The 56,498-nt window shown below is 66.0% G+C and carries 55 protein-coding genes and 1 other RNA gene; 35 read left to right on the top strand and 21 right to left on the bottom strand.

Translation table 11 applies throughout. The annotated features are described in order from the left end of the window. Positions 1 to 35: 35 nt before the first annotated feature. The 4 genes from MH112_RS12325 to MH112_RS12310 all read left to right on the top strand — a co-directional run bounded on the left by MH112_RS12325 (position 36) and on the right by MH112_RS12310 (position 3,960). Entirely contained in the window at positions 36 to 1,301 is a 1,266-nt protein-coding gene (locus MH112_RS12325; protein ID WP_296568190.1) for an aspartyl/asparaginyl beta-hydroxylase domain-containing protein, read from the top strand. Between the two features lie 202 nt (positions 1,302 to 1,503). Continuing rightward, positions 1,504 to 2,679 carry a VWA domain-containing protein gene (locus MH112_RS12320; RefSeq protein ID WP_296568189.1) on the top strand — a complete coding sequence of 392 codons (1,176 nt, stop codon included), beginning with the start codon at positions 1,504 to 1,506 and terminating at the stop codon, positions 2,677 to 2,679. 73 nt (positions 2,680 to 2,752) lie between these two features. After that, positions 2,753 to 3,418, top strand: a complete 666-nt coding sequence (locus MH112_RS12315) for a TetR family transcriptional regulator (protein ID WP_296568187.1) — start codon at positions 2,753 to 2,755, stop codon at positions 3,416 to 3,418. A 74-nt stretch (positions 3,419 to 3,492) separates the two neighbouring features. Beyond that, a complete protein-coding gene (locus tag MH112_RS12310) occupies positions 3,493 to 3,960 on the top strand; it encodes an MOSC domain-containing protein (protein ID WP_296568185.1) in 468 nt (155 codons plus the stop codon). A 132-nt stretch (positions 3,961 to 4,092) separates the two neighbouring features. Here MH112_RS12310 and MH112_RS12305 read toward each other — a convergent pair whose 3' ends face one another. The 4 genes from MH112_RS12305 to MH112_RS12290 are packed head-to-tail and all read right to left on the bottom strand — an operon-like array spanning position 4,093 to position 8,231. Next, on the bottom strand, positions 4,093 to 4,539 hold the full coding sequence (locus tag MH112_RS12305; protein ID WP_296568183.1) for a response regulator: 447 nt from the start codon (positions 4,537 to 4,539) through the stop codon (positions 4,093 to 4,095). Between the two features lie 22 nt (positions 4,540 to 4,561). Then, positions 4,562 to 6,520: an ATP-binding protein gene (locus MH112_RS12300; protein ID WP_296568181.1), complete on the bottom strand. Its 1,959-nt coding sequence runs from the start codon at positions 6,518 to 6,520 to the stop codon at positions 4,562 to 4,564. After that, a complete protein-coding gene (locus tag MH112_RS12295; RefSeq protein WP_296568179.1) occupies positions 6,517 to 7,158 on the bottom strand; it encodes a response regulator transcription factor in 642 nt (213 codons plus the stop codon). Before MH112_RS12295 ends, MH112_RS12300 begins: the two co-directional genes overlap by 4 nt. Beyond that, positions 7,155 to 8,231, bottom strand: a complete 1,077-nt coding sequence (locus MH112_RS12290; protein ID WP_296568176.1) for a histidine kinase — start codon at positions 8,229 to 8,231, stop codon at positions 7,155 to 7,157. The genes MH112_RS12295 and MH112_RS12290 overlap by 4 nt, the downstream gene beginning before the upstream one ends. A gap of 185 nt (positions 8,232 to 8,416) precedes the next feature. On the opposite strand from MH112_RS12290, the gene MH112_RS12285 reads away from it, so the two are divergent. Both MH112_RS12285 and MH112_RS12280 read left to right on the top strand, forming a co-directional pair. Continuing rightward, entirely contained in the window at positions 8,417 to 9,004 is a 588-nt protein-coding gene (locus MH112_RS12285) for a phosphoribosyl-AMP cyclohydrolase (protein ID WP_365787170.1), read from the top strand. Between the two features lie 408 nt (positions 9,005 to 9,412). Continuing rightward, the gene (locus tag MH112_RS12280) at positions 9,413 to 10,756 is read left to right on the top strand and encodes an MFS transporter (protein WP_296568175.1); all 1,344 of its coding nucleotides are present in this window, start codon (positions 9,413 to 9,415) and stop codon (positions 10,754 to 10,756) included. A gap of 35 nt (positions 10,757 to 10,791) precedes the next feature. On the opposite strand, the gene MH112_RS12275 is transcribed toward MH112_RS12280, so the two are convergent. The 6 genes from MH112_RS12275 to pcaF form a co-directional block, all read right to left on the bottom strand. Next, positions 10,792 to 11,865 carry a Glu/Leu/Phe/Val dehydrogenase gene (locus tag MH112_RS12275; RefSeq protein ID WP_296568172.1) on the bottom strand — a complete coding sequence of 358 codons (1,074 nt, stop codon included), beginning with the start codon at positions 11,863 to 11,865 and terminating at the stop codon, positions 10,792 to 10,794. A 56-nt stretch (positions 11,866 to 11,921) separates the two neighbouring features. Continuing rightward, on the bottom strand, positions 11,922 to 12,959 hold the full coding sequence (locus MH112_RS12270) for an alpha/beta hydrolase (RefSeq protein WP_296568170.1): 1,038 nt from the start codon (positions 12,957 to 12,959) through the stop codon (positions 11,922 to 11,924). Then, on the bottom strand, positions 12,956 to 13,573 hold the full coding sequence (locus tag MH112_RS12265) for a uracil-DNA glycosylase family protein (RefSeq protein WP_296568169.1): 618 nt from the start codon (positions 13,571 to 13,573) through the stop codon (positions 12,956 to 12,958). The genes MH112_RS12270 and MH112_RS12265 overlap by 4 nt, the downstream gene beginning before the upstream one ends. Positions 13,574 to 13,641: 68 nt before the next feature. After that, complete coding sequence (locus MH112_RS12260) at positions 13,642 to 13,944, bottom strand: DUF3253 domain-containing protein (RefSeq protein ID WP_296568168.1); 303 nt, start codon at positions 13,942 to 13,944, stop codon at positions 13,642 to 13,644. Next, complete coding sequence (locus MH112_RS12255; RefSeq protein ID WP_296568300.1) at positions 13,944 to 15,092, bottom strand: acyl-CoA dehydrogenase family protein; 1,149 nt, start codon at positions 15,090 to 15,092, stop codon at positions 13,944 to 13,946. Before MH112_RS12255 ends, MH112_RS12260 begins: the two co-directional genes overlap by 1 nt. Before the next feature lie 21 nt (positions 15,093 to 15,113). Then, the gene (gene pcaF, locus MH112_RS12250) at positions 15,114 to 16,322 is read right to left on the bottom strand and encodes a 3-oxoadipyl-CoA thiolase (protein ID WP_296568167.1); all 1,209 of its coding nucleotides are present in this window, start codon (positions 16,320 to 16,322) and stop codon (positions 15,114 to 15,116) included. Positions 16,323 to 16,530: 208 nt separating this feature from the next. Here pcaF and MH112_RS12245 point away from each other — a divergent pair, with 208 nt between their 5' ends. From MH112_RS12245 to MH112_RS12235, 3 genes are all read left to right on the top strand, one after another. Next, positions 16,531 to 16,980, top strand: coding sequence for a PaaI family thioesterase (locus MH112_RS12245; RefSeq protein ID WP_296568166.1), 450 nt, complete (start codon positions 16,531 to 16,533; stop codon positions 16,978 to 16,980). 61 nt (positions 16,981 to 17,041) lie between these two features. Continuing rightward, positions 17,042 to 17,296: a hypothetical protein gene (locus MH112_RS12240; RefSeq protein WP_296568164.1), complete on the top strand. Its 255-nt coding sequence runs from the start codon at positions 17,042 to 17,044 to the stop codon at positions 17,294 to 17,296. Continuing rightward, positions 17,293 to 18,288, top strand: a complete 996-nt coding sequence (locus MH112_RS12235; RefSeq protein ID WP_296568162.1) for an MsnO8 family LLM class oxidoreductase — start codon at positions 17,293 to 17,295, stop codon at positions 18,286 to 18,288. Before MH112_RS12240 ends, MH112_RS12235 begins: the two co-directional genes overlap by 4 nt. Here MH112_RS12235 and MH112_RS12230 read toward each other — a convergent pair. Genes MH112_RS12230 through MH112_RS12215 form a run of 4 tightly spaced genes read right to left on the bottom strand, consistent with a single transcriptional unit; the run spans position 18,285 to position 20,914 of the window. Then, complete coding sequence (locus MH112_RS12230) at positions 18,285 to 18,446, bottom strand: hypothetical protein (protein WP_296568161.1); 162 nt, start codon at positions 18,444 to 18,446, stop codon at positions 18,285 to 18,287. The genes MH112_RS12235 and MH112_RS12230 overlap by 4 nt on opposite strands. 42 nt (positions 18,447 to 18,488) lie before the next feature. After that, on the bottom strand, positions 18,489 to 18,962 hold the full coding sequence (locus MH112_RS12225) for a molybdopterin-dependent oxidoreductase (RefSeq protein ID WP_296568159.1): 474 nt from the start codon (positions 18,960 to 18,962) through the stop codon (positions 18,489 to 18,491). After that, positions 18,959 to 19,576, bottom strand: a complete 618-nt coding sequence (locus MH112_RS12220; protein ID WP_296568158.1) for a glutathione S-transferase — start codon at positions 19,574 to 19,576, stop codon at positions 18,959 to 18,961. Before MH112_RS12220 ends, MH112_RS12225 begins: the two co-directional genes overlap by 4 nt. A 60-nt stretch (positions 19,577 to 19,636) precedes the next feature. After that, positions 19,637 to 20,914 carry a nucleoside transporter C-terminal domain-containing protein gene (locus MH112_RS12215; RefSeq protein WP_296568155.1) on the bottom strand — a complete coding sequence of 426 codons (1,278 nt, stop codon included), beginning with the start codon at positions 20,912 to 20,914 and terminating at the stop codon, positions 19,637 to 19,639. Between the two features lie 308 nt (positions 20,915 to 21,222). Here MH112_RS12215 and MH112_RS12210 point away from each other — a divergent pair, with 308 nt between their 5' ends. After that, complete coding sequence (locus MH112_RS12210; RefSeq protein WP_296568153.1) at positions 21,223 to 21,879, top strand: DedA family protein; 657 nt, start codon at positions 21,223 to 21,225, stop codon at positions 21,877 to 21,879. A 67-nt stretch (positions 21,880 to 21,946) separates the two neighbouring features. On the opposite strand, the gene MH112_RS12205 is transcribed toward MH112_RS12210, so the two are convergent. Further along, entirely contained in the window at positions 21,947 to 24,019 is a 2,073-nt protein-coding gene (locus MH112_RS12205; RefSeq protein ID WP_296568152.1) for a S46 family peptidase, read from the bottom strand. A 162-nt stretch (positions 24,020 to 24,181) separates the two neighbouring features. On the opposite strand from MH112_RS12205, the gene MH112_RS12200 reads away from it, so the two are divergent. The 5 genes from MH112_RS12200 (at position 24,182) to MH112_RS12180 (ending at position 29,648) form a co-directional block, all read left to right on the top strand. After that, the gene (locus MH112_RS12200; protein ID WP_296568150.1) at positions 24,182 to 25,324 is read left to right on the top strand and encodes an ABC transporter permease; all 1,143 of its coding nucleotides are present in this window, start codon (positions 24,182 to 24,184) and stop codon (positions 25,322 to 25,324) included. Beyond that, a complete protein-coding gene (locus MH112_RS12195) occupies positions 25,321 to 26,070 on the top strand; it encodes an ABC transporter ATP-binding protein (RefSeq protein WP_296568148.1) in 750 nt (249 codons plus the stop codon). Before MH112_RS12200 ends, MH112_RS12195 begins: the two co-directional genes overlap by 4 nt. 3 nt (positions 26,071 to 26,073) lie before the next feature. After that, on the top strand, positions 26,074 to 27,048 hold the full coding sequence (locus tag MH112_RS12190) for an efflux RND transporter periplasmic adaptor subunit (protein WP_296568145.1): 975 nt from the start codon (positions 26,074 to 26,076) through the stop codon (positions 27,046 to 27,048). 81 nt (positions 27,049 to 27,129) lie between these two features. Beyond that, positions 27,130 to 28,035, top strand: a complete 906-nt coding sequence (locus MH112_RS12185; protein ID WP_296568143.1) for an SDR family NAD(P)-dependent oxidoreductase — start codon at positions 27,130 to 27,132, stop codon at positions 28,033 to 28,035. A gap of 170 nt (positions 28,036 to 28,205) precedes the next feature. After that, the gene (locus MH112_RS12180) at positions 28,206 to 29,648 is read left to right on the top strand and encodes an MFS transporter (protein ID WP_296568141.1); all 1,443 of its coding nucleotides are present in this window, start codon (positions 28,206 to 28,208) and stop codon (positions 29,646 to 29,648) included. 13 nt (positions 29,649 to 29,661) lie between these two features. On the opposite strand, the gene MH112_RS12175 is transcribed toward MH112_RS12180, so the two are convergent. Beyond that, positions 29,662 to 30,810, bottom strand: coding sequence for an Mrp/NBP35 family ATP-binding protein (locus MH112_RS12175; RefSeq protein ID WP_296568139.1), 1,149 nt, complete (start codon positions 30,808 to 30,810; stop codon positions 29,662 to 29,664). Positions 30,811 to 31,042: 232 nt separating this feature from the next. On the opposite strand from MH112_RS12175, the gene MH112_RS12170 reads away from it, so the two are divergent. From MH112_RS12170 to MH112_RS12160, 3 genes are read left to right on the top strand one after another with little or no spacing between them, the layout of a single operon-like run. Further along, complete coding sequence (locus MH112_RS12170; protein WP_296568137.1) at positions 31,043 to 31,186, top strand: hypothetical protein; 144 nt, start codon at positions 31,043 to 31,045, stop codon at positions 31,184 to 31,186. Then, complete coding sequence (hflK, locus tag MH112_RS12165) at positions 31,183 to 32,199, top strand: FtsH protease activity modulator HflK (RefSeq protein WP_296568136.1); 1,017 nt, start codon at positions 31,183 to 31,185, stop codon at positions 32,197 to 32,199. Before MH112_RS12170 ends, hflK begins: the two co-directional genes overlap by 4 nt. After that, a complete protein-coding gene (locus MH112_RS12160) occupies positions 32,196 to 33,092 on the top strand; it encodes a protease modulator HflC (protein ID WP_296568135.1) in 897 nt (298 codons plus the stop codon). The genes hflK and MH112_RS12160 overlap by 4 nt, the downstream gene beginning before the upstream one ends. 55 nt (positions 33,093 to 33,147) lie before the next feature. On the opposite strand, the gene MH112_RS12155 is transcribed toward MH112_RS12160, so the two are convergent. Together MH112_RS12155 and serB are read right to left on the bottom strand one after the other, a co-directional pair. After that, positions 33,148 to 33,819: an HAD family phosphatase gene (locus MH112_RS12155; RefSeq protein WP_296568134.1), complete on the bottom strand. Its 672-nt coding sequence runs from the start codon at positions 33,817 to 33,819 to the stop codon at positions 33,148 to 33,150. Positions 33,820 to 33,868: 49 nt separating this feature from the next. Next, on the bottom strand, positions 33,869 to 34,762 hold the full coding sequence (gene serB, locus MH112_RS12150; RefSeq protein ID WP_296568133.1) for a phosphoserine phosphatase SerB: 894 nt from the start codon (positions 34,760 to 34,762) through the stop codon (positions 33,869 to 33,871). On the opposite strand from serB, the gene miaA reads away from it, so the two are divergent. From miaA to MH112_RS12075, 15 genes are all read left to right on the top strand, one after another. After that, on the top strand, positions 34,761 to 35,681 hold the full coding sequence (miaA, locus tag MH112_RS12145) for a tRNA (adenosine(37)-N6)-dimethylallyltransferase MiaA (RefSeq protein WP_296568132.1): 921 nt from the start codon (positions 34,761 to 34,763) through the stop codon (positions 35,679 to 35,681). The two genes, serB and miaA, sit on opposite strands and share 2 nt — an antisense overlap. A gap of 188 nt (positions 35,682 to 35,869) precedes the next feature. Beyond that, positions 35,870 to 37,672: an acetolactate synthase 3 large subunit gene (locus MH112_RS12140; protein ID WP_296568130.1), complete on the top strand. Its 1,803-nt coding sequence runs from the start codon at positions 35,870 to 35,872 to the stop codon at positions 37,670 to 37,672. Positions 37,673 to 37,761: 89 nt separating this feature from the next. After that, positions 37,762 to 38,310, top strand: coding sequence for an acetolactate synthase small subunit (gene ilvN / locus MH112_RS12135; protein WP_296568129.1), 549 nt, complete (start codon positions 37,762 to 37,764; stop codon positions 38,308 to 38,310). 79 nt (positions 38,311 to 38,389) lie between these two features. Next, positions 38,390 to 38,750: a transfer-messenger RNA gene (gene ssrA / locus MH112_RS12130) on the top strand. A 184-nt stretch (positions 38,751 to 38,934) separates the two neighbouring features. Further along, positions 38,935 to 39,432, top strand: coding sequence for a ClpXP protease specificity-enhancing factor SspB (locus MH112_RS12125; protein WP_296568127.1), 498 nt, complete (start codon positions 38,935 to 38,937; stop codon positions 39,430 to 39,432). A gap of 4 nt (positions 39,433 to 39,436) precedes the next feature. After that, on the top strand, positions 39,437 to 39,907 hold the full coding sequence (locus MH112_RS12120; protein WP_296568124.1) for a PaaI family thioesterase: 471 nt from the start codon (positions 39,437 to 39,439) through the stop codon (positions 39,905 to 39,907). 1 nt (position 39,908) lies between these two features. Next, a complete protein-coding gene (locus MH112_RS12115; protein WP_296568122.1) occupies positions 39,909 to 40,694 on the top strand; it encodes a C13 family peptidase in 786 nt (261 codons plus the stop codon). A 64-nt stretch (positions 40,695 to 40,758) separates the two neighbouring features. After that, the gene (locus tag MH112_RS12110; protein ID WP_296568120.1) at positions 40,759 to 42,951 is read left to right on the top strand and encodes a serine hydrolase domain-containing protein; all 2,193 of its coding nucleotides are present in this window, start codon (positions 40,759 to 40,761) and stop codon (positions 42,949 to 42,951) included. A gap of 208 nt (positions 42,952 to 43,159) precedes the next feature. Then, positions 43,160 to 44,794 (top strand): flagellar basal-body MS-ring/collar protein FliF, encoded by a 1,635-nt coding sequence (fliF, locus tag MH112_RS12105; protein WP_296568118.1) that lies wholly within the window; start codon positions 43,160 to 43,162, stop codon positions 44,792 to 44,794. Further along, positions 44,791 to 45,834 carry a flagellar motor switch protein FliG gene (fliG, locus tag MH112_RS12100; protein WP_296568116.1) on the top strand — a complete coding sequence of 348 codons (1,044 nt, stop codon included), beginning with the start codon at positions 44,791 to 44,793 and terminating at the stop codon, positions 45,832 to 45,834. Before fliF ends, fliG begins: the two co-directional genes overlap by 4 nt. Beyond that, entirely contained in the window at positions 45,834 to 46,484 is a 651-nt protein-coding gene (locus tag MH112_RS12095; RefSeq protein ID WP_296568115.1) for a flagellar assembly protein FliH, read from the top strand. Before fliG ends, MH112_RS12095 begins: the two co-directional genes overlap by 1 nt. A gap of 16 nt (positions 46,485 to 46,500) precedes the next feature. Further along, the gene (fliN, locus tag MH112_RS12090; RefSeq protein ID WP_296568113.1) at positions 46,501 to 46,839 is read left to right on the top strand and encodes a flagellar motor switch protein FliN; all 339 of its coding nucleotides are present in this window, start codon (positions 46,501 to 46,503) and stop codon (positions 46,837 to 46,839) included. 25 nt (positions 46,840 to 46,864) lie between these two features. Beyond that, positions 46,865 to 48,235 carry a sigma-54 dependent transcriptional regulator gene (locus MH112_RS12085; RefSeq protein WP_296568110.1) on the top strand — a complete coding sequence of 457 codons (1,371 nt, stop codon included), beginning with the start codon at positions 46,865 to 46,867 and terminating at the stop codon, positions 48,233 to 48,235. Between the two features lie 26 nt (positions 48,236 to 48,261). Then, positions 48,262 to 50,343, top strand: coding sequence for a flagellar biosynthesis protein FlhA (gene flhA / locus MH112_RS12080; protein WP_296568108.1), 2,082 nt, complete (start codon positions 48,262 to 48,264; stop codon positions 50,341 to 50,343). A 106-nt stretch (positions 50,344 to 50,449) separates the two neighbouring features. Beyond that, positions 50,450 to 50,848 carry a DUF4282 domain-containing protein gene (locus MH112_RS12075; RefSeq protein WP_296568106.1) on the top strand — a complete coding sequence of 133 codons (399 nt, stop codon included), beginning with the start codon at positions 50,450 to 50,452 and terminating at the stop codon, positions 50,846 to 50,848. Here the strand turns inward: MH112_RS12075 and MH112_RS12070 are convergent, their stop codons facing one another. The 3 genes from MH112_RS12070 to fliI are packed head-to-tail and all read right to left on the bottom strand — an operon-like array spanning position 50,849 to position 53,666. Further along, on the bottom strand, positions 50,849 to 51,919 hold the full coding sequence (locus MH112_RS12070) for an endo-1,4-beta-xylanase (RefSeq protein WP_296568104.1): 1,071 nt from the start codon (positions 51,917 to 51,919) through the stop codon (positions 50,849 to 50,851). After that, positions 51,916 to 52,332 (bottom strand): flagellar export protein FliJ, encoded by a 417-nt coding sequence (locus tag MH112_RS12065; protein WP_296568102.1) that lies wholly within the window; start codon positions 52,330 to 52,332, stop codon positions 51,916 to 51,918. The genes MH112_RS12070 and MH112_RS12065 overlap by 4 nt, the downstream gene beginning before the upstream one ends. Continuing rightward, positions 52,329 to 53,666, bottom strand: coding sequence for a flagellar protein export ATPase FliI (gene fliI / locus MH112_RS12060; protein WP_296568100.1), 1,338 nt, complete (start codon positions 53,664 to 53,666; stop codon positions 52,329 to 52,331). Before fliI ends, MH112_RS12065 begins: the two co-directional genes overlap by 4 nt. A gap of 429 nt (positions 53,667 to 54,095) precedes the next feature. Between fliI and ctrA the strand changes: the two genes are divergently transcribed. Together ctrA and MH112_RS12050 are read left to right on the top strand one after the other, a co-directional pair. Beyond that, entirely contained in the window at positions 54,096 to 54,791 is a 696-nt protein-coding gene (gene ctrA, locus MH112_RS12055; RefSeq protein WP_296568098.1) for a response regulator transcription factor CtrA, read from the top strand. Positions 54,792 to 54,972: 181 nt separating this feature from the next. Further along, the coding region (locus tag MH112_RS12050) for a M20/M25/M40 family metallo-hydrolase (RefSeq protein WP_296568094.1) at positions 54,973 to 56,498 on the top strand (1,526 nt) is incomplete at its 3' end.

Below are 56,498 nucleotides of genomic sequence, written 5' to 3'. Positions count from 1 at the left end.
TTGGTGTAGCCTCAACACCGTCGGTGGGGTCATGAATGAACGATCAGGTTAACGCGCTCGCCCAAGCCGCTGGGCAGGCTGCACGCGGTGGACGTTGGCAGGAAGCTGAACATCTCTGGGGTCAGGTGCTTACCTTGGCACCGCAACATCCTCAGGCCCTTTACAGCCTCGGGGTCCACGCTTTCCAGCGGGGTGACTTCGCCGGTGCCATCGAAACCCTGCGCGCCGCCCACCTCGCCGCGCCCAATGACCCCTTGGTCCTGATGACCACCAGCGTGGTCTGGCGGGAGCGGGGTGATGCCGCTCAGGAGTGGCAGACCATCAATGCCTGCCTGGCCATTGACCCCTATTTCCTGCCCGGCTTGCTCAGCAAGGCCGCGTTCCTGGAGCGCCAGGGTCGGACACGAAGCGCCGCAAACGTCTATCGGGACGTCCTGAAGGTCGCCCCGCCGGAGTCCCATTGGCCAGAGCCCCTGCGCGCCCAGCTGACGCACGCCCGAGCCTGCGTGAACGCTCACACCGAAGCCTTCGCCAGCTATCTCGATTCCGTCCTGGCTGGTCCGCGGGACGCTCTTGAGGTCGCTGCCCAAGGACGCTGGGCCGAATCCGCCGCGATCATGACGGGTCGTATTCAGCCCTACAGGTCCGAATCCAATCAGCTGACGGTCCCCCGACTGCCCGCGATCCCGTTTTTTGATCGGGCGGACTTTGCCTGGGTCGCAGACCTGGAGGCGGCAACCTCGGCGATCCGCGAGGAACTCCTGGCGGTCCAGCAGACCGCCCAGGACGGCTTCTCGCCCTACATCACCTACAATCCTGGTGAGCCGGTTAACCAGTGGGTGGACCTCAATCACTCAGATCGATGGAGCACCTACGGGCTCTGGCGCGGGGGTGAGCGGGTCACCGAGAACCTGGCCAAATGCCCGCGAACGGCAGAAGCCTTGGACGCTGTGGAGATGGCGGAGATTGGCGGCCTATGCCCTAACGCCATGTTCTCGGTCCTGGCACCCCACACCCATATCCCGCCCCACCACGGGGAGACCAACGCCAGGCTCGTGGTGCACCTTCCGCTGATCGTGCCCCCCGACTGTACCTATCGCGTGGGGTATGAACGGCGCGGCTGGACAGAGGGCGAGGTCCTTATCTTTGACGACACGATCGAGCATGAGGCCCGCAATGACGGTGACCTGCCCCGCACGGTCCTGATCTTCGATGTCTGGAATCCGCTCTTGACGACCGCTGAACGGGAGATGGTCAACGCCATGACCAAGGCGGCCCGGGACTTCAACCGCGAGGCCTAGCCCGCGGCGAGCCTGCGCCCGCTTCCAACACTTGACTATGCACCGGGCGGCAAGGCGGCAAGTCAGGGTGGGGCGACATTGACGCCAGCTCGGCACGCCAAGTCGGCCAATTTAGCCGTCCTGACGCTGGACATCGGGGCGGCGTCGCCCCATCCTCTGAAATCAAACGTCTGTTCGTCCCGCTGTTTGGGAAGGCCTACCCATGTTCATGCAATTTTTCACTGAACTCCGCCAAGCCAAGGTCCCTGTGTCCTTGAAGGAGTACCTCATGCTCATGGAGGGGCTCGACAAGATGGTCATCGACCGGTCGGTCGAGGATTTCTACTACCTGTCACGGGCAGCCCTCGTGAAAGATGAGAAGAATATCGACCGGTTCGACCAGGTCTTTGGCCACGTCTTCAAGGGTCTGGAAAAGGTGGATGGGGTCGGCACGGCCGACATCCCCGCCGAGTGGCTGGAGAAAATCAGCGAGAAATTCCTCACCGAGGAGGAAAAGGCGCAGATCGAGGCCATGGGCGGCTTCGACAAGCTCATGGAAGCGCTCGCCGAGCGCATGAAGGAGCAGAAGGAGCGCCACGAGGGCGGCAACAAGATGATCGGCACCGGGGGCACCTCGCCCTTTGGCGCCAACGGCTATCATCCCGAAGGCATTCGCATCGGCCAGGACAAGGGTCGTCACGGCAAGGCGATCAAAGTCTGGGACAAACGCGAGTACAAGAACCTCGACGACTCTGTCGAACTCGGCACCCGTAACATCAAGGTCGCCCTGCGGCGCCTTCGTAAGTGGGTCCGGGACGGCGCCACCGAAGAACTGGACATGTCGGGCACCATCCGCGGCACGGCGGAAAAGGGCTATCTCGACATCCACATGCGGCCCGAGCGCCGCAATAAGGTGAGCGTGCTCATCTTCTTCGACGTGGGCGGCTCGATGGATAGCCACATCAAGATCTGTGAGGAGCTGTTCTCCGCGGCGCGCTCAGAGTTCAAGAACATGGAGTTCTACTACTTCCACAACTGCCTCTACGAGACCGTGTGGAAGGACAACCGGCGCCGCCATGCCGAGAAGCTCAACACCTATGATGTGCTTCACAAGTTCTCCAGTGATTACAAGGTGATATTCGTCGGTGACGCCACCATGAGCCCCTATGAGATCACCTATCCTGGTGGCTCTGTGGAACACTGGAATGAAGAGGCCGGCGCAGTCTGGATCGACCGGGTCGCCCAGATTTATGAGCACATGGTCTGGCTGAACCCCACAGCCGAGCGACACTGGGCGCATACCCCCTCGGTTGAGGTGATGAAACAGCTGGTCAACGACCGCATGTATCCCCTGACCCTGGAGGGCCTGGACAAGGCCATGCGCGAGTTGGCGCGCTAGGGTCCGACTGGGATTCCTTGCGGCGCCATCCGTCTGCGGCTGATAGGCTGGACGGCGGACGTTTGAGAATCGCATGACCGATCCCCTATCCCCATCGCCAGCCCAGCCTGAGGCCGACATGCAGGAAGCCGCTACCAAGGCGGCGGTCTTCTGTGCGGCCGAGCGGTTGTTCGCCCTGCAAGGCTTTCAAAACGTTTCGGTGCGCGACATCACCGCTGAGGCCGGGGTCAACCTCGCCTCAGTGAACTATCATTTCGGCTCCAAAGACGGCCTGCTGTTCGAGATCTTCCGCCGGCGTACCGCCGAGTTGAACCGCGAACGCGCCCGTATGCTGCACGAGGCCAATGGCCGCCACGGAGGCACCCCGCCGGTGCGGGAAATCCTCGAGGCCCTGTTTGCGCCGCCCCTGAAATGGGCTGATCCCGCCGGTGATCGGCGCATCTCGGTGCAGTTCATCATTCGCGCCCGCAGCGAAGGCACCGCCCAGATGCGCGACGTGCTGCAGAATGACGTCTCGCACCTGCGCCGGTTCGCCGACGCGCTGATCGCCGCACGACCTGAGCTTGCCCTGGAAGATGTCTACTGGCGGCTGCATTTCTGCCTGGGCATGGTGCACAACAACCGCTTCGCCGAGTTCGATCGCCTGCACCACCTGTCCGATGGCCTGACCCGGGAGCAGGATGCCGACGGTCTGCTGGCGCGGATGCTGGACTTCGCTGAGGCTGGGTTCGAGGCGTGACGGGGGGGCCTCGCGTCACCCATGTGGCGTGCCGATCGGGGCACAGTTTTTCCAAGTCCCTGCAGGAGGCCATTATGCTGGTCGCCGGTCACGGCGTTGAGGGCGATGGCCACGCCGGTACCACTGTTCAGCATCGCTCCCGCGTCGCCCGCGACCCTACCCAGCCAAACCTGCGCCAGGTCCATCTCATGGCCGGCGAGCTACATGACGAACTGAATGGCGCGGGCTTCAATGTGGCGCCTGGGGACCTGGGCGAGAATATCACCACCCGTGGCCTCGACCTGATCGGACTTTCGACGGGGACCCGGCTGCATCTGGGCCAGAACTGCATCATCGAAGTCACCGGCCTGCGCAATCCCTGCATCCAGCTCGATCACTTCCGCCCAGGTCTGATGGCCGCCTGCCTCGGCCGGGGGGCGGACGGCCAGCTCATCCGGAAGGCCGGGATCATGGGGATCGTAGAGCGCGGCGGTGAAGTTCGACCGGGGGACTCCATCACAGTCCAGGCCCCAGCCATCTTTCGCGCCTTGGACCGGGTCTAGGCCTGCCCGTCGGCGAGCCCCTCCTGAGAAAGTCATCCAAGGGGTGAGTTGAGACCCTGCCCCAAGAAAACTCCTCCCAGAGTCAGAGCGCATTTACCTCCGATAACCAACGCCGACTTTTCGGAAGGCGCTCTAAGGCCGGCTCATCAGGCGTTCGTAGAGGATCTGGGTCTCCAGCAGATTGGCGATCCGCAGGGCGACCTCAACGATGTCGAAGGGCTTGGAGACGAAGTCCTTGGCCCCCAGCGCCAGGGCGCGGCGCCGGGCACCGATATTGGTATCAGCGGTGAGCACCAGAACCGGCCGGAAGGCGCCCGGCCTCGTCTGGCGCCGGAAGGCCTCCAGCAGCTGATAGCCGTCAATGTCAGGCATCATCAGGTCCAGCAGCACCAGATGGGGTTCGTGCTGGACGAAGGCCTCGAGCGCCTCGCCGGGATTGGTATGACAAAGCAGGTCGCTATAGCCCTCCCGCTCCAGCAGGGTCTTCAACAGCAGGACGTTGGCCTCCTCATCGTCGATGATCAGGATTCGACGGGAGCGAAGGTCATCGGCCGTGATGATGTCGCGCGGTTCATTCATGGGGGAAACTTCTGGCGGGGCCTCAAACATGACTGCGGGGGGCCAGCGGCAGGGTGAACCAGAACACCGCCCCGCGATCGGGCACCGTGCGATTGCGGAAACCGATCTCTCCGCCCATGGACTCGATCAGCCGCTTGGAGAGCGCAAGCCCCAGACCGGTCCCCTCCAGACCCTTGACCCGCTGCAGGCCGAGGCGGTCGAAAGGTGTAAACAGGCGAGGGACATCGGCCTGGGCGATCCCGGGGCCATCATCCATGACCTCGATCCGGGCTGTAGGGCCGGCGACCGTACAGGTCAGCCGCACGATCTTGCCCTCCCGATTGTACTTCGCCGCATTGGAGAGAATGTTCAGCAGCACCTGATTGATGCGCCGGCGGTCCCCGATCACGTTCACGGCCTCATCAGGAAGGTCGACCTCGAAGGCCAAGGCGGTCGGCGCAAAGATTGCGGCGGCCAGCTGGTCGGCCTCTCGCACCAGTTCGACGAGATTGATCTCCTCGCCATTGATCTCGGCCCCGCCGGCCTCGATGCTCGAGATATCCAGCAGGTCATCGATCAGCGACAGGAGATGACGGCCTGACTTGAGGATCTGGTCGATGGCGATCCGGTGCCGCTCGGCCAGGTCCCCCTGGTCAAGCTCAAGCACCTGGGCAAACCCCAGGATCGCGCTCATGGGGGTCCGCAGCTCATGGCTGGTGCGAGACAGGAACTCGCTCTTGGCGAGGCTGGCGGCGATGGCCTCTTCGCGGGCCACACGCAGGGCTTCTTCAGACCGCTTTCGCTCGGTCATGTCGCGGGTGACCTTGGCGAAGCCCCGTAGTTCTCCCGCCTCATTGAACAGGGCGGTGACCACCACATTGGCCCAGAACCGGGCCCCATCCTTGCGCAGACGCCAGCCCTCATCCTCGGCGGCCCCCACTAGGGACGCCCGCTCCAGGATGGCCTGAGGCAGGAAGCTCCGGGTCTCTTCAGGATAGAACTGCGAGAAGTGCTCCCCCATCACCTCCTCGGCCCGCCACCCCTTGATCCGCTCGGCCCCGGCGTTCCAGCTGGCCACATGCCCCTGGGGGTCGAGGGCGAAAATGCCATAGTCCTGCACCCCTTCGACCACCAGACGGAAGCGCTCCTCCCCGTCCCGCAGGGCCTGCTCACGGGCCCGCAGCAGGGCGCTGGCCCGCTCCAAGCGGATGGCCAGCCGACCCACCTCGTCCCGATCCTCAGGCAGCGGTTCAAGGGGCTCACCCTGCGCCAGGCGCTCGGCATTGGCCTCCAGCATCTGGACCCGCCGCACGATGCCAGTAGAAAACAGATAGACCGCCGCCAGGCTGCCCAGCAGACCCACTGCGGCGCTGATGGCCGTAAGGGCGAGGTAGCCCTGCCGCACCTCATCGACCCGCGCCCGGCGGGACTCCAAGAGGGCGGTCTCCAGGACCTGGATCTGGTCGATTTCCGTCCGCAGGTCGTCCAGGACCAGCTTGTTGGCTTCCAGGGCGGCGATAATGGCTCTTTGATCCTCCGCCGAGGATCCCGCAGCATCGGCAATCTCAAGCAGACCCGAGAGGCCGTCCCGTTTGCGGCCCGTCAGCGCCATCACCTTGTTGAAACGGGCCCGCACCTCTGCGTCGACAATGCTCTCATCGAGACGGGTCAGGGTGTTGGGCAGCTCCGCCTCGGCCTTGTAGTAGGGGGTCAGGAACCGCTCCTGCTCGGTGAGCAGATAGCCGCGCACCCCGCTGGCGGCCTCGGCCAGCAGGGCGTGAACCTGATAAATGTCCCGCTGAATGGCGAAGGCCAGACGCACATCATCCTCGGCCTGAGCCTCGGCCTGACTGGCCAGATAGAGCGAGCTCAGCGCCCCGATCAGGACTGCCAGGGGCAGGGCGACCACCACCAGACCCTTGATCGCCAGAGGCTGGTTGGCCCAGGCGCGGGTCATGGCAAAGGGTAGCCGCAGAGGTCGCATCCAGGCGGTCAGGCTCACAGGTCTCTCCGTCGGGCGACCATAACGGCGGCCTGGGTGCGGTCGGCGACCCCCAGCTTGGAGATCACCCGCTCCACATGGGCCTTCACCGTCGAGGGGCTGATCTGAAGCGTGCGCGCGATGGCCTTGTTGGTCATGCCCTCGGCGATCAGGTCGAGGACCTCTCGCTCCCGGTCAGTCAGCCGCTCCATGGCAGCCATATCGCGGGGCTGACTTGAAGGGCGCGTGGCGAGGCTCGATAGCAGACTCACGGGGATGGCCACCTGGCCCTTCAGCACCTGCGCGACAGCGTCGCTCAACTCCTGCAGGCCCGCATCTTTCAGGACATATCCTGTCGCACCCGCTGCCAGGGCGGCCCGCACATATTCCGGATCATCATGCAGGGTGAGCATCATGATCTTAGCCGTCACACCCTGGGCCCGCAGGGCCGACGCCGTCTCCAGGCCGTCCATTCCAACCCCTAGACGGATATCCATGAGGATCAGGTCGGGAGTGAGAGCCTTGGCAAGCTCCAAGGCCTGCAAGCCGTCATGGGCTTCAGCGACAATCTCAAAGCCCGCCGTGGTCAGGATCGATCTTAGTCCCTCCCGAGCTAGGGGATGATCGTCGACGATAAGCAGTCTGGCCGGCGGGGTCATTGGGCGCCCAGGACGGCAATCGCGCGCACCTCGAAGCCGCCGCGCCGCCGCCCCGAAAGCTCCAACCGTCCGCCGATGGCGGCCATACGCTCGCGCATGACGGCCAGGCCGATATGCTCACCCTCCCGAGGAGAGCGTTCGGCCTCAAGGGGACCATCGCGGGCCGGGCCACCGCCCCGATCGCTCACCAAAAGCTCCCAATGCTGACGCTCCAGATTCCCCAAGAGCCGGACATCCACGAGACAGGGCCCACCGGCATGCTTGCGGATATTGGCGAAGGCCTCCTGCGCCACCCGGAAAAAGGCGGTCTCCATCACCGGGGGCCAGCGCTCAGGACCCTCCATGGTGAAGCTGACTTCGTAGCCGTCCCGCCGAAGGGTTTCGGCCATGGCCGATACCGCCGCGCACAGGCCAAGATCATCCAGGGCCGTGGGCCGCAAGCCCCCGATGACCCGCCGCAACTCCTGCACCAGGGACTTTGCGATAGCCGCGAGCTCCGCAGACGCCGGATCAGGGGTGCCGTCAGCTCGCCCGGCCTCCAGGCGACGGAACAGGGCCGTCGCCGTCTGGGCTACCCCGTCATGCAGGTCATGGGACACCCGACGGCGTTCTTCCTCCTGAGCGGAGAACAGCCGCCCCACCACATGTTCCAGCCGGCGCTCCCGCTCTCGCAACATGTGCAGGAGGTCCTCACGAGCCTGATCCTGGGCCACCCGGTCAATAGCCGCCGCGATCAACTGGGCCAGCAAGGTCAGGGCGCCCCGGTCCTCTGGATCCACCTGGTCGGCGGCGGCGCTGTCACCGGTCAGACGCAAGACGCCCACGCGCCGGTTCTCCGGACCCGGAGCGATCAGCGGCAGGCCCTCTTCAGCCTCCCCCAGGATTACGACGCCTTCCTGGCAGCCGGCAAACAGGGCTGCGCGTCGGGCGCTCTGCGCCAAGGTCGACTCCAGGCTCGCCGCATCCGCCTGAGCGAGATCACGGCCAGCCTCCATCAGCAGGCGCAGACGCGCCGCCCGAGCCTCGGAGGCCCGGTAGAGGTCGCGCAGGGCCGAGACGCTGTCGGTTTGCATGGAACGTCCAAGCTAAGGTGGTTTCGACCCGCAATCTAATGCGCCCGACGGCCACGGCATAAGCCAAATGGCCTAGGCCGCCCGACCCGCCGAACGGCCGTCGCCGACGCGCCGCCTTGAGCCCAATTAGGTGACGCAAGCCAGACCGCCTGGACGGGCATGGCTCACCATCAAAAGGGAACACCATGACTCTCATGCGCCAACTCATGATCTCTGCCGCCGCCGGCGCCGCCATCCTGGCCGTGGGCGCGCCTGCCATGGCGAAGACCGCTCCCGCCGCCGCTCAGGCCGCCGAGCAGAAGATCACCGAGGCCGACGTCATCGCCGCCCAGAACGCCTGGGGTAAGGCCCTGGTCCAGATCGCCACCGAGTATGACACCAAGGGCGCAGCAGCCGCCAAGGCGGTCGCTGAAGCGGTGATCGACGGGGCTTACGGCTACAATCTCGGCCCGGTCCTGTTCAAGCCGACCCTGGCGGCGCCCCCCACCACCTTCCGCACCACCCGCGAGGGCGCTCTGGCCTACTTCGTCGGCGGCGACGCCAAGTATCCCGGCGACACCGGCTTTGCCCTCAAGGGCTGGCGCTCATACGAGATCGAAAACGCCGGCATCCTGATCTATGGCGACACCGCCATCTCCATGGGCAATGTGCGGATCACCGACAGCAAGGGCGCCGTCACCGTGGTCGACAAGACCTGGGGCTACCATCGGGACGACAAGGGCACCCTGCGCATCGTCCTGCACCACTCCTCGCTGCCCTACTCGGCGAACTAGGGCTCAAACGCGCCAAGGCCCGTCGGCTGACCCTCCCCCCTCAGAAGGTCGTCGGGCTTGCAGCTGAGCCATGGCGTAACGGCGCAACGGCCGGGTCCTCCCCCCGAACGGTGCGCCGTTTCTGCTGTTTTGCCCAAAGCGACACGCCCTGAGGTCCCTCCCTCACCCGTGGGCTGGCCATGGGACGTGTCGCTGCCCGCCCCCTGACCCATCAGGCCGATATCCGTGCGCTCGAATGAGACCGCACGGATCGTCGGCCCGCCCCTCGAACCGCCGGTTTTGTCGCGGGCGAGGAATCCGCTTTGCAGGGCGGCGGACTCTGATAGGACGGAGTCATTGTTTTAGCAGATCATAGTTTTGGGGAGCCGCCGCGCGACCCTTTGCGACCCCCGCGCGGCTGGGACGCTATTGGAAAAGACCAACGAGGAAACGCCGGCCCCTGAGGCGGCGGTGACGGATATTGACCAGGACGGGAAAAGCCTGGCCGAGCGCGAGGTCGAGTACGAGAAGTTCGTCTGGACCCATTTGAAGCGCAACTATATCGCCCACTACCTCCACGGCATGCTGGGCATGACCGGCTTTCGGCTGGTCAACGCCCCGACCTTTTTGCCGGCCTATCTCTATCTGATCTCTGGCTCCAGCTTCATCGTTGGCCTCGGCCTGGCCCTGCAGCAGGTGGGGGGCATGCTGTCTCCGATCTTTGGGGCGACCCAGATCGAACACCGCAAACGGGTCATGCCGGCGGCGGTCTGGATGGGCGGGCTCGCACGGGTTCAGATACTCGGCATGGCGCTCGCCGGCTGGTTTCTGTCGGGCCAACCCCTGGTGGTCGCCATCCTGTCCTTCATGTTCATGTTTGGCCTGTTCATGGGCACCCAGGGGGTCGTGTTCTCCCTGCTCATGGCCAAGGTGATCCCCATCAGCCGGCGGGGCCGGCTGCAGGCCTGGCGTAACGCCACTGGCGGGGTCATTGCCGCCGTGCTGGCCTGGGTGGCCGGCAAGTACTTCATCGAAGGCAACATGCTGGGCAACGGCTACGCCACCACCTTCCTGTTCGCCACCATCCTGACCACAGCAGGCCTATGGGCCCTGCAGGCGCTGATGATCGAGCCCGAACCCCCCACCACCCGGGCCCAGACGCCATTCTTTGAGCGGCTCAAGGACTTCCCGCGCCTAGTCTCCCAGGACCGGGGCTACATGTTCTTCCTTATCGTGCAGATGCTGGCCGTCACCGGGCGGATGGCGACGCCGTTCTACATCCTCTATGTCAGCACGACGATGGAGCTGACCGGTGCCAATATCGGCCTGCTCACCCTGGCCTTCCTGGGTGCCGATACCCTGGCCAACCTCGTCTGGGGGTATCTGGGGGACAAGACCGGGTTCCGGGTGGTGTTGATCAGCTCCCTGGTGATCTGGATTGCCTCGACGGTGCTACTCATGAACGTCCACGATGTGTGGGCCGTCGTCCTGGCCTTCTGCGGCCTTGGGGCCTCGCAGTCGGGCTACATGATGAGCGCCCAGACCATGATCCTGGAGTTCGGGAACCGGGACGACATGCCCATGCGGATTGCACTGTCCTCCACCGCGTCGGGGGTCATGGCGTCGGGTGGCCCCCTGGTGGGCGGTCTGATGGCCGCCACCCTTGGCTATGAGAGTGTGTTCGCCACCTCGATCGCCTTCCTGGTGGCGGGCCTGCTGATGCTGGTGTTCATGGTCCGCGAGCCGCGAAAGGACAGGATGGCCTCACTCTGAGGCCCAGCCTTTGATCCTCGACCCCGCGCGGCCCCTTAGGCCAGCGTGACAGCGCGGCCGCGGGCGATCCGCTCGCGGGCCATCTCGCCGGCGATCTCGTGGGTCGGGCGGCGCTCAGCCAAGGAGCGGTCGAGAACCGCCTCGAGGGTCTGCATCAGCCGTGACAGCTTGCCCTCCACCCAGGCGGGATCAAAGGCCTCCCCGGCGTCCAGGGCGCGGATCTCGCCCGCGACATTGATGATGCCGCCCCCATTGATCACATAGTCCGGCGCATAGAGCAGGCCGAGGTCGAACAGGGTCTGGCCAATCACCGGATCGGTCAGCTGATTATTGGCGCCGCCAGCAATGATGCGCGCCCGCAGCCGCGGCAGGGTTTCGGTGCTGATCGACCCGCCCAGGGCACAGGGGGCGAAGACATCGGCGGCCACGTCAAAGATCTCGTCAGGTGCCACAACCTTCGCGCCGGTCGCGGCCGCCACCTGGGCCAGAGCCTCACGGTTGACGTCGGTGATCACCAGCCGCGCGCCCGCAGCGCTGAGCTTCTGGGCCAGATAGGCACCCACATGGCCAACCCCCTGAATGGCGACAGTGACCCCTGAAAGGTCCCGGTCCAGGGTCCGACGGACACACAGGCTGATCCCGCGGAAAACGCCCTCCGCCGTGACCGGGCTTGGATCGCCTGACGCCGCCGCATGGCCCTCCAGACCGGCCACGAACCGGGTATACCCCCGGGCGTGCATCAGATCAGACGGAGAGACCCCCACATCTTCGGCGGTCCAGTAGGCGCCGCCCACGGCCTCCACGGCCCGGCCAAAAGCCTCGAACAGGGCTGGTGACTTCTGGGTGCGGGAGTCACCGATGATCACCGCCTTGCCGCCGCCAAGGTCGAGGTCGGCCATGGCGTTCTTGTAGGACATGGCCCGCGACAGCCGCAGGGCGTCCTGCAGGGCGTCCGCCGAAGACGCAAACGGCCACATGCGGCATCCGCCCGCCGAAGGCCCCCTGGCCGTGGAATGGACCGCGATGATGCAGCGCAGTCCAGTGGCCTTGTCGGAGAAGGCATGAACGGCCTCGTGGCCATCGAAGTCAGGGGAATCGAACAGGGTCATGCGCTCAACGGATCGTTGTGGTGGAAACCGGCACAGGCGGCTCTAGCCTGCCCGGCTCACCGTGACAAACCCGCCGTTGCCTGCGCAGGCACAGGCGACACCTCGTCACCCCCGGGTGCGGTGGGAATCGGTGGCGTCCCAGACGGCAGCGGCGCCTGCGGATCGGTGAGGACGGCCAGAATATCGGCCATCACCACCTCTCCTTGAAGGTCCCGGGTCAGAAGATGCCATCCCTTCGCATAGTAGGCCGTCCGGTCTGAGGGCTTGAGGCGTGCCGCAGCCTGCAGGGCGGGACGCTCTGGGATGATCTCGTCGTTCTGGCCGTAGAGATAGAGCACTGGAACCTGCAGCCTGGCGATGTCGCGCCAGGCGTTCTCCATCAGGTCCACCAGCCCAAAGAGCGTGTCGGACCGCGCGCCCCAGATCATCAGGGGATCAGCTCCCATGGCGCGCAGCTCGGCGAGATTGTCGGTGGGTCTGACCCGGTCCGTGACCCAGCTGGGGGGCGTATAGACCTTGGGACCGGTAACATGGGCGGCAAACCAAAGGGCAGTCTTGTAGGGCAAGGGCTGGGTCGACCAGCCCCAGACCGCCGGCGCCAGCAAGACCAGCCGATGGGCGTCGGGTGGCCGCTGAGAGGCGAAGGCGCGGATGGCCACCGCCCCGCCCATGCTCTCGCCCATGACGACCACCTCGGCATGGGGATGGCGGGCCCTGACCAGGGCCACAAGGGTCCGCAGGTCTTCCTGCAGGACGGTCTCGTCAGGCCAGACGCCGCGGTTGGGGGAGCGGCCAAAGCCCCGCTGGTCATAGGCGTAGGTGCTCACCCCGTGCGCGGCCCAATATGGCGCGGCCAGATGGAAGGCGTTGGCATAGTCGTTCATGCCATGCACAGCGACCACCACGGTGCCCGGCGCGCCATCGTTTGCGTCCCAGCGGGTTAGCCCCAGGCGCGCGCCGTCATAGCTGATGAACTGATCCCCACTCAGCCGCGGACCTTCGAAGCCCAAGGGCGGTTGGCCCGCTGTCTGGGTCATGAGCGGGGTACAGGCCCCCAGCATCAGGGCGAACATCAGAGCGGTCAGGCGAGTCATGAGCGCAGCATGTCCTCCACCCTTTGGCGAAGATAGGGCGTCACCTCAGCCTCGAACCAGGGATTGCGCTTCAGCCACGCGGTGTTGCGCCAGGACGGGTGCGGCAGGGGCAAGATGCCTGCCCCGTACTCAGACCAGGCCGCCACCGTCTCGGTCATGTTGGCCTTTCGGCCTGCCCCCAGCGCCCAGGCCTGGGCATAGGACCCCACCAGAAGGGTCAACTCGACCTTGGGCAACTGCGCCAAGAGCTGCCGACGCCAGAGCTGGGCGCAGCGAGCTGGCGGCGGAAAGTCTCCGCCCTTGGGGTTGGTGCCGGGAAAGCAGAACGCCATGGCAGCAACGCCAATGGCGGGATGGCCATAGAAGGTCTCCCGGTCGATCCCCATCCATTGGCGCAGGCGCACCCCGGACGGATCGTTGAACGGCAGGCCGGTCTCATGAACCAACCGTCCCGGCGCCTGACCACAGATCAGCAGTCGTGTCTCAGGGCTGACCCGCACCACCGGTCGGGGATCAGGCACAAGGTCGCCGGCGCAGGCCCGACAGGCTGAGATTTCCGCCAGCAAGGTCTCAAGACCGCGGTCCGGAACAGGGGAATCCGGCGTTACGGACAATGCGCGCTCCCGAGATGCATAGGTCGTGAAATGGGCACCCCATGCCAACCTTACGAGCCTGAGCGGCCTTAAGAGGCTTCGGTGTCTTCCGTGGCCGGGGAGACCAGGACGCCTGGGAGCACCTCGCCTGCCAGGGGCAGCCGCAGGCGATAAACACCCTTGAACTTGTTAGGATCAGCTGGCTTGCCGTGCCGGGTGATGACCAGCCGGCCCTCCCGGGCGAGTCCTACCGAGACCGTACGCACCCGCGACAGCCAGCGATGCCAGCCCTCCGGATCGGCGGCCCGGGCCACTTCCTCAGCGGAGACGGACTTGCCGGGCGCCAGGGGGGCCAGGAGGGCGAAGATCGCCGTTTCAATCGGATCAGACATCAGCCGCCGCGCTTTAGGGTTTCGCGGGCGATGACCACCTGCTGAATCTGGCTCGTGCCCTCATAGATGCGGAAGATGCGCACGTCGCGGTAGAACCGCTCGATGCCATAGTCGGCGACATAGCCTGCCCCGCCAAAGATCTGCACCGCCCGGTCGGCCACCCGACCAACCATCTCAGAGGCGAAGTATTTGGCCGCCGCCGCTTCCATGGTGACGCCATGACCGGCGTCGCGGGTGCGGGCCGTCTCCATGGTCAGCGCCTTGGCGGCCAGGGCCTCGGTCTTGGAGTCTGCGATCATGCCCTGGACCAGCTGGAACTGGCTGATGGCCTGACCGAACTGCTTGCGCTCACTGGCATAGGCCACACAGTCGGTGATCAAGCGCTCGGCCACCCCGACGCAGACCGCCGAGATGTGCAGTCGGCCACGGTCGAGGACCTGCATGGCCACCTTGAAGCCCTCACCCTCGGCACCCAGGCGGTTTTCTACCGGCACCCGGACATTGTCGAAGGTCACGTCACAGATGTGGGCACCCTGCTGGCCCATCTTCTTCTCGGGCTTGCTCACCGACAGGCCGGGCAGGTCCCGGGGGACCAGAAAGGCCGAGACCCCGCCACCGCCTGGCTTGGACGGGTCGGTGCGGGCCATGACCGTAAACAGGTGCGCCTTATTGGCGTTAGTGATGTAGCGCTTGGATCCGTTCAGCACATAGGCGTCGCCGTCCCGGGTCGCACGGGTCTGGACCGAGGCAGAGTCTGAGCCCGCCTCCGGCTCGGTGAGGGCAAACGAGGTGATGATCTCCCCGGATGCGATGCCCGGCAGATACCTGGCCTTCTGCTCTTCAGTGCCGAACATCACCAGGCCCTGGCTGCCGATGCCGACATTGGTGCCAAAGGCCGAACGGAAGGCCGGGCTGGTCCGGCCAAGCTCCACCGCCACCAGGCACTCTTCCTCCATGGAAAGGTCTAGCCCGCCGTATTCGCCCGGAATGGAGAGGCCAAACAGGCCCAGCTCCTTCATCTCGGCCACCACATCATCGGGCATGGAGTCGGTCTCGGAGACCTGGGCCTCCAGGGGGCGCAGCCGCTCGGTGACAAAGCGGCGGACGGTGTGGATCAGCTGGTCGCGGGTTTCGGCGTCTAGGGCCATGGTCATTCCGTCTTTCTGAAATCAGGCCTTGGCCAGGGCCAGGGCTGAACCCTGGCCGACGCCGACGCACATGGTGGCCAGCGCCCGCGACCCGCCCCGGTCGATCATGGCCCGGGCGGCGGTCAGGGCGATACGGGCACCGGACGCGCCCAACGGGTGGCCGATGGCGATGGCGCCCCCATGCGGATTCACATGCTCGGCGTCATCGGCCAGGCCCCAGGCCCGGGTGCAGGCCAGGGCTTGGGCGGCAAAGGCCTCGTTCAGCTCCACCACATCGAAGTCCCGGGGGGACAGGCCGAGGCGCCCGCAGAGCTTGTCCACCGCCGGCACCGGGCCATAGCCCATGACCCGGGGCGGCACGCCGCCAGAGGCTCCGCCCTCGATCCGGGCCAGGGGCTCGAGGCCCAACTTCTGAACCATCTCAGCCGAGGCCAGCAGCAGGGCAGCAGCCCCGTCATTGACACCTGACGCATTTCCCGCCGTGACCGTACCGTCGGCACGCACGATCGGCTTGAGGCCCTGAAGCGCTTCCAGCGTCGTGTCGGGGCGGGGGTGCTCGTCCTTGGAGACCACCGTATCGCCCTTGCGGTCCTTCAGGGTGAGGGGGGCAATCTCGCCCTCAAAGAAGCCGCGGGCCTGGGCCGCGCCATAGCGATGCTGGCTGCGGGCGGCGAAGGCGTCCTGATCGGCGCGGGCGACCTGATAGTCGGTTGCGACGTTCTCCGCGGTCTCCGGCATGGAATCGACGCCGTAGTCTTTCTGCATCTGCGGATTGACGAACCGCCAGCCGATGGTGGTGTCGAAGATCTCCGCCGACCGGGAGAAGGCCGAGTCAGCCTTGCCCATCACGAAAGGCGCGCGGGACATGCTTTCCACGCCACCGGCGATCACCAGCTCGGCCTCGCCCACGGCGATCATCCGCGCGGCGGCGATCACCGCATCAAGACCCGAGGCACAAAGCCGGTTGACCGTCAGACCCGGCACCGAGCTCGGCATGCCGGCCAGAAGCAGAGCCATTCGGGCGACATTTCGGTTATCCTCGCCAGCCTGGTTGACGCAGCCATAAACGACCTCGTCCACCTGTTCCCAGTCCACCTTGGGCAGGCTGGCCATCAGGGCGCGGATCGGATGGGCGGCCAGGTCGTCGGCGCGCACCTTGGCCAGGGCTCCGCCATAGCGGCCGATCGGGCTGCGCAGACCTGCACAGAGATAGACGGTCCGGCCTTCCATGGTTTCGCCTCGCATCGTTCGGTTCGGTTTGGTTCGGTGGTGAGGGAACCTAGTGACTGAGGCCAAAGCGAGCAAACCCTTCGACACTGCCCAGACGAGAAGCCGCGGGATTTGGCGTCGCGGTCCGAGCCCGGAAATCAGGGCTTTCAACCAGACCCGCTCGGCGGCTAAGGAGCCGTGACTGAAGTTTCAGAGACGGGTCGAAGTGATGGATGGCGGCGGCGAAGCCAAAAACGAACTGGTGACAAAGGGCGAATGGGCGGGTTGGCGCACCTGGGAGGGGTCTGATCCCTTTGAGGATCACGCTGGCCCCTTCTATTTCCGTCAGGATCCTGACGGCACACCACGCTGCGCTTTCCGCGCCGAGCCCAAGCACCTGAACGGCGGCGGCTTCATGCACGGCGGCTGCATCATGACCTTTGCCGACTTCGCCCTGTTCGTGATCGCCCGGGACGCCCTGGAGGGTCAGCATAGCGTGACGGCAACCTTGAACGGCGAATTCGTCGGGGCCGTGCCCCTCGGTGCCCTGGTGGAATGCAAAGGCGAAGTGGTCAAGAACGCCCGGTCCATGGTCTTTGTGCGCGGCCTGATTACCACCGGGGGCGAGAACGTCATGAGCTTCTCCGGCGTCATCAAGAAGCGTGGGCCGCGCAAGTGACGCTTGCGCCGTGCCGGCGCAGGACCATGTTCTACTCTCACCCCGTCCGCCAGGAGTCCCTATGAGCCCGCCCGCCAAACGCAATCTGGGCCAGATCGCCATGGGGGCCGCCCTCGCCCTGCTGGCCGGACCGGTCGCCCTGTTCAAGTTTGTGGAGCTGGCCTTCTACCTTACCAGCGTCTCCCCTGGGCGCTGGATCAGCGCCCTTGAGCCCACCGCCATGCCGGTCTCTATCGTGGTGATGAGCTTTGCCGGTCTGGTGACCGCCTATGGGGTACGGATGATCATCCGCGAGTTTCGGTCGCCCACGGCGTGAGCCAGCTTTCGGTTCTCGACCTGTCCCCGGTGGGGGGACACAACACCCAGGCCCAGGCCATCCGTGAAACCCTGGAGGTGGCCAAGGCCGCCGAGCGGCTGGGCTATCATCGGTTCTGGCTGGCTGAACACCACAATATCGAAGGCCTCGCTTCCCCGGCCCCAGAGATCCTGATCGCGGCCCTGACCCAAGCGACCTCCACGATCCGGCTGGGGTCAGGCGGGGTGATGCTGGTCAACTATTCACCCCTGAAGGTTGCCGAGGTCTTCATGGAGCTGGAAGCCCTGGCCCCGGGCCGGATCGACCTCGGGGTCGGCCGGGCCCTGGGTGCCGACGGGCGCACCGGCGCGGCCCTGCGCTCGGCCTCCTCTGAGGCCTTTCCGCACTATTTCGCCCTGTTGAACGCCTGGCTTCTGGACGCCGGCGGCCGTGAGCCCCTGGGGGCAGATCACCCGGCCAGGGGCATTCGCGCCCATCCCACAGGGCCCAGCCACCCAGACCTGTTCATGCTGTGCTCCTCGGCCGAGAGCGCGGCCTTTGCCGGCCAGGCGGGTGTAGGGATGGTGTTTGCCGAGTTCATCGCCCGCAGTGACGGGGGACCGGCAGTGGCGGCCTATCGGCAGGCCTTTACGCCCTCTCCCTTCCGAGAGGTGCCCATGGCGGCCATCGCCACCATCGCCCTGGCGGCAGACACCGAAGCCGAGGCCCAGAGACTCGACGCCCCTCGCCGGGCCTCAACCCTGGCGACCATGACCGGCCAGCGGCGCCGCTTCCCGGTCATTCCCGAGGCGCTGGCCTATCTGGCCGAGTTCGAGGGCCACCCCGAACTGGCGGCCATTCAGGCCCGCAGCATTGTCGGTGACGCTGCGGCGGTGCGCCAGCGCCTGGAGGCCAAGGCTCAGGCCAGCGGCGCCGACGAGATTTTCGTCATGGCGTCAGGACCAAGCCTTGAGTCTCGCATCCGCTCCCTGGAGCTGATCAAGCCCGCCTAGAACAGGCCGGCCCGCTGGGCGATCACCACGAGGGCGATGACCACCAGGACCGCCTGGATCAGCCCGTTGAGGGGGCCAGGTATGGGCAGGAGCCGGACGGCGTAGAGGGCCAGACCAAGCACCACGAGGATGATGACGATGAAGATGAGCAATGACATGCCATCCAAACCTCTGCCGTGGGCAAAGGTTCCCTCGCCCGCCTACTCCGCCAGCCGATAGTCGATGGCCACCACCTGGCGGACGCTGCGCCAGGACTTGAGGTCGTCGGCCACAACAACCCGCCGGGGGCCTTCCCGCTCCGGCAGGGGACCGCCGTTCAAGGTGTCGGCCAGGATGGCAGCATCGCCATGCAGGTCCTTATCGGCCTCCACCGCCGATAGCACCGCGGCATAGCCGTCGGCACCACGGACCACGAGATAGCCCCGCATGGGCTGGCCATGGGCGCGCATGCCCACCGGCAGGCCCGCGGCCCGCATGATGTGGGCGAGCGCCGGTCCCTCATAAAGGTCTGGGCCAGCCTGGCCCTCGACGCTCACCTGGAGGCGGGGCAGGTCGGCCAAGTCCTTTTCGGTGAGCACCACTGCGGTTCCATCGGCGCGGGATACGGTCAAATCCCGGGCCACGGCTGGGAAGGCCAGGGCCGCAAGGAGGCTGGCGAGTAGCAGAGGCTTCATGGGGCGGTCTTGACCGAGTCGCGGGCCTTCATGGCGTCCAGCCAGCGGTTGACGTGGGTCAGTTCCTCCGGGGGCTTGAACCGGATCATCCGGGCGAAATCGATGGAGGCGAAGGCGACGATGTCGGCGATGGTCAGCCGGTCGGCGGCGATCCACTCACTCTCGGCCAGTCGACGGTCAAACAGCTTGAGCGCGCGGGTCCCGCCCTCGGCATTGGCCTCGCCGATGGCCGGGTTCTGCTTTTCCAGCACCCCCAGGGCCGGATGGGTATGGCGCACCGCCAGCATGAGCGGGGTGGCGACCATCATCTCGGCCCGCCGGGTCCACATCTCGATAATCGCCGTCTCCTTGGGATCGCGGCCCATCAGATTGGGTTCGGGATAGACGCTCTCGAGATAGCGGCAGATGGCCAGGGATTCGGTGATGCAGGTCCCGTCGTCCATCTCCAGCATGGGGACATTGGGCAGGCCCGCCTTGCCCAGATAGTCCGGCTGCTTGTGGGCGCCTTCCAGCAGGTTGACCGGGACGATCTCCACGCCCTCGATCCCCTTTTCGAGCATGAACAGGCGGACCCGGCGCGGATTGGGTGCCCTTGGGGTGTCATAGATCTTCATGGTCGTCCCTCCGGCTTAGACCCCAGAGGTGGCGCCGTCACGCCAGGGCGGTCAAGTCGCCTAGAGCCCAAACAGCTGCCGGGGCATGGCGCCGACCACCGCGGCGGTCATGCAGGTGGCCAGGAAGCCGGCCAGCAGGGCTTTCCAGACCATGCCGATGATCTCCTGGCGGCGCTCGGGCATCAGGACCCCCATGCCGGTGACCGTGATCCCCACAGAGCCGATATTGGCGAAACCGCACAGCGCATAGGTCATGATCATGCGGGTGCGCTCGCTCATGTCACCGGCCGGGACGCCGCCCAACTGGATGAAGGCGATGAACTCGGTCAGCATCAGCTTGACGCCCAGCAGGTAGCCTGCCTGAGGCGCCTCAGACCAGGGCACGCCGATCAGCCAGGCCAGGGGCGCAAAGACCACCCCCAGGACCCGCTCGATGGTCAAGGGTGCCCCCATCACGTCAGGAAAGACGCTGAGCAGACCGTTGCCGATGGCCACAAAGGACACGAACACGATCAGGATGGCCGAGATGTTCAGGGCCACGGTGAGGCCGTCCATCGTGCCCTTGGAGATGGCGTCGATAGAGGAGTCGTATTTCAGCAGCGACCCATAGTCGGCGAAATAGCCCCCCTGCCCTTTCTTCTCCGGGATCATGATCCGGGCCAGCAAGACGCCGGCCGGGGCCGAAACGATGGAGGCCACCAGCACGTGGGCGGCGGCGTTGGGCAGCACCTCACGCAGGATGGTGGCGTAGGCCACCATGGTCGACCCGGCGACAGTGGCCAGGCCCACGACGATCATCAGGAACACCTCTGAGCGGGTCAGCTTGTCCAGATAGGCGCGGATGACGATGGGGCTCTCGATCATGCCCAGGAAGATGTTTACTGCCACGGCCAGGGCCGAAGCCCCCCCTAAGCCCATGGTTTTCTGGAACACAAAACCGAAGCCTTGTGTGATCCACTTCAGGATCTTCCAGTGCCAGAGCAGGGCCGAGAGCGCCGAGATCACCAGGATCAGCGGCAGCACCTGGAAAGCGAAGATGAACAGGGCACCGGGGTCTGCCACGGGATAGGGCTGAGCGCCGCCGGCCATATAGCCGAAGACGAACTGGGTCCCCTTCGCCGTGGCTGCAGCCAGGCCATCGACCCCGGCATTGATCCCGCGCACCACAGCGCGGGCACCTGGAAGGCCAAACAACATGACCACCAGAACGATTTGCAGGGCCACGGCCCCCAGGGCCAGACGCCAGGGGAACCGCGAACGGTCCTCAGACAGCGCCCAGCAGACCAGAAGGATCAGGCCGAGCCCCACCAGGCTCTGGGCGTTTTCCAGTTGGAACATCTAGCCTCCTCAAGCCCGCGCCTGAGTCGCTGCGGCTTCGTCCCCTTCCTTGAAGATGAACCCCCCGCTCGGCGCAAGGGCGGAGGGCTTGAGAACACCACCTTGCCCGCCATTGATATGGCTGGGGCACCCAGGCACGAGCCCGGCAAGGACGACGGCGGTATGGCCTGCTGACGATTGTGGCGCGAGCGCAACATCGTCGGTCCAGCGCTCACTTAGCCTTTAACTCAACGACAGATTTTGCCAGTAGCCGATAGGATGACGCTACGTTGGGTCATGAAGACCCAAACGCCACCGGGGACGTGTTGATGGAAGCCATGCTCGAGGCGGTCGCGGACTTCATCCGCACCAATCAAGGGTGGGCGGGCCTGATCCTGGGCCTGTTCATCATGCTGGAGTCCCTGGTGATCATCGGCGCGTTTGTGCCGGCTACCCCCTTGCTGGTGCTCACCGGCGGTCTCCTGGCCACAGGGGTCCTCGATCCGGTATCGGTGCTGATTGGCTGCATCATCGGGGCCATTCTTGGCGATGCCATCTCCTTCTTCATCGGACAGAAGCTGGGCATGCGGGTGCTGCGCCACCGGTGGCTGAAACGTTACCGACGCCAGTTTGCCCTGACCCGGCTCTATTGCCGCCGTTATGGGGTCATTTCGGTCTATGCCGGGCGCTTTATCGGCCCCATGCGCGCCTTTGTGCCGGCCGTCGTCGGCATGCTGCGGATGCCCACCCGCGACTTCCAGGTGGCCAATGTGGCCTCAGCGGTGATCTGGGTCTTTGCCGCGCTCGCGCCAGGCTATCTGACCGCCAAGGGGCTGGAGCAGTTGAAGATCTTCGACCGCTTCGATCCCCTCACCCTGGGGATCATCGCCCTGATCCTGGCCGGCGGCGTGGGCATGATCGGCTGGCGACTGCTGCGCAAGCGGGCCAAGCGCCGGGCGCCCATTCTCGACGTGCCCGGTCTCTGACGACAGCTGCCACCGGCTAGGATAGGGCTATGGGCGGGATCCAAGGACCCCGCCCACTGACGAGAGCTTATCGGCCCTTCAGTTCGTCGATCAGCCCGGTCAGGCCATAGACCTTTTCCAGGGCCTCAGTGGCTGCTGACGTGGCCGCCACCACCGTGCGGTTGATCGTCCCGTCATAGCCATAGTCGCCACCCAGGGAATGGATATTGCCGTCAAAGGCCGTCCCCAGGACTTCCCCCTTGGCATTGACCACGGGCGAGCCGGAATTGCCGCCGATGATGTCGTTGGTGGTGACGAAGTTGTAGACCGTATCGGGGTTCAGCTTGTCCTTGGCAGCGATCCAGCGCGGTGCCAGGGCATAGGGCGCAGCGCCCGTCGCCCGCTGATAGAGGCCGGAGAAGGTGGTGGTCGAGGGGATGGTCCGGCCCCGGTGGGTCCAGCCCTGAACCTGACCATAGGACAGACGCAGGGTGAAGGTGGCGTCGGGATAGACCTCGTCCCCATAGGCCGCGAAGCGGGCGGCGGCGACCCGCTCGGCGGCCCGGGCGGTGGGCGCGTCAACCTCGGTTTCCCAGACCTCTCGGACCTCCCGGGCCAGGGGATCCATGCGCAAGGCCAGCTGGATCATGGGATCTTCAGACGCTTCGATCGCAGCCAGACCGCCCTCCCACAGCGCCTTACGCACCGCCGGGTCGTCCAACCGCGACGTGGTCAGGGCCTCAGCGAGACCCTCGGGGCTTTGGGCACCCAGAAGCTGCTGAACGGCGGGGTGGTCGGTGGTCAGGTACTCCCGGGTCTTGGACAGCCAGAAGCGCAGATAGAGCGCCTCCAGATCCTTATCCACCGGTCGAGCGTCCAGCAGACGCTTCTCCAGCAGAGCCAGGCGGGCTTCTGAATACTCCGGCAGCCGCTCGGTATTGGGCTTGGTCCGCTCCTGGGCGGCGCGGACCAGGGCGCGGGCATAGCCAAACAGATCAGATGCCCCACCGGCGGCGGACTCGATCTGGCGATAGGGCAGGAAGTGTTCGGCATAGGCCCCCTGAGCCGCCTCGATCTCGCTCCAGGGGTCGCCGATCTGAAGGGCCAGGGCGGGATCTGCAGCGACCTTAGCCTTCAGTTCAGCCTCGGCCGCGCGCTTGGCGTCCATGAAGGCCGCATCGTTCAAGGCGAACTGACGGCCAAAGAAGACCTTGAAGCTGTTCTCAACTCCAAACAGCGGATCGGTAGCGACCCGCTTGTTCTCGGCACTGATCTCAGAAAATGCGATCAGCCGACCGCGCAGCTCCGACCGCTGCAGCTGGCCGACCGGGATGGCCAGGTCCCGGAGGGTCTCCAGCTGGGCCACGGTCAGTAGTCGGCTGGTGGAGCCGGGATTGCCCGAGACAAAAGTCGCCTCCCCCTCCTGCGGCGCCCGGCTCACCCAGGTCAGGTGCTGGGGCGTCTCGACCCCTTTGCCGTCCTCATAAAGGCGCAGGAAGGCCACATCGAGATTGAAGCGGGGGAAGTTGAAATTGTCGGGATCGCCGCCGAAGAAGGCCGTGGCGATTTCCGGCGCGAACACCAGGCGGACATCATCATAACGCCGGTATCTGTAGAGCTTGTACTGGCCCCCACGATAAAGGCTGACCACCTGACAACGGAACCGGTCATCGCCGGCGCAGGACTCATGCTCCAGCTTGGCTACAGCGGCGTCCCGGGCGCGGTTGAAGGCCTGACCCGTCAGACCCGCGCCAGCGGCGCGGATGGTGTCGGTGACATCGGTGATCTCGGTCAGAATCTCGGCCTGCTGGCCGGGGCACTTGCGTTCCTGCTCCCGGGCCGTGGTCAGAAACCCGTCCTGCACATAGTCGGTCTCCGCGCTCGAGAGGTCCTGAATGCAGTCGACCACACAGTGATGATTGGTCAGGACGAGGCCCTGGCCAGACACCACCGAGGCCGAACAGCCATTGGTCAGGCGAATGGAGGCCGCCTTGACCTTGTCGAGCCACGGCTGATCGATCTTCACCCCATAGGCGGCCTCGACCTTGGCCGCAGGGAAGTTGTCGAAGGTCCACATCCCCTCATCGGCCTTTGCCGATCCGGCGGAGAGGCCAAACAGAAAAACCCCCGTTGCGGAGGCGGCGAGCAGGGCTGATTTCATCGATCAACACTCCTGAAAATGGGGACTGGGCCCTATGGGCCCAACTGTCACCGAGGTAACAGCCGGCGGGGCGGCTGGCTATGGCGAGGCCCCCGCCTTACCTCGAATTAACTTGGGTTACTGCCCCGGTCCGGCCACTTCTCAGGCCCAGGAGGACCGGGCATGTCACTGGCTTTGGCCACATTGATTTACGAATGGCGTCGCTACCTGGCCGCCGTAATCGCCCTGGCCTTTTCGGGCCTGCTGATCCTGGCCCAGGTCGGCATGTTCACCGGGATCGTCCAGGCGGCGACGGCGACCATCGACCGGTCACGGGCCGAGCTGATGATCCTGCCCGCCAAGTCGGAGAGCTTGATCAATTCCGGGTCCAGTGGCCTGCCCAGACGCTTGTCCCCCGAAATGTACCTGCATCCTGAAGTGGTCCAGGTGGCCAGCCTCGACGGGGCTGGGGGCCGCTGGATGAACACGCCAGGGGACGGCGAGAAGCAGGTCACTGAGTGGATCCAGATCAACATCGTCGATCCGATCCCAGGCGCCGTCACCCTGCCAGTGGACTATCCCGAGGCTGTGCGGATTGCGCTGCTGGAGCCCTATGCCGCTGTGATCGACCGCAGCACCCAGGCCAGGCTTGGGGTCAAGCTGAACGACAAGGCGACCATCAACGGCAAGACCGTCACCGTCCGCGCCTTTCTCGATGGCTACCCCTCGATCAATCAGCCCTCGGTGGTGGTGTCCCGCGACACCCTTCGTCTGCTGGGCATGGCCGATGACGGGGAAAAGGTCGGACCATTGATGGTCCAGATCAAGGATCCAAGCCGGGCCGCTCAGGTCCGCGACGACCTCAATGCGGTGGCCGGCGACCGCTACCGCGCCTGGACCCGCCAGGACCTGGCCAAGGCCAATGAGACCGCCCTGATGCAGGAGCAGATCATCGGGATCATGCTCGGCTTCTCGGTCTTTCTGGGTTTCCTGATCGGGGTGGGCATCACCTCCCAGACCCTGCGCGGGGCGATCATGGCCAACATCAAGGAGTTTGCCAGCCTGAGGGCGCTTGGGGTCTCCATGGGGTCCCTGCGGCTGATCGTGCTGGAGCTGTCTTTCTGGGTCGGGCTGGCCGGCCTAGCCGCCACGGCGGTGTTCACCTTCCTGGTTTCCCTGCTGGCCCGGAGCGCGGGTCTGCCCATGGGCTTTCCCCTGGGCTGGGTGATGGGTGTGGCCGTCCTGCTTCTCATCATTTCGCTGGCCTCGGGGCTGATGTCCCTGGGCGTCCTGAACAAGAGCCAACCGGCGGACCTGCTGCGATGACCTCTGTCCCGCACCCAAAAGACGCCATCCGGGCCACGGGCCTGTCCAAGCGCTTCAAGACCGGAAGGTCCTATGTTGAGGTGCTGAAGTCGGTGGACTTCGACGCCCGCCACGGGGACCTGACCATGGTCATGGGGCCTTCGGGCTCCGGCAAGTCGACCCTGGTGGCCTGCCTGTCTGGCCTGCTGCGACCCGACGCGGGTCAGGTCCAGGCTCTAGACCAGGATCTCTGGGGCCTGCGCACCGGCAAGATCGACAAATTCCGCCTGGATCACTGCGGTTTCATCTTCCAGGGCTTCAATCTGTTCTCAGCCCTCACCGCCCTGGAACAGGTGACCACCGTGCTCAAGCACACCGGTCTCACCCGATCGCAGGCCAGGGACCGGGCCGTCGTCTCCCTGGAAGAGGTGGGTCTGGGCCACCGGCTGAACCAGCGGCCCTCGGAGCTGTCGGGCGGCGAGAAGCAGCGGGTGGCCATCGCCCGGGCGCTGGCCAAGGCCCCGCGCCTGCTGTTTGCCGATGAGCCCACCTCGGCCCTGGACGGCGAGAACGGCCAGATCGTCATCAAGCTCCTGCAACGGGCGGCCAAGGACCACGGGGCCGCCGTGATCTGCGTGACCCACGACCCCAGGCTCGAAGCCTATGGCGACCGCATCATCCACATCGAGGACGGCGCCATTCTCGACGACCGGCGCGTCACCTCCAGCGCGCAGACCGCGCGCCAATCCCTTCTGATCGAGGCCTGAACCATGCCCGCCCTATTGCGCCGTCCCGTCTTCTGGATCGTCATTGCTGGCCTGATGCTGCTGGTCGGCGGCGGTCTGGTCTTCAACAGTCAACGCCAGGCCCAAAAGGCCGAGGCCGCCATGGCCGCCGAGAAGGCCGCACCGCTCAGCCCCTATGTGGCCATCGCCAACGGCAAGGCCGACGTGGAGGGCGGCCTGATCCAGGTCGCCGCCCGCAGCGCTGGCATCGTCCGCGAGGTCCTGGTCCAGGAAGGCGACAGCGTCCAGGAGGGGCAGATCCTCGCCCGCCTGGAGGATGACGAACAGCGCCTGTCGGCGGCTCGGGTCAGGGCCGAGCTCGAGCAGGCCCGCGCCCAGATCGCCCTGACCCAGGTGGAGATTGCCACCGCCAGCCGCGAGTTTGACCGCCTGGACAGCCTGTCGGCGTCCAACTTCGTCGCCGGACAACGCCTGGATCAGGCCCGGGATGTGATCCGCCAGGGCGAGGCCAGGCTCAGGGCTCAGCGGGCGGCTGTGGCCACGGCCGAGGCACGGCTGGCGGAAGCTGGTTACAATCTGGAACTGACCATGATCCGGGCGCCGGCCGACGGGGTGATCGTGCGCCGCTACGCCAATCCCGGCTCCGGTGCCTCGACCCTGAATGTCTCCAACATGTTTGACCTGGAGCCCACCGGCCAGCGCATCGTCCGGGCCGAGATCGCCGAGGGCGCCCTGCCCCATGTGAGCCTGGGCCAGAGCGTGGAGATCGCCTCGGAAGCCGATCCGACCCAGACGTTCAAGGGCCTGGTCCTGCGCCGCGCTGCAGTTTTCGGGGCCCGGAAACTGGTCTCCGATGATCCTGCCCAGCGGGCCGACGAACGGGTGGTGGAGGTTGTGGTCAGCGCCCAAGGCGCACCCTTCCTGGTGGGCCAACGGGTGCTGGTGAAGTTCCTGCGGCCCGTCCAGGCCGCTGCAGCCCAGGCGGTTCCTGGGGCTTAGGCCGCGCACCAACGCCTTGACGGGGAAAGGGTCGCCGCGCACAACCGCGCCAATTCCTTCACCTGACTTTGGGAGACTTCCATGGCGGACATCCGCTTCGACGGCAAAGTGGCCATTGTGACGGGCGCAGGCGGCGGGCTTGGCCGGCAGCACGCTCTGGAACTGGCGCGGCGCGGGGCCAAGGTGGTGGTCAACGACCTGGGCGGTTCGGTGGATGGTTCGGGGGGCTCCTCGGCCGCAGCCGACGCCGTGGTCGCCGAGATCAAGGCCGCGGGCGGCGAAGCCATCGCCAACGGCTCCTCGGTCACCGACGACGCGGGCGTGGCCCTGATGGTCAAGCAGGCCATGGACCAGTGGGGCCGGATCGACATCCTGATCGCCAATGCCGGCATCCTGCGCGACAAGTCCTTCGCCAAGATGGAAATCGCCGACTTCGAGCTGGTGATGAACGTCCACCTGATGGGCACCGTCAAGCCGGCCAAGGCCGTCTGGGACATCATGCGCGAGCAGAACTACGGCCGCATCGTGGTGACCACCTCGTCCTCGGGCCTCTATGGCAACTTCGGCCAGTCCAACTATGGGGCGGCCAAGCTCGGCATTATCGGCTTCATGAACACCCTGCGTCTCGAGGGCGCCAAGAACAACATTCACGTCAACGCCATCGCGCCCGTGGCCGCCACGCGCATGACCGAGAACCTGATGCCGCCGGCGGTGCTGGAGCGTCTGAAGCCGGAATATGTGACGCCGGGCGTGGTCTATCTCTGCTCCGAAGAAGCGCCCACCGGCGCCATCCTGACCGCCGGCGCGGGGGCCTTCGCCCTCTCGCGCATCTACGAGACCGAAGGCGTCTATCTGGGCGACGGCGGCCTGTCGGTCGAAGAAGTCCGCGACAACTGGTCCAAGATCGCCGATCCCGAGGGCCAACAGGCCTACGCCGGCGGCGGCGAGCAGAGCCAGAAATTCTTCCGCAAGTTGTCGGGGGGCTAAGGCCTCCCCGAAAGGACCCTGATTATGGGCGGCTCCCCCGGGGGCCGCCCATTTTCTTTTGGGCCCGCGACCGAAATGGGCCTTGCCTTGCCCTAGGTGATCACGCGTAACCTAAGGCTCACGGATAACGCCCGTCAGAGGCGTCACCACAGATCTGGGGAGACGCCAAAGTGGCCCATACCGACGCAGCCGCGCCGTCATCTGCGCAACAGCTGAAACTGTCGACGATCCTGGCTTTTGCCTGCACCAGCCTGCCCCTGTCGGCCCTGGGCATCGCCATGTCGGTTTACCTGCCTCGGCACTTCGCCAGCGAGATCGGCATCAGCCTGCTGGCGGTGGGCTCGGCCTTTGCCTTTGTGCGGTTGATCGACATTCCCTTGGACCCGCTGCTGGGCCTGGCCATGGACCGGACCCGAACGCGGTTCGGGCGCTACCGCCTATGGACGGTAATCGGGGCACCGGTCCTGATGCTGGCGGTCATCATGCTGTTCATCTCCCCCACCGGCAGCGTTGGCGGACTGATTTTCTGGCTCCTGGTCCTCTATATCGGCACCTCCATCCTGCACCTGTCCCACGCCGCCTGGGCCGCGACCCTGGCACCGCGGTACAATGACCGCTCCCGGGTGTTCGCCATCATGACCGCTGTGGGTGTGCTGGGTGCCCTTCTGGTGCTGGGGATGCCCTTTATTGTCTCGGGTCTCGGTCGGCCTGAATCCGAGGGCGTGCCAGCCATGGGCTGGTTCGTCCTGATCCTCACCCCCCTGGCAGTGTGGTTCGTCGTCGCCCTGACGCCGGAGCGGATCAGCCCTGATGTGCCAGGCCAGCAGAAGTTCCAGCTGAAGGAATACTGGCGACTGGTCGCCCGGCCCTCCATGGGCCGGATCGTCCTGGCCGACCTCTGCCTGTCGCTTGGCCCCGGCTGGATGAGCGCGCTCTACATTTTCTTCTTCACCGACTCCCGGGGCTTCACCACCAGCCAGGCCAGCGCCTTGCTGGCAGTTTACATCCTTGCCGGCTTCGGCGGGGCGCCGCTGCTGGGTCGGCTGGCCATGAAGATCGGCAAACACCGGGCGGTGATGGTCGCCACCTCCGGCTATGCCGCGGCCCTGGTGGTTCTGCCTTTCCTGCCCAAGGGCGACATGATGATCGGCGCCTTCCAGATGTTTACTGCCGGCTTCCTCGCAGCCGGCTTCCAGGTGCTGACACGGGCGATGACCGCCGATGTCGCCGACGAAGTGCGTCTGGAACAGGGCAAGGAGCGCTCAGGCCTGCTCTATGCCATCACCACCCTGACCTCGAAGATCTCCGGTGCCTTTGCGGTGTTCCTGACCTTCACGGTCCTCGACCGCGTGGGCTACAACGCCACCCAAGGGGCGGTGAACACCCCTGAGGCCGTGCGCGGGCTTGAACTGGCCTTCCTGATTGGCCCGATCTTCTTTGTCGCGGTCGGAGGGCTCTGCTTCATCGGCTACAAGCTCGGCGAAGAACGTCACGGCGAGATCCGCCGGGAACTGGATGAGCGCGACGCCCTCTATGACACCGCGCCGGTAATTGAGACCCTGTCCAGTGACCCCGCCATCGCCTCGCCGGGAGTGGGGCCAGGCAAGACCTAGGGCCCGAGCGGCCTTAGCCCCTCGCCAGTCCCAGCCGCGAGCGCAGGATCTCTGCGGCGTGACGGAACACCTTGCCAGGACCGCTGTCGGGGGCGGTGGCCACCAGGGGGCGACCGTCATCGCAGCCCTGACGCAGGGCCACATCGATGGGAACCTGAGCGATCATCGGCACGCCGAGGCGCTCAGCCTCGACCGCGCCCCCGCCCTGGCCGAAGATCGGGATCGGCGTTCCGGTGGCCGGATCGGCGAAATAGGCCATGTTCTCGATCAGGCCGAGGATCGGGGTGGCGGTCTTCTGGAACATCGAGGCGGCCCGCCGGGCGTCGATCAGGGCGATTTCCTGCGGCGTGGTGACGATGACCACCCCGTCGAGCTTCATCTTCTGGATCAGGGTCAGCTGAATGTCGCCGGTGCCCGGCGGCATGTCCACCACCAGCACATCCAGGGGGGCCTCGTCTGAGCCCCAGGCCACCTCATGCATCATTTGGCGCACCGCCGAGGAGGCCATGGGCCCGCGCCAGATCATCGGCGCGCCCTCATCGACCATAAAGCCGATGGACATGACCTTGACCCCCCAGGCCTCCAGGGGAATCAGCTTCTTCTCCGGATGAAACTCAGGATCGCCGTCGGCCCCCAGCATCCGCGGTGCCGAGGGCCCATAGACATCGGCGTCCAGCAGGCCGACTCGCAGGCCAAGCGCCGCGAGGCTGACCGCCAGGCTGACCGAGACGGTGGACTTGCCCACACCGCCCTTGCCGCTGGCGACAGCAATCACCCGACGGACATTCGGTGGCCGCGTCGCACCGACCGGCGGCGCCGGCGTCGCCTGCGGATCTGCGGTCAGCTTGACGCCCTTTCGCACCCGGGTGACCCCCTCCGCCGGCGGTGGCGGCGGCCCATCGCCAGCGGTGTTGGTCAGCACCACCTGGGCCTTCTCCACCCCAGGCGCCTGGCTCAGGGCCGCTTCGGCAGCGGCCCGCACGGGCTCATAAAGCTCGAGCATCCCGGCTGGCGCTTCCATCATGAAGCCGGCCCGGCCATTGCGCACCGACAGCCCCTGAACCAGCCCCGCGCTGACCAGCCCCTTCCCGCTCCGGGGGTCGAGCACCCGGTCCAGAAGCGCCAGCAGGGTGTCGCGGTCAGGCAGGCGTGATGTGTTCATGTCGTCTTCGGCTTGCGTTGGGGGCTTGGCCGTCACATATCCGGCTGTAAGCGCCGGTTTACAAGTCCGCCCTGGTGGACCGAGATCGCGGCCGCGCCGAGATACGCCGAAACATCCGACGTCCCCCGACGACGCGACCCAGAAAGACGACGCACAAAACGAATGCCCTGGAATGACAACGTAAATCCCGGCCCCTGGGGAACTCCGCCGCAACAAGGCGGTGGCTCAGGTGGTGGCTCGGGTGGCCCCGGCGGCCCAAAGCGCCCTGGCCTTGGTGGTGGTGGTGGTGGAGGCCCGCGTGGCCCTCGCGGCCCCGGCGGACCTGGCGGCCCAGGCGGTCCCCAGCCAGACCTCAATCTGCTGCTGGAGCGCTTGATCGCACGCCTGCGCAAGTTCTTAAGCGGGCCCGGCGGCGATCAGATCCGCCCGGGTGCCATTGCCGCCGTGGCGGCTGGCGCATTTGCCCTATGGGCTTTGTCTGGCCTCTATCTGGTTCAGCCCAATGAGCAGGCCGTCGTGACCACCTTCGGCGCCTATTCGCGCTCGGCAGGACCTGGTCTGAACTACGCCCTGCCGGCGCCGATCGAGCGTGTGGAGAAGGTGCCCATCACCTCTCTGAACCGCATCGACATCGGCGGTACGTCTGAAGCGGCCAATGCCGAGGAAAGCCTGATGCTGACCGGCGATGAGAACATCATCGACCTGAAGTTCAGTGTCACCTGGCGGGTGGCTGATGCCTCGCGCTTCATCTTCACCATCCGGGACCCGGAAGAGTCGGTGAAGGCGGTGGCCGAAAGCGCCATGCGCGAAGTGGTCGGACGCTCGCAGCTCGACTACATCCTCACCCGTGGCCGTGGTCCGGTTCAGTCGCAAGCCGCCGAACTGATGCAGCAGACCCTGGACTCCTGGGGCGCGGGCGTCAGCGTCGTCGAAGTTCAGATCCGCAACGCCGACCCGCCCACGGAGGTCATCGCGGCCTTCCGCGACGTGTTCAACGCCAGCCAGGACGCCGAGTCGGCCCGCAACGAAGCCGACGCCTACTTCAACCGGGTGGTCAACGAGGCCAAGGGTGACGCAGCGCGTATCACCCAGGCCGGCGAGGCCTATCGTGAGCAGGCCGTTCGGGAAGCCACCGGTGAAGCCGCACGCTTCGACCAGATCTATGCCGAATATCGTTCGGCCCCCGGTGTGACCCGTGAGCGCCTCTATATCGAGACCATGCAGCGGGTCCTGCAGAACTCGAACAAGGTGATCGTCGATTCCAACGGCGCCAGCGCCCCGATCATCCTGCCACCGGATGTGTTCCGGCCCCGTACCGGTGCCCCGACGGTCACCGCCACGCCCGCCGAAACCGGCTCGGCCGCCCCCGGCACGAGGAGCAGCCAATGATCGATCGCCGTTACATCCCCTACGCCATCGCTGCGGTGGTGGCCCTGATCGTCCTGGCCAATACCCTGTTCGTGATCGACGAGCGCCAGCAGGCGGTCGTGGTCCGCCTGGGCGACCCGGTGCGGGTCGTCAACGCCGGTCCCCAGTCGGCGGCCGGCCTGAAGGTCAAGGTGCCGTTCATGGAGCAGGTGCTGCGTTTCGATAAGCGCAACATCGCCCTGGAGACCGAAGAGGAAGAGGTCATCGCCGCCGACCAGGAGCGCCTGGTGGTGGACGCCTTCATCCGCTACCGGATCAGCGAACCCCTGCAGTACTACCGCACCCTGCGTGACGACCGGACGGCCAGCGACCGCATCCAGCGGCTGGTGAACTCGTCCCTGCGCCAGGTGCTGGGTTCAGCCACCTCCAACGACATCATCTCAGGTGCCCGTAGCGGGGTGATGGCCGAGACCCTGGCCGACGTCCGCGCCCGGGCCGCATCCTCGCGGCTGGGCATCGAGGTGATCGACGTGCGGATTCGCCGGGCTGACCTGCCGCAGGAAAACATGGCCGCCACCTACCGCCGGATGGAGACCGCCCGCCAGCAGCAGGCCGCTCAGATCCGCGCCGTCGGTGAACAGCAGAAGCGCGAGCGGATCGCTGAGGCCGACAAGGAAGTGACCATCACCCTGGCCACGGCGCAGGAAACCGCCGACCGCACCCGCGGTGAAGGCGATGGGCAGCGGACGCGGATCTACGCCCAGAGCTTTGGTCGTGATGCGGGCTTCGCCTCGTTCTACCGATCGATGCAGGCCTACGAGGCGTCCATCGGCCAAGGGGACGCGACCATGGTCCTGTCCCCCGACAGCGCCTTCTTCCGCTACTTTGAGCGGGGCCCAGGCGGCGCGCGTTAAGCTCGACCTCTGTCGATGAGATCAGCCCTCGATCCTTCCCAGGATCGGGGGCTTTTCATTTGCGGACCATCACCGCCAGCAGGTCGCGGACCTCGTGCAGGTCTCGGGCGATCCGCACGCATAGGTCACGCATCTCGTCATTGGGCTCCAGCATGTCGGGCACCATGATGGTCATCATGCCGGCCGCCGCCGCCGCACGGACGCCGTTGTGGCTGTCCTCCAGGGCGATGCAGTCCTGTGGATTCATCCCCAGGGCCGCGGCGGCCTTGAGATAGGGCTCGGGGTGCGGCTTGCCCTGGGTGACACTCTCGGCGGTGATGAAGGCGTCGAACCGCGACAGCAGACCCGCATGCCCCAGATGGGTCTCCACCGAGGCCATGCGCGAGGAGGTCGCCACCGCCCGGGGGGCGCCCATGGCGTCCAGGTGGTCCAGCATCTCGATGACGCCGGCCTTAAGGGCGACCCCGGCCTGGTGCGACTCCACATAGCGGAGCCGGACCTGCGCCACATAGTCCTCCAGCACGAAGCCTTCGCCAAAGTGATCGGTAAGGATGCCATCACTGGCCGCGTGGGTCAGGCCAACCATGCTCTGGAACACCGGAAACGGCATGTCCCGGCCCATGGCCTGGGCGGCCCCCTGCATGGCCTTGAGCATGAGACGTTCGGAATCGATCAGCAGGCCGTCCATGTCGAAGATGACGGCGGAAACTGGACGCGGCAGGGTCATGGACAGGCTCATAGCCGAGGCCGCCCGACAGGTGAAATCAAGGGCTGCTTCAGTCGGTGACAAAGTCCTGGGCACCATAGCCCTGGAAGTAGAGCAGCGCCGTCAGGTCGGCATGATCCACCTTGGCATGGGCCTGGGCGGCGACCACTGGCTTGGCGCGATAGGCCACACCGAGGCCTGCGGCCTCGACCATGGCCAGGTCATTGGCCCCATCGCCGACCGCCAGGGTGGCAGCGAGGTCGACCCCAATAGCCAAAGCCTCCTCCCGCAGGGCGACCAGCTTGGCCTCACGGCCAAGGATCGGGGTTCCCACCAACCCGGCCAGGGCCGATCCGGCCTCGATCAGGGTGTTGGCCCTCTGGGCGTGGAAACCTGCCGCCTCGGCGACCCGGCTGGTGAAGAAGGTAAAGCCCCCCGACACCAGGACACATCGGGCACCACTTTCCGCCATGGTCCGGACCAAGGTCCGGGCCCCGGGATTGAGGACCACGCGCTCATCATAGGCCCGCTGCAGGTCGGCCAGGGGCAGACCCTTCAACATGGCTACCCGCTCGCGCAGCGCGGCCTCGAAGTCGAGTTCTCCGCGCATGGCCCGCTCGGTGATCTCCGACACCTGAGCCTTGACCCCGGCGAAGTCCGCCAGTTCGTCAATGCACTCACAGCCGATGATGGTGGAGTCCATGTCGGCGATCAGCAGCCGCTTGCGCCGGCCCACCCAGGGCTGAACACAGACATCCACCGGCAGGGCTGCAAGCACTTCGGCTGCCGCAGCACGCACAGGACCGAGCGCTTCTGCCTCCACCAGCAGATCCATTGCGCCAGGGCCCAGGGGCCGGGGTTCCTTGACGCGGGCGCGTGCGCCTGCGAGCGCTTGGGTGAGTTGAGCGGTGGCGGCGGCGAGCGCGGCCTCCTGCGGACTGACGAGGGTGAGAGCGATTTCCATGGAGCCCCGCATCTGGCTGATCGGCGGGCCGACGGCAAGCGGCAAGACGGCAATCGCCCTGCGCCGGGCCCGGGAAATTGGCGGCGAGATCGTCAATGCCGATTCCATACAGCTCTATGGCGACCTTACCCATCTGAGCGCCCGCCCGACCCCCGACGAAATGGCCCAGGCGCCACACCACCTGTTCGGGGTCGCTGATGGGGCCCAAGCCTGGTCCGTGGGCCGCTGGCTGCGGGCCGCCCTGCCGCTGATCGCTGACATCCGCGCCCGGGGACGCTCACCCATCCTGGTGGGGGGGACGGGGCTTTACTTCCGCAGTTTGACCGAGGGCCTGGCGGAGATCCCGGTCGCGCCACCGGAGATCAGAGTCGAGGCAGAAGCGGCCTTCGAGTCCCTGGGCGAGACCGCGTTCCGCGCTCGCCTGGGGGAGGTTGATCCGGCGGCTGCGGCTCGCATTGCGCCGGGCGACCGGCAGCGCCTGGTCCGCGCCTGGGAGGTCTTTGTGTTTGCAGGCCAGCCCCTGTCAGACCTCCAGGCGGCGACCACCGCCCCCCTGGCCCCCGACGCGTGGCGGGGGGTGGTGATCGATCTGCCCCGCCAAGTGCTCTATGGCCGCTGTGACGCCCGGCTGGCGGCCATGTTCGAGGGGGGGGCTGCTGAAGAGGTCGCGACCCTGGTCGCCCGGGGCCTCGACCCCGCCCTGCCGGTCATGCGGGCCCTGGGTCTTCGAGAGATCGCCGCCTGGCAGGCCGGGACGATGGGCCGGCATGATGCCCTGGCCGCCGCCCAGCAGGAGACCCGCCGCTACGCCAAACGCCAAGCCACCTGGTTCCGCAATCAGACACCGGATTGGCCGCGGATCACCGCCACGGACGCGGAAGGACAGTGGAGGCAGTTTCTTGCTTTGCGCGCGCCTTGACGCCCCGTCGCGCGCATGCGATGAGCGGGAAACCTTATATCTGGAGAACGCGCGTGCGCGTCAGCATCGTACTTAAGTGGCGACCTTAGGCGGGCCGATTTTCATCGGCGCGAACGAGGTCGCTTGCACCAGGCCCCCCAGCGGGCCTTTTTTATTGCCCTGAAGGCCAGCCTAAGAAGGCCACTGCCATGACCGCCCACCAGACCATCACCGCCCCCGAGGCCGCCGACACCGAAATGATGAGCGGCGCCGAAGTCGTCGTCCGCGCCCTGCTCGATCAGGGGGTAGAGGTCCTGTTCGGTTATCCGGGCGGGGCGGTGCTGCCGATCTATGACGCGCTGTTCGCCGAGCCGCGGCTGCGTCACATCCTCGTTCGCCACGAACAGGGTGCCACCCACGCTGCCGAAGGTTATGCCCGCTCCACCGGCAAGCCCGGCGTGGTCCTGGTCACCTCGGGCCCTGGTGCCACCAATGCCGTGACCGGCATTGTCGACGCCCTCATGGACTCCATTCCCCTGGTGGTCATCACCGGCCAGGTGGCCACCCATCTGATCGGCACCGATGCCTTCCAGGAGTGCGACACGATCGGCATCACCCGCTCGATCACCAAGCACAACTATCTGGTCAAGAACGTCGACGACCTGCCGCGCATCATGCACGAGGCCTTCCACATCGCCACATCCGGCCGCCCCGGTCCCGTGGTCATCGACATTCCCAAGGACGTGCAGTTCGGCAAGACGGCCTATCAGGGTCCCAAGGCTGTGACCCACGCCCATGACTATCGGCCCCAGGTCAAGGGCGACGCCGGCCGCATCGCCGAGGCCGTCACCCTCATCGCCCAGTCGCGCCGACCGATCCTCTATACCGGCGGCGGCGTGATCAATGCCGGTCCCCGGGCCTCGGCCCTGCTGCGGGAGTTTGCCGAGCTGACCGGTGCCCCGGTGACCTCGACCCTGATGGGCCTTGGTGCCTTCCCGGCCTCTGACCCGAAGTGGCTGGGCATGCTGGGCATGCATGGCAGCTTCGAGGCCAACCACGCCATGCACGACTGCGATGTGATGGTGGCCCTGGGGTCTCGGTTTGACGACCGGGTCACCGGCCGACTGGACGCGTTTTCACCCGGATCGCGCAAGATCCATGTGGACATCGACGCCTCGTCCATCGGCAAGAATGTCCGCTGCGACGTGGGCATTGTCGGCGACGCCGCCAGCGTGCTGGAGGACATGATCGCCGCCTGGAAGGCCATGCACCTGTCCGTGGACAAGACAGCCCTGGACGAGTGGTGGCGCCAGATCGACGCCTGGCGGGCCCGCAAGTGCTTTGCCTATTCCCCGGACTCCAAGCTGATCAAGCCGCAGTACGCTATCGAGCGGCTCTACCATCACGCCAAGGACAAGGACGTCTACATCACCACCGAGGTCGGCCAGCACCAGATGTGGGCGGCCCAGTACTTCCACTTCGACGACCCGAACCGATGGATGACCTCCGGCGGCCTGGGCACCATGGGCTATGGCCTGCCCGCCGCCGTGGGCGTGCAGATCGCCCATCCGGACTCCCTGGTCATCGACATCGCCGGGGACGCCAGCGTGCAGATGACCATGCAGGAAATGGCCACGGCTATTCAGTACGACCTGCCGATCAAGATCTTCATCCTCAACAACGAGTGGATGGGCATGGTCCGCCAGTGGCAGCAGCTGCTGCACGGCGAGCGCTATTCCCACTCCTATTCCGACAGTCTGCCGGACTTTGTGAAGATGGCCGAGGCCTTCGGCGCGGTGGGCCTGCGGGCCGAAAAGCCGGACGAGCTGGACGATAAGATCGCCGAGATGATCGCCGTGCGCCGCCCCGTGTTGTTCGACTGCCGGGTGACCAAGGAAGAGAACTGCTTCCCCATGATCCCCTCGGGCAAGGCGCACAATGAGATGATCCTGGCCGAGGAATCCCGTGACCTGGGCTCCATCATCGACGAGGCCGGCAAGCGGCTGGTTTAGGCGGGCGCATTGCGCTGCTGACTGGGGGTTGGTTGCCCCCGAGGCGCGCCTGTGACACCTGAACGGCCGAGCCTAGAGAAGAGACCTTGATGCCTGATCCCCAGCCTGCCTCCGTCTATGACCTCGACCACAAGTCCGAGGTGGAGAACCTCGCCACCTTCGCCGTGCTGGTGGACAACGAGCCGGGCGTCCTGCACCGGCTGGTGGGGCTGTTCGCCGCCCGGGGCTACAATATCGAGAGCCTGACGGTCGCCGAGACCGACCGGAACGCCCACACAAGCCGGGTGACCATCGTCACCCGCGGCACCCCCCATGTGCTGGGTCAGATCGAGGCGCAGCTGGAGAAGATGGTCTCCACCCGCCACGTCCAGGACGTGACCCGCGATCCCAATGGCCTGGAACGGGAGCTGGCTCTGGTGAAGGTCCGGAACACCGGCGCCGAGCGGGTCGAGGCCCTGCGGGTGGCCGACATCTTCCGTGCCCGGGTGATCGATACCACCCATGAGAGCTTCGTCTTCGAGATCACCGGCGCGCCGAACAAGATCGACAAGTTCGCTGAGCTGATGCGGCCGCTGGGCCTGGTGGAGCTATCACGCACTGGCGTGCTGTCCATCACCCGGGGCACCGACGCCCTATAGGCCCCCGCGCCACTTCCCCCCCATTGATAGCAGCGTCCTGGCCTGGCCAAACCGGCCTCCCGGGAGGTCTGCCGCGAAAGCCCTTCAATTTCCAGGGGCATGACCCTATATTCAACCTGTCCGGTTCGCCGGACTATGGAGATAAACGCGCACGTCATAAGCGGACTGGACCCGGGTGCGATTCCCGGCGGCTCCACCAAAACCTTCCCCGGGTATCGCCGGGAAGTCTGGGGCCGATCAGCATCGACAGACGTCTAAAGGTGTTGCTTTCTCTCGGCTTTGCCCACCGTTTCGGGCTTTAAACTAAATGCGAACGATAACTTCGCTGAAGAAGTCCGTCTGGCTGCGTAAGCGGTCCGATAGATTTCGACCTAAACTCCTAGCGTCTTAGCAGCGTTAGGCGGGGCCGGGAGGGGGCCTTGCAACAGAACCCCTCCACCTTCCCTTTTCCCCCTCCACCTTCCCTTTTCCAAAGTGATGCTGTCGCCGCCAACCGTGGCGGGGAAGCTGCAGGCGACCCGTATCGTGCAAGGCTTGCCCCGCCCCCCTCGCACGCCGCCTTGCGCCTGCCGCGCCACACGCTAGGTTCCTTGTCTGTAAGCGCCCCCACCTTTGAGAGACCCCATGGCCCAGGAGCCGCCGGCCCAAGACCAGATGCACTACGAGGCGATGGCCCAGGAGGCGCTGCGTGGCGTGGTCAAGGCCGCCCTCAAACGTGCCGCCTCCCCTGAGGGTCTGCCTGGGGCGCACCATTTTTATGTGACGTTCAAGACCGACGCCCCCGGGGTGTCAGGCCCCGTGGATCTTTTGTCGAAATATCCCGACGAAATGACCATCGTCCTGCAGCATCAGTACTGGGACCTCGCGCCGGGAGAGACCTTCTTTTCGGTGACCCTGAAGTTTGGCGGCCAGCCCAAGCGCGTCTCTGTGCCTTATGCGGCGGTTTCGCGGTTCTATGACCCCAGCGTCCAGTTTCTGCTTCAGTTCGAGGCGGCCACCAATGGCGCGGCGCCTGTGGCCAGCGATGGGGCCGAGGTCGGGCCCACCGTAACGCCGGTGAGCGAACCGCCGGCTGACCCCGCTGAAAAGGTCATTTCCCTCGACCAATTCCGCAAGAAATAGCCCCATGACAGATGTTGCTGCCACTGAGCCCGAAGCCCTGACCGACGAGGCCATTCTGGCCCGCTTTCTACGGACCAAAAATCAGCCCACCGGCTCCCAGACCCTGGGCTTCCAGATGGTGGCGGTGAGTCAGGCCGAGAAAATGGTCGAGGTGTCCTTTGACGCGAAGGCCGAACTGCTGCTGAACCCCATGAAGCAAATTCAGGGGGGCTATCTCTGCGCCATGCTCGATGAGGCCATGTCGGTGGCCTGCATGGTCGCCTCGGGTATGACCCATGTGGCGCCGACCCTGGAGATGAAGACCAGCTTCCTGCGGCCGGCCATGCCCGGCCAGATCAAGGGGATTGGCCGGGTTGTGAAATGGGGACGCAGCATCGCCTTCACCGAGGGCGAACTCTACGACTCCGAAGGCCGACTATTGGCCAAGGCGACGGGGACGGCCCTGCCCACCCCGTTCAAAAGCTACAAGAGCTGACTTGTCCCGGCGACGCGCTGATCTGAGGATTCGGATCTGTGCCCTGGCGCTGAGCCTGGCTTTTGGCCTCGTCGGCACCTCACCTGTTCAAGCCTCGCCCTTCGAGGCCTGGGCCGCCGTGGTGGTCGCCGGCGACGCGACGGGCTCCCTCGGAGGCCCGACCGAGGCGTTCGACAATGCCCGTCGAGATCTCGCCAAGGCATTTGCAGGCTTGGGGGTCGCCCCTGACAAGATCGTCCAGTTTTCCGTCCGCCCTGAAGCGGAAAAGGCCCCTCGCCCCCAGAAGGCCACCCCGCGGGCCATCTATTCCACCCTGGGCACCCTGGGCGCCAGCGCGGCGGGATGCCTTGTCTATGTGACCTCTCATGGTCTGCCCGAGGGCGTTCTGGTGGATGATCAGATCCTGCCGCCCCAGATCCTGGGCCTGATGCTGGATCGCAGCTGCGGGGTCAAACCCACCGTGGTGGTGATCTCGGCCTGCTATTCAGGGGTCTTTGTCCCGGCCCTGGCCAAGCCCAACCGGATGATCCTGACCGCCGCCCGGCCAGACCGCACGTCTTTCGGCTGTGGCGAGGCCGACACCTACCCCTATTTCGACGCCTGTTTTCTCTCCGCCCTGGGCGAGGTCGGAGATTTTATCGCCCTGGGCCGTCAGGTGGGGGTCTGCGTGCGCGACCGGGAAGCCGCGGCGGGCCTGACCCCGCCCTCAGAGCCGCAGGTGTGGATTGGTCCACAGCTTCGCCCGGTTCTGCCTCTACTGACGTTCAAGACGCCCCATTCGCGGTAAACCGGCGCCTTGGAGCCGCTCGCTCGGCGCCCTAGAAGGGACCCTCGTGGGGTACTTCAGATAAATGCGAGTTCTGGTGATGCGCTTCTGGCCCAAGCTTGCTGTGGCGATGCTGGCGGCGGCTCTATGCCCGCCGTCCATGGCTTTGGCCCAAAGCCCGCCGGCCCTGCCGGAGGCGCCTATTCCCTATGAGGCCCTGGCCAATCCAGGCGCTCAGCGCCAGAACGCCCGCCCAGCGCCCCGGCCACGGCGGACAGCCCCAGCGGCCGCCAGCACCGCCGCCACCCCAGGCGTCGATCCCACGGCCCTGATCGGCGCAGGGGTAACCCCCATCGATCCGGCCCGGCTGGAAGCCTATTTGGACGGGGTCATCGGCTCGGCCATGGCCAGGGACCGCATCGCCGGCGTCACCGTTTCGGTGGTCCAGAACGATCAGGTGATCTTCAAGAAGGGCTATGGCCACGCCAGCTTTTCACCAAGACGGGCGGTAGACCCAGATCAAACCCTTTTCCGTATCGGCTCGATCTCCAAGACCTTCACCTGGATCTTGCTGATGAACGAGATCCAGGCCGGTCGCATCCGCATTGACGCGCCAATCAACCTCTATCTTCCCGAAGCCCTGCAGATCCGCGACCAGGGCTTCACCCAGCCGATCCAGGTGGTGCACCTGCTGGATCACACCCCAGGCTTTGAAGACCGCATTCTGGGCCAGCTCATGGAGCGGGACTTCGACCGGGAGCGTCCCATGGTCCAGTACCTGCGCCAGGAGCGGCCCCGGCGGGTACGGGAGCCCGGCCAGTTTCCGACCTATTCCAACTATGGCGTAGGCTTGGCAGGTCAGGCCCTGGTCTATGTGTCAGGCCGCCCCTTCGAGGACCTGGTCGAACAGCAGATCACCGGCCCACTTGGCATGGCCCGGACCACGTTCCGCGAACCCCATCCCCCGCGCGAGGGCATTCCGGCGGCCATGGCGCCAAGCCTGGCCCGTAACCTGTCGGAGGGGTTCCGCTGGTCGCCGACCGGCGGCTTCCAAACCCGGCCCTTTGAGTATCTCGGGCACATCGCCCCTGCGGGCGCGGCCTCGTCGACGGCGGCCGACATGGCCCGCTATATGATCGTGCTGCTGAATGATGGCGTCTATGGAACCGTCGCCCCCGAAGCGGCCGGGACGCCAGGTGCCGCTGCGCCCGGGAGTCCCCTGGCGATCTTCAGTCCCACGACGGCGCGCGCCTTCCGGACGCCTCTGGAGCCCAATGCCGACGGGATCAATGACTGGCCCCACGGCTTTATCGCTTATCCCCTACCCGGCGGTCGCAAGGGCTATGGCCATGCCGGCGGGACCCTGTCGTTCAGCTCCAACATGGTGGTGGCCCCTGACCTCGACCTCGGGGTGTTCGTCAGCGTCAACACCGAGAATGGCGCAGCGCTCGCCCTACGCCTGCCCGCCGAGGTGGTCGCCCAATTCTACGGGTCGGCGGCGGCTCCCCCTCAGGATGGAAGTCCAGACCTGCGGAATCTGGCTCGCCTTTATCAGGGCCACTATCTCGGCACCCGTCGGGCCTATGTGGGCCTTGAGCGCTTTGTGGGCTTCTTCCTTTCAGGCGTCAGCGTCGAGGTGACGAAGGATGGTCGCCTGATGACCCGTAGCCTGAACGGCACCCAGACCTGGGTCCCCGAGGGCGATCCAAAGGCCGGACGGTTTGTGTCCACGACGGGCCTGGAGCGGATGGTGTTCGACATGGCTGGCGGCAAGGCCTCCGCCTTCCAGGGCACCTATAACGACGCACGATTCCAGCGGGTCGGCCTGTGGAGCCAGCCCCCGGTCCTCGCCTGGCTAGCCGGCTTTGCGGCCCTGGCGGCGATCGCCACCCTGATCGGCCTGGCCCTGCGTAACCGCCGGGACCTGCGTCAGACCCAGATTCAAAGTCAGGCGAGCCTGGTCCAGACCATCCAGGGCGTCCTTTGGCTGCTGGCCTTGGGGCTGTTTGTCTCCTGGGGGATGGGTGCCTCAGACACCGCCCAGGTGGTCTTCGCCTGGCCCGGTGTGCGATTGATCCTGGCCTCGGCCTGCGCCCTGGTGGCCTCTGTCCTGAACCTGCTGACCCTAGCGGCGCTCTGGAAGATCTGGCAGGGCGGCCGACGCCTGGATAGCTGGCCCGTGACCCGCAAGCTCGCCTTCACGGCCACCACCTTGATCTATGGCGGCTTTGCCCTGGTGCTGTTCCACTGGGGGGCCCTGACCCCCTGGAGCAGCTAAGGGGCGGCAACCACCTGCCCGGGTCGGGCAAGCGGACCACGGTGCCCCTGCGAGGGGGCGTGCGACATCGCGCCTCGGCGAAAAAACAGCGCCAATTCATCGGCACAGCCAAGGCTTAAACGCGGCGTTTACCATCGACTGGGTAAATCCTGCCTAGCGGTCGGCCCAAAGTGGGCGCCAACCGCAGGGTTTTGGGGTGGGACGCGCCTTGAATCAGTTCGTAGCCGCCTTGCAAGGGTTCGGGATCGGCCGCCTGGCCGCGATTCTCGGCATTGGCGCCGGCGTGGCCGCCGCCCTGATGGCCGTGACCATGAACTTTGGTCAGCCCAAGTCCCTGCTCTACGCCAATCTCGACATGCGCGAGGCCGGCTCGATCACCGAGGCCCTCGACCAGGCCGGGGTCAAGTACGAGGTCAAGGGCGACGGCTCGACCATCATGGTCAACCGCGACGAGGTTGCCTCCACACGCCTGCTGCTGTCGGGCAAGGGCCTGCCCACAGCGGGGTCCGTGGGTTATGAAATCTTCGACGAGGCCAACGCCCTCGGTCAGACCGACTTCGTCCAGCAACTCAACCGCCAGCGCGCCCTGGAGGGCGAGCTGGCCCGGACCATCCGCAGCCTGGATGGCGTGACGTTCGCCCGCGTCCATCTGGTCCTGCCCAAGCGCCAGCTGTTTGAGGAAACCGCCGAAGAGCCTTCGGCCTCCATCACCATGGGCGTGGGCGGTCGCGCCCCCAGCCCTGACCAGGTACGGGCGGTGCAGAACCTTGTGGCCGGCGCTGTGCCCCGGATGACCCCCGACCGGGTGACCGTCGTCGACCAGAACGGCAAGACCTTGTCCACCGGTGGCGAGGGCTTCGCCGGCGAGATGGCCGAAGGACGCAAGAACGAGGTCGAGCAGCGCATCGCCAAGACCGTCAAGGCCCTGGTGGAAAGTGTGGTTGGAGCCGGCAAGGCCCGGGTGAATGTCACCGCTGAACTGGATCTGGCGCGGGTGACTGTCCAGCAGGAGACCTTCGATCCCGAGGGTCAGGTGGTGCGCTCCGAACAGACGGTCGAGGAAAACGCCAATGAGAACGAGCCCAACGCCAATGGCGTGGTAACCGCCGACGCCAATATCCCGGGCGGCGCTGCGGGCGGCGGCGGCGGCACCCTGGCTTCGGCCAGCGGGCGGACCGAAACCACCACAAATTTCGAGATCTCCAAGACCATCCGCACCGAGGTCAATGAGCCCGGCAAGGTCCAGCGCCTGTCCGTGGCCGTTGTGGTGGATGGGGTCCGCCCTGTGGGCGCGGACGGCGCGCCAGGAGAATATGCGGCCCGCAGCGAGGAAGAAATTGCCCGCATCGAAGAGCTGGTCCGGACGGCCGTCGGCTTCAATGAAGCCCGCGGCGACCAGGTCACCGTGGTCAACATGCCCTTTGATGCCCCGGCCGCTGCAGGCGGGGTGGAGGCGGGCAATCCCCTGATGGACTTCGACAAGAACGACATCATGCGGGCGGTGGAGCTGGCCATCCTCGCCATTGTCGCCCTGCTGATCGTCTTCTTTGTGGTCCGGCCGCTACTGAAGACCGCCGGCGGCGGCGGCGCGGGACCTGGCCAGACCATCACCCGACTGGTGACCACCACCGCCGATGGCCAGCCCATACAGATCGCGGTGGATCCCTCAACGGGCCAGCCCCTGGCGCTGCCTGGTCCTGATGCCCTGGAGCAGAAGATCGACATTGCTCGCATCGAGGGCCAGGTAAAGGCCTCGTCGGTCAAGCGCGTGGCGGACTTTGTCGACACCCATCCGGACCAGTCAGTGGCGATCTTGCGCACCTGGCTGCATGAATCCGCATGACCGGTGCCGTGCGCGGCGGGGGCCGCAACAAGACCATCAATGACATCAGCCAGCTGACCGGGCCGGAGAAGGCCGCCGTGGTTCTGCTGGCGCTTGGCGAAGACCACGGGGTTATCTGGCAGAGCCTGGACGAGGAGGAGATCAAGGAGGTCTCCCAGGCCATGGCCAGCCTTGGCACCGTTGCTGCCAGTGTGGTCGAGGCGCTGCTGGTGGAGTTCGTCGCCGGCATGTCCGGGGCCGGTGCCATCATGGGCTCCTTCGAACAGACCCAGAAGCTCCTCCAGGCCTTCCTGCCCCCCGACAAGGTCGACGCCTTGATGGAGGAAATCCGGGGTCCGGCCGGTCGCACCATGTGGGACAAGCTGGGCAATGTCAGCGAAGCCGTCCTCGCCAACTATCTGAAGAACGAATACCCGCAGACCGTCGCCGTCATCCTGTCGAAGGTAAAATCCGAGCATGCCGCCCGGGTCCTGGGCGCCCTGCCCGAGGACTTCGCTCTGGAGTGCGTCACCCGCATGCTGCGCATGGAGCCCGTGCAGCGGGAAATCCTCGACAAGATCGAACAGACCCTGCGGACCGAGTTCATGTCCAACCTGGCGCGCACCTCCAAGCGCGACAGCCACGAGATGATGGCCGACATCTTCAACTCCTTCGATCGCCAGACCGAGTCGCGCTTCATCGCCGCCCTGGAAGAGCGCAACCGTGAAAGCGCTGAGCGCATCCGGGCGCTCATGTTCGTCTTTGAAGACCTCTCCAAGCTCGATCCGGGTGGGGTCCAGACCCTGCTGCGCGGGGTCGAGAAGGATCAGCTGGGCCTGGCGCTGAAGGGGGCCTCCGACGCCCTGCGGGAGATGTTCTTCTCCAACATGTCCGAGCGCGCCGCCAAGATCATGCGCGAGGACATGGAAGGCATGGGGCCGGTCCGTCTGAAGGATGTCGACCAGGCGCAGATGAAGATGGTCCAGGTGGCCAAGGACCTGGCGGCCAAGGGCGAGATCATGCTGGCCGGGGCCGGCGGCGATGATGAGCTGATCTACTGATGACCCAGCCGATCATCCGCAAATTCGATTTCGACACCGTCTTTGACGATGCCGGCGCTGTGGCCCAGGTCTCGGCCAGGCCCAAGCGCATCTATCCCCTGGAAGAGGTCGAGGCGATCCGCGCCCAGGCCTATGCTGAGGGTGAGCGCGCGGCCCTGTCGCAGGTGGCCGCCGAACAGGCCCGGGCCCTGTCTCAGATCGCCCAGGCCTGCCAGGCGGCGTTGCCTCGCCTGGCGGAGGTGGCCCACGCCCATCGCACAGGATCGGCAGAGCTTGCCCTGGCCTGCGGTCAGGCCATTGCCGACGCCGCCCTGGACGCCTTTCCCCGCGCGCCCCTGCGGGCGGCCCTGGACGCCCTGGCCCGAGAGATCGAGAGCGCACCACGCCTGCTGGTGACGGTGTCGCCCGCCCTGGCCGAGGGGCTGGAGCCCCTGCTGGCCGAGACCGCCCAGGCCATCGGCTTTGCGGGCCAGATCCAGGTGCGCCCGGATCCCGCCATGGCCATGGCGGCCTTCGCCCTCGATTTTGGCGACGGGGCGGCACGATTTGATCCCGCCGCCGCTGCCCAGCGCGTGTCGCAGGCCCTCGAAGCCGCCCTCGCGTCCGAAGGCCTGCACGCCGAACCCCTCATTCCCGGCGGCGAGGCCTGACCGGTGAAAGGACCCTGTGATGTCTGACGAACTGAAACTGCAGGAACTGGGGGCAGGCGATGGTCTCCCGGTGGACTACGGCCTTGAGGGCGAAGAAAAGGCGGCCAGTGACCTGGCACCGGTCTTCGACGTGCCCGTCAGCATCTCGGCGGTGCTTGGCCGCGCCCAGATGTCCGTCGCCCAGCTGTTGCAACTGTCCTCGGGCAGCGTGCTGGAGCTCGACCGCAAGGTCGGCGAGGCCATCGATATCTATGTGAACAACCGCCTGGTGGCCCGAGGGGAAGTCGTCATCGTCGACGAGCGTCTCGGCGTGACCATGACGGAAATCATCAAGGACGGCGACACCGCGGCCTAGTGCAGCGGCGTAAGGAGATTTGAAGATGCGGCTTCTGGTCGTCGGAAAACTGGACGGACAGCTCTCTGCGGCGGTGAAAATGGCGATGAGCGCCGGCGCCAAGGTGAGTCATGTGGAGACCGTCGCGGCCGCCACCCACGCCCTGCGGGCGGGACAGGGGGCTGACCTGCTCCTGGTGGACTACGACCTCGACATTGCAGCCCTGATCGCCGCCAACGAGGCCGAGCGGATCCGGGTGCCGGTGGTGGCCTGCGGGGTCGGGGCCGACCCGGCCAGGGCCGCGGCCGCCATCCGCGCCGGGGCCAAGGAGTTCATCCCCCTCCCGCCGGAAGCTGCTCTGATCGCCGCCGTGCTGGCCGCCGTCTCGGACGACAACCGCCCCATGGTGGTGCGCGATCCTGCCATGCAGGCCGTCCTGACCCTGGCCGACCAGGTCGCCGCCTCCGAGGCCTCGATCCTGATCACCGGCGAAAGCGGGTCGGGTAAAGAGGTCGTCGCCCGCTACGTCCACCAGAAGTCCCGCCGGGCGGCCAAGCCGTTCATCTCGGTCAACTGTGCGGCCATTCCGGAAAACCTGCTGGAAAGTGAGCTGTTTGGCCATGAGAAGGGTGCCTTTACCGGTGCCCTGGCCCGTCGCATCGGCAAGTTCGAAGAGGCCAATGGCGGCACCCTGCTGTTGGATGAAATCTCCGAGATGGACGCGCGGCTGCAGGCCAAGCTGCTGCGCGCCATCCAGGAGCGGGAGATCGACCGGGTCGGGGGCGCCAAGCCCGTCAAGGTCGACATCCGCATCCTCGCCACCTCGAACCGCGACCTGGCCCAGGCCGTCAAGGACGGGACCTTCCGCGAGGACCTGCTTTACCGCCTGAACGTCGTCAATCTGCGCCTGCCGCCCCTGCGTGAGCGACCGGGCGATATCATCGCCCTGGCCGAGTTCTTCGTGAAGAAGTACGCCGCCGCCAACGGGATGCCGGAAAAACCCCTCCCGGCCGAAGCCCGCCGCCGCCTGGCAGCCCAACGCTGGGCGGGCAATGTCCGCGAGCTGGAAAACGCCATGCACCGGGCGGTTCTGCTCTCGGTGGGCGATGAGATCACCGAGGAGGCCGTCCGCCTGCCCGACGGTCAGCCCCTCTCGCCGGCCGATATAGGGGCCCGCACAGCTCAGGCGGCCAGCTTCGCCGCCGAGGCGATCCAACGCAGCTTTGTCGGTCAGACCGTGGCCGAGATGGAGCAGCAGTTGATCATCGACACCCTGGAGCATTGCTCGGGCAACCGCACCCATGCGGCCAACATCCTGGGGATCTCGATCCGGACCCTGCGCAACAAGCTGAAAGAATACACTGAGGCCGGCGTGTCGGTTCCCGCGCCCCAGGGCGCTGGCGCCCACGCCGCCTGAGGCTGAAGGGGAGTTCGAGGAGACGGATGGCTCAGAGTAACGCCCCCCCGGCGCCCACTGCCCGCGACATGATGGGCTGGCTCATGCGCGGGGAAGTCGCCCTGGCCATCGGGGCGGTGAGCATCATCGTCCTGCTGATCCTGCCCATTCCGGCTGTGCTGCTGGACGCCCTGCTGGTGATCTCGATCACCGGTTCAATTCTGATCATGATGACCTCGCTGCTGATCAAAAAGCCGCTGGAATTCAGCGCTTTCCCGACGGTCCTGCTGGTCAGCACCCTCTATCGCCTGGGGCTCAACATCGGCTCCACCCGCCTGATCCTGACCCATGGTCACGAGGGGACGGACGGGGCCGGCCAGATCATCGAGGGCTTCGGCAATCTGATGATGGGCGGCAGCTTCATCATCGGGGTGATTATCTTCGCCATCCTGGTGATCGTGAACTTTGTCGTGATCAGCAAGGGCTCAGGCCGGATCGCCGAGGTGGCGGCCCGCTTTACCCTCGACGCCATGCCCGGCAAGCAGATGGCCATCGATGCGGACCTCTCAGCGGGGCTGATCGATGACGAGGAAGCCAAGCGCCGGCGCAAGGAGCTGGAGCAGGAATCGACCTTCTTCGGGGCCATGGATGGTGCCTCGAAGTTTGTCCGCGGCGACGCCATCGCTAGCCTGATCATCGTGGCCATCAACATCCTCGGCGGCATCCTCATCGGGGTGATGCAGCACGGCATGCCGGCTGGCGAAGCGGCGACCACCTATACGATCATGACCATCGGCGATGGTCTGGTTAGCCAGATCCCCGCCCTGATCACCTCCATCGCCGCAGGCTTCCTGGTCTCCAAGGCCGGGGTCGAGGGTTCAGCCGACAAGGCCCTGGTCGCCCAGCTGGCCATGAATCCGGTGGGCCTCGGCATGGTGGCTGCGACATCGGGCATTCTGGCCGTGGTGCCCGGCATGCCCGTGCTGCCCTTCGCCGCCGTGGCCATCGCCGCCGGCGCCCTGGCCTACTACCGGGGTCGAAAGTCCCTGGAGCCTGAACCCGCCCCGATCATGGAGCAGGCGACTGAACCCCAGGACGAGCCCATCAGCGACACCCTGGCCATCGACGAGATCAAGATCGAACTGGGCTATGGCCTGTTGCCGCTGATCAATGACCTGGAAGGCCGCAGGCTCACCGACCAGATCCGCGCCCTGCGCCGGACGCTTGCGGCGGAGTACGGCTTTGTCATGCCCTCGGTCCGTATCCTGGACAACATGCGCCTGCCCTCCCAGGGCTACTGCATCCGCATCAAGGAACTTGAAGCCGGCGAGGGCGAGGTGCGCCTGGGGTCCCTGATGGCCATGGACCCCCGGGGCGGCCAGGTCGAAATTCCCGGCGAACACATGCGCGAGCCCGCCTTTGGCCTGCCCGCCACCTGGATCGACGAGACCCTGCGCGAGGAGGCCAGCTTCCGGGGCTACACCATCGTTGATCCCGCCACGGTGCTGACCACCCATCTGACCGAGATCCTCAAGGACAACATGTCCGAGCTCCTGTCCTATGCCGAGGTTCAGAAGCTGCTGAAGGACCTGCCGGGCGAGCAGAAGAAGCTGGTGGAGGACCTGATCCCCAGCATCGTGACCGCCACCACCGTTCAGCGGGTCCTGCAGGCCCTGCTGCGGGAGCGGGTGTCGATCCGTGACCTGCCCGCGATCCTGGAAGGCATCGGCGAGGCTGCCCCGCACACCGCCTCCGTGGCCATGCTGGTGGAGCAGGTGCGCGGCCGACTGGCCAGACAGCTCTCCTACGCCTATCGCGGCGATGACGGCGCGCTGCCCATCGTCACCCTGTCGGCGGAATGGGAAAACGCCTTCAGCGAGGCCCTGATCGGGCCCGGCGAGGAAAAGCAGCTGGCCCTCGCCCCCTCCCGCCTACAGGACTTTATCCGCGGCGTGCGCGAAGTGTTTGAGCGTGCGGCCCTGTCGGGGGAAACCCCGGTTCTGCTTACCAGCCCGGCCATCCGGCCTTACGTGCGCTCGATCATCGAACGCTTCCGGGGCCAGACCCCGGTCATGAGCCAGAACGAGGTCCACCCCCGGGCGCGGCTCAAGACTCTCGGTACGATCTAAGGGGCAAGGGCCGGCCTCGGCTTTTCCAAAGTTGCCCGGAAGGCCTGCGGCTGGTAGCGGTTTGGCGCGCGGGACGCCCGTGGGTCCCAGAAGCGTTGGATGACGAATGGCCAGCAGATCCAAATCTAAGCGCGGCGCCGGGGCCTCCCTGTTCTGGGACCTCCTGACGTTCGACCGGCTTATGACCAACTCGGTGATCCACCTGATCTACTGGGCGGGCCTTGGCGTTATCGCCCTGGGCGCGTTCGGCACCATTGGGGCCGCGGTGGGCGTGGCGCTCCGCGAAGACAGCATCATGGGCCTGATGCTGGCCATACCGGTCCTGGTGGCCGGCCTGCTGGTGATCGGCGCCCTGATCCTGCTGTGGCGCTCATTCTGTGAGTTCTATGTGGCGATCTTCCGCCTCAGCGATGACCTGCATGTCCTGCGTCAACAGGCCGACGCCGAGCGGATGGCCCCGCCGCGCCAGCCTGCCCCGAGACCCGCGCCGCCACCCCAGGGCTGATCAGCCCACCTGGGCAGCCCAGGCTGCGGCTGCGGCTTTTGGCCGCCCCTGATCATCAAACGGCAACGGCGTATCGCCTGCGTCTTCGCGCTTGAGCCACGAGTCCTTGTCCCTCAGCCCCCAGAAGCTGAAGGCGAACCTCTGTCGGGGCGGCAGGGCCATGAAGGCCTCGGCGGCCTCCCCATAGAGCGCGGCCTGCTGGCGCTCCAGTTCAAGACGATTGGGCATCAGGCCCTGAGCCCGGCTGATCGAAACATCAAACTCCGACACATGGACGGCCAAGCCGAACTGGCCGAGTTCGCGGATGGTGCGGGCGATTTCCCCCGGTGGCTGATCGGCCGCCACATGGGTCTGAGTACCCACCCCATCCAGGGGGGCACCGGCGGCCAGCAGCCGCTCCACCAACCGCAGGAAGGTGGCCCGCTTCTTGGGGATCCATTCGAGATTGTAGTCGTTGAGAAAAAGCCGGGCGTTCGGGTCAGCCTCGCGGGCGTGCTGGAAGGCCAGCACCATGTGCTCAAAGGCCCCAAGCCGCTGGCTCCAAAGGCTGTCGCGCCAGCCCTCGCCGTCCTCGGCCACTGCCTCATTGACCACGTCCCAGCCCACGGCCTGGCCACGATAGCGGCCCACCACGGCGTGGATGTAGTTGCGATAGGCCGCGCCAAAGCTGACCCGTCCCTCGTCCAGGCGCTCAAAGGCTGGCGAGGTCTGGGCGTACCAGACCAGGGTGTGGCCAAACAGGCCCATCCCATGGGCGCGGGCGAAGGCGGCGATGGCGTCTGGGGCCTCGAAGCGGAAGCTGCCATCGTCCAGGACGATGTACTCCATCTTCATCTCCCACTCCGGCGTCAGCTGCGAGGCCTGGGTGGCAATCAGCCGGGCCAGGGCCGGATCGGTGAGATGCATCGCCTGGACGGCCGTGCCGACGGGAAAGGGCGCGATAGACCTCAAGGGCGGCAGACTGATCGGTGAGGTCTGGGATTGCGCCGCAGGCTGGCAGGCGCCGAGCGCCAGGGCCGAGCCGATGAAGCTTCGGCGGTTTAGATCATAGAGGGAGCCCGGCAGTTTCACCGACGGGCCGCAGCCGCCCGTTGCAGACCCATTTCGTCCATGGCCGCAGCATCAAGTCGGGCCCGTTCGCGCAGCCGCGTCAGCCGGATGTCCTCAGCCACCTGCTCATACTTTTTCTGCTCTTCGAAGGCCCCGGTCAGGGCGTCCCGGGCGCCTTGCTCCTCCAGGGCCAGGACCTTGAGCTGATCCATCAGGGCGGCCCGACGGACACGCAGGCCATCCAGGAAGCCGATGTGACACCAGCCGGAGTCCGCATCATCGGTAGCGCTCTGCGCCTCGGCTTCGCCTTCGGCCTCCAGCATCAGCAGGCGCATCTCAAGGTCGGCGCGACGCTGATTGATCTCCGCCATGCGTTTCTGAAGCACCTCCACCTCATAGGTGGACAGCTTGACGAGCGACTGGGCCCAACTCATGCGGCGACGCCTTCAAGGATGTGGGCCAGGGCGCCAAACGACTCTTCAAGGGTCGTGGCCTCATCCTGGTCCTGGCTGAGGAACCCTTCCAGGGCCGGGTTGAGGGCAATCGCCATGTCCACCTGCGGATCAGAGCCTGGCCGGTAGGCACCAATACGGATCAGCTCCTCCATATTGGCATAGGCCGACAGGGCCTGTCGGGCGGCGGTGACGATCTGGCGCTCGTGGGGCTGGTGACAGCCGGGCATGGTTCGACTGATCGACTTCAACACATTGATGGCCGGGAAACGGCCGCGCTCGGCAATGGCCCGTTCCATGACAATGTGGCCATCGAGAATGCCGCGCACGGCGTCGGCGATCGGCTCATTATGGTCATCACCGTCGACCAGCACGGTGAACAGGCCCGTGATCGGGCCAGCCTTGGTGCCATCTGGCCGGATGGGTCCGGGCCCTGCCCGCTCCAGCAGCTTGGGAAGTTCGGTAAACACGGTGGGGGTGTAGCCCTTGGTGGTCGGCGGCTCGCCGGCGGCCAGGCCGATTTCGCGCTGGGCCATGGCAAAGCGGGTGACGGAGTCCATCAGACACAGGACCTCCATGTCCTGGTCGCGCATGAACTCAGCGATGGCCATGGTCATATAGGCCGCCTGCCGGCGCTTGAGGGCGGGTTCGTCGGAGGTAGCCACCACAACAATGGCCCGGCGCAGCCCCTCCTCGCCCAGAGTCTCCTCGATGAACTCCCGGACCTCCCGACCCCGCTCACCAATCAGCCCCACGACTACGGCGTCGCAATCAGCGTTGCGGGCCAGCATGGAGAGCAGCACCGACTTGCCGACGCCCGAGCCCGCGAAGACCCCGAGGCGCTGGCCGCGGCAGCAGGTGGTGAAGACGTTCATCGCCCGGACACCCAGATCCAGTCGTCCACCAACCCGGTCACGGGCATGGGCCGGGGGGGGCGGCGCACGCAGAGGATAGGCCGCGACGCCCTGGGGCAGCGGCCCCTTGCCGTCGATGGGCTGGCCAAAGGCGTCGATGATACGGCCAAGCCACGCTTTGGTCGGACGCACGGCCGATCCACCCGGCTCAATGCGGATCTCCGCCCCCGGCGCCACGCCCTCAACGGCCCCGAACGGCATCAACAGGGCGCGAGCGTCACGGAAACCGACGACTTCGGCTGGCAGGGGCGGGGCACCGAGGCGCTCGATCTCGGCGCGGGCGCCCACCGCAAGGCGGGTCACGCCGCCCCGGGCCTCAATCAGCAGACCGTTGACGGCGGCCACCCGGCCAGAGACGGAAAGCGGGTCGATGCGCTCGACCGCGGCGACAAGACTGCGCAAAGGCCGGGCCCCCGGAAATCACTGATGACCAAGGTCGCCCGGCAGGCTTAATCCCAGGTGAAGATTCGTAAACGGCGCTGGATTTAGGCGCTCGCTGCCCAGCCACCTCTGGGCTCACCCTTGTCCACTGTTCAGCCCCCCGCAACGCCCCGTAGCCGCGGGTTGGACCAGCCCGAGCCTGTCGCCCACAGGTTGTCGCCGAGCCCCCGCTTCGCCGCGCCTGTCCAATCACAAAAGATTCAACTGGACCGTGACTCGCTCAGGCGCGGCGGGCCTTGCCGCTGATTCTCAAATCGGATTAACGAATTGCGCAGAGGCCCTTCAATATTAACCGGTCTTAAATTAACTCGCGGGCAAGATTACCGCGAGGGGCTTGGATGGTTTCCGAACGGGGACCAGCAAGCTGCGCTGTCGTTCGAGGAGGGACTGATGCGCGTTCTGTTGATTGAGGATGACAGCGCTACGGCGCAGAGCATTGAATTGATGCTGAAGTCAGAAGGCTTCAACGTCTATACGACCGATCTGGGGGAAGAAGGCGTCGATCTGGGCAAGATCTACGACTACGACCTTATTCTGCTGGATCTCAACCTGCCCGACATGAGCGGCATGGATGTGCTGCGTACCCTGCGGGTGGGCAAGATCAATACCCCGGTGATGATCCTGTCCGGATCGGCCGAGATCGACACCAAAGTTAAGACGTTCGGCGCCGGCGGCGACGACTACATGACCAAGCCTTTCCACAAGGATGAGCTGATCGCCCGCATTCACGCGGTGGTCCGGCGCTCTAAGGGCCACGCCCAGTCGGTCATCCGCACCGGCGACATCGTGGTCAATCTGGATGCCAAGACCGTCGAGGTGAACGGCGCCCGGGTCCATCTGACCGGCAAGGAATATCAGATGCTCGAGCTGCTCTCTCTGCGCAAAGGGACGACGCTCACCAAGGAAATGTTCCTCAACCACCTCTATGGCGGCATGGACGAGCCGGAGCTGAAGATCATCGACGTCTTCATCTGCAAGCTGCGCAAGAAGCTGGCCGCTGCCGCCGAGGGCAAGCACCACATCGAGACCGTCTGGGGCCGCGGCTATGTCCTGCGCGATCCTCAGGAGTCCGCCGTCGCCGCCTGACAGGGCGGGCCAGGCTGACCAGCCTGGACCATCGACGACCATCCATTGCAGAACGCCCGCCGCTCCTTCCGGCGGGCGTTTTTGCGTGCCAGCCATGCCTGTGGGGCGGTGTTCAAATAGTTAGAGCATTTCACGAAATGCTCTAGGTTCCCGGACAAGAACACGACGGGGACAACGCGCCATGGAACGTACGATCGCACTGGTCGTCTGCCTGATCCTTGGGGTGACGATCAGCTGGTTTGGCGAGCAGGGGCCCCGTCCCAAAGCGGTCGACGCCCCCGCCGAGGTCTTCTCCGCCGAACGGGCTTTGGCGGACATCGAGATCATCGCCCGCGCCCCCCACCCCACAGGCAGCCCCGCCAATTTCGCGGTCCGCGAACACCTGATCGATCAGATGGCGGCCCTTGGTCTTGATCCGCAGGTCAGTATCGCGCGCCCCTTCGCGGTCCGGGAGGTGAACGGCGCAACCCGAGTAAGCGGCGCTCGAATCGAGAACCTCACCGGGGTCTTGCCTGGCCGCGATCCGGCCGCGCCAGCCCTGGCCCTGATGGCCCACTATGACAGCGTTCCGCGATCCCCGGGGGCCGGCGACGATGCAGCTGGGGTTGCCGCTATCCTGGAGATCATCAGCGCCCTGCGCGCCCGGGGCCAGCCTGAGCGGAATGTGGTGGTGATTTTTACCGACGGCGAAGAGATCGGCCTGCTCGGTGCCCGCGCCTTCTTCGATGACCATCCCCTGGCGGCAAACATCGGCTTCCTGATCAACCTGGAGGCCCGCGGCTCGGCGGGTCGGGTGACCATGTTCGAAACCGGCAATCAGGGCGGGCCCACAGTGGACCTGTTTGCCCGGGTCACCCCGGGCTCACCGGCCAATTCCCTTGCCGTCTTTGCCTATCGCCGGATGCCCAACGACACCGACTTTTCGATCCCGCGGGATCTGGGCATTCCGGGACTGAACTACGCATTTTCTGGCCGCCAGTTCGATTACCACAGCCCGACGGCCACGGTTGAAAACCTGTCCCGCCGTTCGGTCCAGGACCTGGGCGACCAGGCCCTGGCGGTGGCGGTCGCGGCCGCCTATTCCGATACGCTCCCGGCACCTGGGCCAGACAAGGTCTACGCCCCGCTGCCGGGGGGCAAGACGGTAGCCTATGCGCCCTCGGTAGGCTGGATCCTGATCGGACTGGCCGCCCTGTTGCTGAGCGTCGGGGTCTTCAGGGCCAGAAAGGCCGCTTCAGGATTTGGCCTGCTGGACGCGGGCCAGGGGGCCCTGGCGGGGCTCTATGTGCTCCTGGCCGGCGCAGTGGTGCTGCGGTCCGCGCGGCAGGCCACAGGGGTCGGCTTTGGCTATCTTGAGCAGCGTGAGCTACTCGCCCAGGCAGCGCGGTTCGAGGTTGTGGTGATCCTGCTCGGGCTTGGGGTGGTGCTCCTGGCCGCCGCCGCCCTGGCCAAGGGCGGCATGCGTATGGCCACAGCCCTCCTGGCCCTGGTCGCGGCCCTCGGCTGTCAGATTCAGGGGGGACTGGACTGGCCTGCCCTGGCCCTTGGTCTAGGGGCCGCGGTGGTCGCCTTTGGTGCCTTTGGGCGGCCAGCAGAGCGCAGCGCCGGCTGGGCCGGGCTTCTGGTCACGGGCCTCGTGGCGGCCATCGCCCTGCAGTGGGCGGCACCGACCATCGGGTTCCTCATCGCCTGGCCTCTGCTGCTGGC

This window comes from Phenylobacterium sp., assembly GCF_022402485.1.
GTDB lineage: Bacteria > Pseudomonadota > Alphaproteobacteria > Caulobacterales > Caulobacteraceae > Phenylobacterium.
Note: the sequence above shows the minus strand (reverse complement) of the source record. Positions and strands in the feature narration are given on the sequence as shown.

Coding starts and splice junctions, on each gene's coding strand:
- MH112_RS12195 (WP_296568148.1), top strand. CDS start 25,321: ATGACCTCTGTCCCGCACCCAAAAGACGCCATCCGGGCCACGGGCCTG.
- MH112_RS12190 (WP_296568145.1), top strand. CDS start 26,074: ATGCCCGCCCTATTGCGCCGTCCCGTCTTCTGGATCGTCATTGCTGGC.
- MH112_RS12125 (WP_296568127.1), top strand. CDS start 38,935: ATGGCCCAGGAGCCGCCGGCCCAAGACCAGATGCACTACGAGGCGATG.
- MH112_RS12175 (WP_296568139.1), bottom strand. CDS start 30,810: ATGAACACATCACGCCTGCCTGACCGCGACACCCTGCTGGCGCTTCTG.
- MH112_RS12305 (WP_296568183.1), bottom strand. CDS start 4,539: ATGAATGAACCGCGCGACATCATCACGGCCGATGACCTTCGCTCCCGT.
- MH112_RS12275 (WP_296568172.1), bottom strand. CDS start 11,865: ATGACCCTGTTCGATTCCCCTGACTTCGATGGCCACGAGGCCGTTCAT.
- MH112_RS12290 (WP_296568176.1), bottom strand. CDS start 8,231: ATGCAAACCGACAGCGTCTCGGCCCTGCGCGACCTCTACCGGGCCTCC.
- serB (WP_296568133.1), bottom strand. CDS start 34,762: ATGGAAATCGCTCTCACCCTCGTCAGTCCGCAGGAGGCCGCGCTCGCC.
- MH112_RS12325 (WP_296568190.1), top strand. CDS start 36: ATGAACGATCAGGTTAACGCGCTCGCCCAAGCCGCTGGGCAGGCTGCA.
- MH112_RS12220 (WP_296568158.1), bottom strand. CDS start 19,576: ATGAAGATCTATGACACCCCAAGGGCACCCAATCCGCGCCGGGTCCGC.
- MH112_RS12230 (WP_296568161.1), bottom strand. CDS start 18,446: ATGTCATTGCTCATCTTCATCGTCATCATCCTCGTGGTGCTTGGTCTG.
- MH112_RS12185 (WP_296568143.1), top strand. CDS start 27,130: ATGGCGGACATCCGCTTCGACGGCAAAGTGGCCATTGTGACGGGCGCA.
- pcaF (WP_296568167.1), bottom strand. CDS start 16,322: ATGGAAGGCCGGACCGTCTATCTCTGTGCAGGTCTGCGCAGCCCGATC.
- MH112_RS12245 (WP_296568166.1), top strand. CDS start 16,531: ATGGATGGCGGCGGCGAAGCCAAAAACGAACTGGTGACAAAGGGCGAA.
- MH112_RS12225 (WP_296568159.1), bottom strand. CDS start 18,962: ATGAAGCCTCTGCTACTCGCCAGCCTCCTTGCGGCCCTGGCCTTCCCA.
- MH112_RS12085 (WP_296568110.1), top strand. CDS start 46,865: ATGCGGCTTCTGGTCGTCGGAAAACTGGACGGACAGCTCTCTGCGGCG.
- fliG (WP_296568116.1), top strand. CDS start 44,791: ATGACCGGTGCCGTGCGCGGCGGGGGCCGCAACAAGACCATCAATGAC.
- MH112_RS12260 (WP_296568168.1), bottom strand. CDS start 13,944: ATGTCTGATCCGATTGAAACGGCGATCTTCGCCCTCCTGGCCCCCCTG.
- ctrA (WP_296568098.1), top strand. CDS start 54,096: ATGCGCGTTCTGTTGATTGAGGATGACAGCGCTACGGCGCAGAGCATT.
- MH112_RS12315 (WP_296568187.1), top strand. CDS start 2,753: ATGACCGATCCCCTATCCCCATCGCCAGCCCAGCCTGAGGCCGACATG.
- MH112_RS12320 (WP_296568189.1), top strand. CDS start 1,504: ATGTTCATGCAATTTTTCACTGAACTCCGCCAAGCCAAGGTCCCTGTG.
- MH112_RS12120 (WP_296568124.1), top strand. CDS start 39,437: ATGACAGATGTTGCTGCCACTGAGCCCGAAGCCCTGACCGACGAGGCC.
- MH112_RS12215 (WP_296568155.1), bottom strand. CDS start 20,914: ATGTTCCAACTGGAAAACGCCCAGAGCCTGGTGGGGCTCGGCCTGATC.
- miaA (WP_296568132.1), top strand. CDS start 34,761: ATGGAGCCCCGCATCTGGCTGATCGGCGGGCCGACGGCAAGCGGCAAG.
- MH112_RS12160 (WP_296568135.1), top strand. CDS start 32,196: ATGATCGATCGCCGTTACATCCCCTACGCCATCGCTGCGGTGGTGGCC.
- MH112_RS12255 (WP_296568300.1), bottom strand. CDS start 15,092: ATGGCCCTAGACGCCGAAACCCGCGACCAGCTGATCCACACCGTCCGC.
- MH112_RS12210 (WP_296568153.1), top strand. CDS start 21,223: ATGGAAGCCATGCTCGAGGCGGTCGCGGACTTCATCCGCACCAATCAA.
- MH112_RS12095 (WP_296568115.1), top strand. CDS start 45,834: ATGACCCAGCCGATCATCCGCAAATTCGATTTCGACACCGTCTTTGAC.
- MH112_RS12240 (WP_296568164.1), top strand. CDS start 17,042: ATGAGCCCGCCCGCCAAACGCAATCTGGGCCAGATCGCCATGGGGGCC.
- MH112_RS12285 (WP_365787170.1), top strand. CDS start 8,417: ATGACTCTCATGCGCCAACTCATGATCTCTGCCGCCGCCGGCGCCGCC.
- MH112_RS12065 (WP_296568102.1), bottom strand. CDS start 52,332: ATGAGTTGGGCCCAGTCGCTCGTCAAGCTGTCCACCTATGAGGTGGAG.
- MH112_RS12270 (WP_296568170.1), bottom strand. CDS start 12,959: ATGACTCGCCTGACCGCTCTGATGTTCGCCCTGATGCTGGGGGCCTGT.
- ilvN (WP_296568129.1), top strand. CDS start 37,762: ATGCCTGATCCCCAGCCTGCCTCCGTCTATGACCTCGACCACAAGTCC.
- MH112_RS12140 (WP_296568130.1), top strand. CDS start 35,870: ATGACCGCCCACCAGACCATCACCGCCCCCGAGGCCGCCGACACCGAA.
- flhA (WP_296568108.1), top strand. CDS start 48,262: ATGGCTCAGAGTAACGCCCCCCCGGCGCCCACTGCCCGCGACATGATG.
- MH112_RS12310 (WP_296568185.1), top strand. CDS start 3,493: ATGCTGGTCGCCGGTCACGGCGTTGAGGGCGATGGCCACGCCGGTACC.
- MH112_RS12075 (WP_296568106.1), top strand. CDS start 50,450: ATGGCCAGCAGATCCAAATCTAAGCGCGGCGCCGGGGCCTCCCTGTTC.
- MH112_RS12205 (WP_296568152.1), bottom strand. CDS start 24,019: ATGAAATCAGCCCTGCTCGCCGCCTCCGCAACGGGGGTTTTTCTGTTT.
- MH112_RS12200 (WP_296568150.1), top strand. CDS start 24,182: ATGTCACTGGCTTTGGCCACATTGATTTACGAATGGCGTCGCTACCTG.
- MH112_RS12155 (WP_296568134.1), bottom strand. CDS start 33,819: ATGACCCTGCCGCGTCCAGTTTCCGCCGTCATCTTCGACATGGACGGC.
- MH112_RS12110 (WP_296568120.1), top strand. CDS start 40,759: ATGCGAGTTCTGGTGATGCGCTTCTGGCCCAAGCTTGCTGTGGCGATG.
- MH112_RS12295 (WP_296568179.1), bottom strand. CDS start 7,158: ATGACCCCGCCGGCCAGACTGCTTATCGTCGACGATCATCCCCTAGCT.